Genomic DNA, 56,212 nt, shown 5'->3' with positions numbered 1-56,212 from the left:
GGTCTCCACGCGGCACCCCCAGCCGGCGATGCGGTCCAGCAGCCAGGCCACGTCGCCGCGGCCCGGGGAGTGCACCACCACCTCGCCGGCGGGTGAGGCGACGTCCGGCCCGAACATGGGGTGCAGGCCCGCCACCGGCCCGGGGTGGGTGTCCAGCATCGCGGCCACGGCGGGGGCCTTCACGGACGTGAGGTCGGCCAGCACCGCGTCGGGGCGCAGCGGGGGCAGCGCCGCGACGACCTCCGGGGTGACCCGGATGGGCACCGCCACGAGCACGAGGTCGGCGGCGGCCAGCGCGGCGGCGTCCGCGGCGGGGTCACCGGTGTGGGAGGCCGCGGGCAGGCCGTCGGACCCGGGGCGGGAGGGCGCCGCGGGGTCGATGACGTGCACCAGGTCGCCCTCGCCGCGGAACCACTCCACGAAGCGGGAGCCCAGCGCACCGGCCCCTCCCACGACGACGATGCGACGGACGGTCTGCGACGGCTCCATGCGCCAGAAGTCTAGGAGGGACGCGGCGTCACCCCCTCGCGCGCATGGGGCGCCCCGCCTCAGGGCGACTCACGTGGGGCCGCCCCGCCTCAGGCCGGCTCGTCCTCCAGCGCCACGTCCAGCCACCGGGCGGAATGGGTCAGCGCCCCGGAGCTCAGCACGTCCGCGCCGGCCTCGGCGAGCGCCCGCGCCGCACCACCGGGCGCCACGCCGCCGGAGACCTCCACCACCGGCCGCAGCCCGGCACCGCGGAGCAGCGCCACGGCATCGCGCACCCGGGCGGGGCCCATGTTGTCCAGGAGCACCACGTCCACCACGGGGCGCCGCCCGGCCTCGGCGCGGGCCCGGTCGAACGCGGCCAGTTCCCCGAGCTGCTCGAGGGTGTCCACCTCCACCTCGACGCGCACCATGTGGCCCGGCGCCTCCGGACCCTCGGCGAGCCGCTCCAGCACCGCCGTCACACCGCCGGCCAGGGCGATGTGGTTGTCCTTCACCATCACCGCGTCGTGCAGCCCGAGGCGGTGGTTGGACCCGCCGCCGTGGCGCACCGCCCGCTTCTGGGCGGCCCGCAGACCGGGCACGGTCTTGCGCGTGTCCACCACCCGGGCGCCGGTGCCGGCCACCTCGTCCACGAGGCGGGCGGTGGCCGTGGCCACCCCGCTGAGCAGGCCGAGGAAGTTCAGCGCCACGCGCTCCCCGGTGACGATGCCGCGCGTGGGCCCGGTGACACGCGCCAGTGGGGTGCCGGCGGGCACACGGTCGCCGTCGGCGGCCAGCGGCTCGACCACGAGGCGGGGATCGACCTGCTCGAAGGCGGCGGCCACGAAGTCCAGCCCGGAGACGACGCCGGCCTCGCGGGCCACCACGACCGCCGCGCCGGTGGCGTCGTCCGGGACGGTGGCGCGGGCGGTGACGTCTCCGCCGGTGCCGAGGTCCTCGGCGAGGGCGGCGGCCACGAGGGCGTCGACGTCGGCCGGGCGCGGGGCGCGAACGGTCACAGCGGGTGTCGAGAGTGTGGACGATGGCGATGACGATGGCGTGGCGTGCGTGGTCATGCGACGGCTCCTGCGCGGTGGGTGGGCCGGCCCTGCTCCTCGACCCACCGGTGGCCGCCCACCGACCGCTCGCGCCGCAGGGCGGAACGCAGCACGAGGCGGGCCACCAGGGCATCGGGCCCGGGGCGGCCCTCGAGCGCGGTCAGGGCGCGGTGCACCTCGTCGCGACGGCGGGCCACGCCGGCGGCGGTGGAGAGCAGCTCGCCCACCAGCGGGTCGCGGGCGGGACCGTCCCCGAGGAGACGCTCGGTCGCCAGGGCGGCCTCTGCCGCATCGGCGGTGATGGTGCGCTCGGCCCCCACGGGCGAGCGCCACCCATCGTGCCAGGTGCCAGCCAGATCAGCCGACTGCGCGGCGCTCTCAGCCGGCTCCCCCGCGGCCGAGAGCACGTCCGCTGCGGCCGCGCGTGCGGTCACCACCCCCTCGAGCAGCGAGTTGGAGGCCAACCGATTGGCGCCGTGCAGCCCGGTGCAGGCCACCTCGCCGACGGCCCAGAGCCCCGGCACGGTCGTGCGGCCGCGGGCGTCGCTGAGCACCCCGCCCACCGTGTAGTGGGCGGCCGGGCAGACCGGCAGCGGGTCCCGACGCGGGTCCAGGCCGACCGCGGCGGCGGTGGCGGCCAGGGCGGTGAACTCCTCCAGCCCGCGCACACCGCGGCAGTCCAGCTCCACCCGCCGGCCGGCCAGGCGCTGCGCGTGCACGGCGGCGGCCACGACGTCGCGCGGGGCCACCTCGCCCACGAAGCGCTGGCCGTCGGCCCGCAGCACGGCGCCGTCGCCGCGCAGGGCCTCGGTGAGCAGCGGCAGGCGCCCGGCCGGGGGGCGGCCCGCGGCGGTTTCGGACCGGCCCACCGGGGTGTCAGTCAGGTCGAGCGCGGTGGGGTGGAACTGCACGAACTCCAGGTCGCCCAGCACGGCCCCGGCGCGGGCGGCCAGCACGATGCCGGCGCCGGCGTTGGTGGCGGGGTTGGTGCTGTCACGGAAGAGCCCGGCGAACCCGCCGGTGGCCAGCACGACGGCGGCCGCGGCCAGGTCGCGCTCGCCGGTGGCCGTGCGCACGCGCACGTCGGTGACGCGGTCCTCGCCGGTCAGCAGCCCGGTGGCCTCGCCGGCCAGGTGCGTGACGTGCCCGGCGGCAGCCACCGCATCGGCCAGGGCGGCGGCGATGACGGCGCCCGACCGGTCGCCCGCGTGCACCACCCGGTGCCGGCCGTGCCCGCCCTCGCGGCCCAGCGCCCACGGCGCGGGGTCGGCGGCGGGCTCACGACCCTCAACCTCCTCGCCCGCGGCACGGTCCCAGGCCACGCCGAGGTCGGCCAGCAGCGCCACCACCTCGGGCCCGGCGCCCACGATGCGGTCCACGGTCGCCGCGTCGCACAGCCCGGCCCCGGCGGCCAGGGTGTCCGCAGCGTGGTCGGCCGGCCGGTCGCCCGCTCCCACGGCCGCGGCGAGCCCGCCCTGCGCCAGCTCGGTGGAACCGCCCCGCCCGGGCGCCTCCGGACTCACCAGCACGCACGGCCACGGCGCGACGGACAGCGCGGCCACCATCCCGGCCACGCCGGCGCCGAGCACCACCACGGGGCGCGCGTCCCCCATCGGGCCCGGGTCCCCGGAGGCGGCCCCCGTCGCGCCCGCGCCCCTCGCGTGCGTCACGAGAGCTCCAGCATCCGCTCGACCGCCCGGCGCGCCGCCGCGGCCGTGGACTCCTCGAGCACCACCTCGGGCCCGCCGGTCTCCAGCGCGGCCCGGATGCCCGCGAGCGTGGAGCGCCGCATGTGCGGGCACAGGTTGCACGGCTGCACGTACTCGGTCTCCGGCTGGGCGGCGCGGATGTTGTCCGCCATCGAGCACTCGGTGATGAGCGCCACCTGGGCGGGCCGCTGCGTGCGCACGTAGTCGAGCATGTGCGCGGTGGACCCCGCCACGTCGGCGGCGGCGACCACGTCCGGGTGGCACTCCGGGTGCGCCACCACGGTGATGCCGGGGCGCTCGGCGCGGATCTGCTCCACGTCGGCCACGGAGAACCGCTCGTGCACCTCGCAGCGCGCCGGGTGGGTGATGACCTCCACCCCGGTGGCCTCGGCGACGTTGCGGGCCAGGTACTCGTCGGGCACGCAGATGATCTTCTCGGCCCCCAGGTGGCGCACGATCCGCTCCACGTTGCCGCTGGTGCAGCACACGTCGCTCACGGCCTTCACCGCCGCGGAGGAGTTGACGTAGGTGACCACGGGCACGCCGGGGTGGGCGGCGCGCAGGGCCAGCACGTCCTCGGGGGTGATGCCGTCGGCCAGCGAGCAGCCGGCCCCCGCATCGGGCACGAGCACGGTCTTGCCGGGGTTGAGCAGCTTGGCGGTCTCGGCCATGAACGGCACGCCCGCCAGCACGATGGTGGAGGCCTCCACCTCCTGCGCCATGCGGGCCAGCGCCAGGGAGTCGCCCACCAGGTCGGCGACGCCGTGGAAGATCTCGGGGGTCTGGTAGTTGTGCGCCAGCACCACGGCGTCGCGGGTGCGCTTGAGCTCCTTGATGGCCACCACGTCCTGCGCGAAGGTCGCCCACTCGGCCTCGGGCACCACGTGGCGCACGCGGTCGTACTCCTCGCGCGTGGCCTCGATGGCGGCCGCGACGTCGAGCAGCTCGGCCTCCGTGGCGCGGTGGCGCACCCGCGGGGTGGCCAGGTGGGTGGTGGTGGCGGTCATGTCGGCCCCTTGTGTTCAGAGTGAGTACATGCTCAGAGCGAGCACAAGGGTAGGTCATGCGGAGGGATGCTCGTGACCCGCGCCACAGGGTGGTGCCGGCGGGGGCCGCACGCGCACCCGGCGCACGCGACACCTCACACAGCGCGCCCCGGTGCACGCGAAACCTCACGCGGCGCGCGAAACGTGCCCGCCGCTCGGGAAACGCCGCGTGCGGGCAGCACCTTTCCCGTGCGCGGTGAGGTGTCGCGTGCGCAGAGCCCCCACCTCACGCGAGGGGAGGCCACCCGACGCTCCGCGCCGTGACGCCCACTGCCCGCCGGGCGCCGGCCGCTCAGCGCACCTTCGGCCGCGGCAGCTTGGTGCCCCCGTGGCGACGCTCGGCGTGCACGGACCGCCGGAACCGGTACAGCTGCGCCGGGCGACCCCCGGTGTCGCGGCTGGTGCGCCCCGTCGGCTCCACCAGCTCGGCCTGCTGCAGCACCAGCCGGCGGAAGTTCGGCTTGTGCACCTCCTGCCCGGCCAGCGCCTCCACCGTGGCCTGCAGCTGCCCCAGGGTGAACTCCTCGGCCATCAGCTCGAAGATCAGCGGCCGGTACTGCAGCGTGGAGCGCAGCCGCGCCAACCCCGTGGCCAGGATGCGCCGGTGGTCGTGCACCATCACCGCCCCGGTGGCCGCCACGGCATCGTCACGCGAGCCCGCCCCGGCACCCGCCGACTCGCGCACCAGCCCGGCCTCCCACAGCAGCTCGTAGCGCTGCAACGCCAGCTCCGGCGCCCACGGCTGCCCGTCCAGCCCGAAGGTGTGCGCCACCCGCGCCACGGCGTCCTCGTCCCCCTCGGCCCAGGTGCGCAGTGCCCGCTCCACCGCCGGCGCCAGCCCCGCGACACCGCGCCGGTCCTCCCAGGGCAGCAGGTCGTACACCTCCAGCCACCGCGGTGAGGGGGTGCTCCGCGTCAGGCCGAGGTAGCTGATCGCCACCGTGCGCCCCTGCCCCGCCGGCTCCCGGTCGGCAAAGGTGTACAGCTGCTCCACGTAGCCCAGCTCCACCCCGCCCTGCTCGGCCACCCACGCGCGCACCCCCGCCTGCAGCGAGCGGTGTGCCGGCTCCAGCGGCCCGTGGGGCAGGGCGTCGGGCTCGGTGGCCCCCAGCACCACGGGCGTGTCGTCACGCACCCCGATGACGACGGCGACGAGCTCGGCGGCGACGAGGGAGGACACGCCGCCATTCCAGCACGCGGCCCCGCCGGGCAGGCGCCGCGCCCCCCCGCCACCACCCGGGCGGGCAGCGCCTCCCTGCGTACCCTCGACCCCGTGAGCACAGACACCACCCCCGCACGCACCGCCACCCCGGAGCGCCGCCCCGGCACCGGCGTCGGCCACGGCCCCGTCCCCGCCCTCGTGGGCCTGGCCGCCCTCGTCGTCCTGGGCGTCGGCATCCGCTCCCAGGCCAGCCTGCTCGGGCCCATGTTCCTGGCCCTCACGCTGGTCATCACGGCCTACCCGATGGTGACCTGGCTGCGCCGCCACAAGGTGCCCGGGTGGCTGGCCACCCTGGCCTCGCTGGTGACCATCTACGCGGTGCTCGTGGCCATCGCGTGGTCGATGGTGTGGTCGGTGCTGCGCCTGGTGGAGGTCATGCCGGAGTACCTCGAGCAGGGGCAGGACCTCTACCGCCAGACCATCCAGCAGCTCGCCACCTTCGGCGTGGACGAGGCGCAGCTCAAGGAGATGACCTCCAAGATCGAGCCGGGCCAGGTGGCCGGCGTGGTGCAGGGCGTGGCCGGGCAGCTCTCCAGTGGGCTCTCGCTGCTGACGTTGCTCGCCATCGGCCTGATCTTCCTCGTGCTCGACACCGGCTCCATGCCCGACCGCATGCGCGTCATCGCCCGCGAGCGCCCCGAGGCGGCCGAGGCCCTGGGGGACTTCGCCCGGCGGGTGCGCTCCTACTGGGTGGTGACCACGGTGTTCGGTCTGCTCGTGGCCCTGGTGGACGTGGGCTTTCTGTGGCTGATGGGCATCCCGCTGGCCATCACCTGGGGCGTGTTCAGCTTCGTCACCAACTACATCCCCAACGTGGGCTTCGTGCTGGGCCTCGTCCCGCCCGCGCTCATCGCCCTGCTGGAGAAGGGCCCGATGGCCGCAGTGATCGTGGCCGTGGGCTACTGGGTCATCAACTTCGTGTTCCAGACCATCATCCAGCCGCGCGTCACCGGCGACATGGTGGGCCTCAACGCCACGGTCATCTTCGTCTCGCTGATCCTGTGGGCCTACCTGCTGGGTCCGCTGGGGGCACTGGTGGCGGTGCCGGCCACCATCCTGGTCAAGGCCGCGCTCATCGACCACGTGCCGGGCAACCGGTGGATGGCGGCACTGGTGGGCGAGAACCCGCGCCCGGAGGAGCAGGACGAGGACACCCCGGACTCCCGCGACACCGACCACCTGCACGACCACGAGGGCGAGCCCGTCACCTCCACGCAGGGCCGGTCGGGGCTCGAGGGGGAGCGCACGCCCGAGGGGGCCGCGGCGGGCTCCGCGCGCAGTGCTGCTCCGGCCGCGGACGGGGCGCACCGCGTCGAGGACGAGCGCGGCTGAGGCCACACCCGCGCGAGCCACGCACGAGGCGGGCCGCACAGCACGGGCCGCACACAACGCAAGGGGCCGGAGTTCCGAAGAACTCCGGCCCCTTGCCGGCTCGTCAGACGCCCTCTGCGTGTCCCATCAAATTCGCCGTCAGAGCTGTCTGCCACGGGGAGATCCCGGCCCCTGTGGCATGTCACCCATCCTGAGGGGCGATCCGCCGGATCTCCCAGCCCTGCCGAACTTCTGGGGAAAACCTTTACCCGGCACGTCGTGCGCGGGCACTCGGCGGGGCCGGCTGGGCCGCCGGTCGCGTGCTCGGAACCTCTCGCCGCGCGGGAACTCCCGAGCACGCGAGCGCCGCCCCCGCACCGTCGGCCCCACCACGCAGGCGCACCCGTCGGCCCCACCACCTTGCCTACGCTGGCCGCATGAGCGACACGCCCGCCGCCTCGCCCACCGCGCACCTCGTCACGCTGCCGCCCGGCATCGCCCTGGAGCCCAGCGGATCGGGAGCCGGCGAGCTCGTGGCCCGCACCGCCGCCTGCACCCTACGCCTCGACCTCCAGGGCGCCCACCTGCTCTCGTTCACCCCCGCCGGCGGCCGCGACCTGCTGTGGACCAGCCCCGACGCCGTCCGCGCACCCGGCCAGGCGATCCGCGGCGGGGTGCCGGTCTGCGCACCATGGTTCGCCACGGGCCCCGACGGCCACCACACCCCCAAGCACGGCCCGGCCCGCACCCAGCCGTGGCAGCCCACCTCGGTCGACGTGGCCCCCGACGGCACCGTCCGCCTGGGCCTGACCACCACCGCCGATGGCGTGGACCTGCACCTGGACGTCACGGCCGGGGCCGCCCTGCGGATGGCACTCACCCTCGCCCTGCCCGACGGCGCCGCACCGCGCACCGTGGAGGCCGCGCTGCACACCTACCTGGCCGTGAGCGCCGTGGCCGACTGCACGCTCGCCGGTCTGGACGGCGCCGGCGTGGTGGACACGCTCACCGGCGGGGTCACCACGCAGTCCGGCGACCTGCGCACCGAGGGCGCCATCGACCGCATCCACCGCACCGCCGGGCCGGTGCACCTCACCGACGCCCACCGCACCGTGGCCGTCACCACGCAGGGCGCCCGCGACACGGTGGTGTGGAGCCCCGGCGCGGAGGGGGCCCGCACCATGACCGACGTGCCGGACGCCGGATGGGACGGGTTCCTCTGCGTGGAGGCGGCGTGCATCGGCGATCGCGGCGACGGCACCGACCACGCGGTGCACCTGCAGCCCGGGGCCTCGCACGTGCTGACAGCCACCTACGCGGTGGAGCCACGCGACGGCGCGGACGGTGTCGGCGCGGCCACCCACGAGACCGGCCACGGGGCCGCCCGATGACGGGGCGTCGCCTCACGCGGGTGCCGCTGCGCGCCCCGGACGCCGACGTCGTGGTGGTGGGCTCCGGCGTGGCGGGGCTGGCCGCCGCGGCCCGGTTGACCACAGCGGGCCGCCTGGTGCGGGTGCTGGAGGCGGGCCCGGTGGCCGGGGGCCGGGTGGGTTCGGCGCTGCACGACGGCTTCGCGGTGGACGAGGGCCTGCACCTGCTCGACGCCGCGGCGGCGTGGCCGACCGACCTGGTGGACCCGGCCGCGCTCGACCTGCGCCCGCTCGACCCCACCGAGGGCCTCGTGGACGGGCAGGACGCCCCGGTGCGCCTGGGCGATGACGCGGTGCCCGCCACCGGCCCGCTCGCCGCCGGGATCTCCCGCCCCGCGGCCCCGGCCCTGCCCGCGCACGGCCTGGTGGCCCTCACGGTGCAGCTCACGGCGCACCTGGACTCCCCCGTGGTGACCGGCGCCCACGTGGAGGTGGTGCGGTGGCACGGCGGGTCCTGGCAGGTGGTCGGCGACCACGGCACGTGGACCACCGGTCAGGTCGTGCTCGCGGTGCCGCCCGAGGAGGCCACGCACCTGCTGCACGGCACCCGCATCGAGCACGAGCTGGCGCACCCGGAGTGGCTCGGGACGACCACGTGGTGGCTGGCGCCCGAGGCCGCGCCGAGCCCCTCGCGCTCCCTGCGGGTGGACGCCCGTCGCGCGCCCGGCCCGGTGGCGGCCACCGTGGTGGTGACCAACGTGGCGCCGGGGTACTCCGAGGACGGGCGCGCCCTGGTGGCGGCGACGGTGCCGCACCGCGGGGGACGCCCCGTGGCCGGCGAGGCGGCCGTGCGCGCGCACCTCTCGGAGCTGTGGGGGACGGCGGCGTTCGACTGGCCCGTGGTCGCCCGCCAGGACCACCCGCGCGCCGTGCCCGTGCCCGTGCCCACGCCCGATGCGGCCGGCCCCCTCGCGCTCGAGCTCGCCCCCGGCCTCGTGCTGGCCGGCGACCACCTCGCCCCGGGAGTCACCGGCGCCCTGGCCTCTGGGGACGCGGCGGCGCGGGTCCTGCTGGCGTGACCGACGTCGCGTGACCGGCGTCGCGTGACCGGCGTCACGCCGACCCGGCCCGTGTAGCACCATGGGCGCGTCCCGCCGCCCCGCCCCACGAGCACCAGGAGCGCCCATGACCCAGCTCGAGCCCGCCTACCTCTACGACGCCGTGCGCACGCCCTTCGCCAAGCTCGGCGGCGCCCTGGCCACGGTGCGCCCGGACGACCTGGCCGCCACCGTGGTCCGCGCGATGGTGGAGCGCTCCCCGCAGCTGGACCCGGCCCGCATCGACGAGGTGGTCTTCGGCGCCGCCAACCAGGCCGGGGAGGACAACCGCAACGTGGCGCGCATGGCCACCCTGCTGGCCGGGCTGCCGGTGAGCGTGCCGGGCTCCACCGTCAACCGCCTGTGCGGCTCCTCCCTGGACGCCGCGATGGTGGCCAGCCGCACCGTCGAGACCGGGGACGCCGACCTGGTGCTGGTGGGCGGCGTGGAGTCCATGAGCCGAGCCCCGTGGGTGGTGGCCAAGCCGGAGCGCGCATTCCCCGCCGGCAACGCCGAGATGGCCTCCACCACCCTGGGCTGGCGCCTGGTGAACCCCGCCATGCCGGCCGAGTGGACCGCCAGCCTGGGCGAGTGCAACGAGCAGGTGGCCGACGAGCTGGGCACCACCCGTGAGCAGATGGACGCCTTTGCCGCCCGCTCCCACCAGCTGGCCGCCGCGGCGTGGGAGGACGGCTTCTACGCCGACTGGACGTGCGCGGTGCCCGGCGTCGACGCGGCGGACCTGCCCCGCGACGAGACGGTGCGCCCGGGCTCGTCGGTGGAGTCGCTGGCCGGGCTCAAGCCGTCCTTCCGCCGCGACGGGCGCATCACCGCCGGCAACGCCTCCCCGCTCACCGACGGGGCGGCCGCGGTGCTGCTCGGCTCGGCCGGGGCGGCCGAGGGGCTGGGCCGCGAGCCGATGGCGCGCATCGCCGGGCGCGGGGCGCACGCGCTGGAGCCGCAGCGCTTCGGCCTGGCACCGGTGGAGGCGGCGAACAAGGCCCTGGCGAGGGCCGGCATCGGCTGGGGCGAGGTGGGGCTGGTGGAGCTCAACGAGGCCTTCGCCGTGCAGTCGCTGGCGTGCGTGGACGCGTGGGGCATCGACCCCGGCATCGTCAACACGCGCGGTGGTGCCATCGCCATCGGGCACCCGCTGGGAGCCTCGGGGGCGCGCATCCTGGGCACCCTGGCCGCCGCGATGCGGGCCGACGGCGTGCGCTGGGGCGTGGCCGCCATCTGCATCGGAGTGGGCCAGGCGCTGGCGGTGGTGCTGGAGAACGAGGGCGCCTGAGCCGCCGGGCGGGGTGCGCACCGGGCCGGCGGGGTGCGCACCGGGCGGGCCACACCCGAAACCCTCCCCCGCACGCGAAAGGTGTCGCCCGCACGGGACGTTTCCCGTGCGGGCGACACCCTTTCCGCGCGCCAGACGGTTTCCCGTGCGCCGAGCGCCAGGCGGTTTCCCGTGCGCCGAGCGCCGGGCCGCCTCGTGCGAACGCCCCCGGCCAGGGCGGCGTGCGCAGGCCCTCAGGCGCCGGCGCCAGCCGCCTTCCCCGCGGCGCTCCCCCGCAGGGCCCTCTTCCGCAGCGCGCTCTTCCGCGCAGCCTTCTTCCGCGAGCCGCCGAGCAGCTGCCGCACGGCCCACTGCGCGCCGGTGGCCACCGAGCCCACCGGGTCGCGGCGCAGCTGCCCCCACGCCCCGTTGGGCAGCGCGTAGCGGAAGATCTTGCCCCACGCGCTGGCCAGCTGCACCGGCAACGGCCCGGAGACGTAGGCGAACCCGTACCGGTCGAACACGTCGCGCATCTCCACCGAGATCTCGGCGTACCGGTTGCTCGGCAGGTCCGGGAAGCAGTGGTGCTCGATCTGGTGGCTGAGGTTGCCGGTCATGATGTGCATGAGCGGCGAACCCGAGATGTTGGCCGAACCCAGCATCTGGCGCAGGTACCACTCGCCGCGGGTCTCCCCCACGGTGGACGCGCGGCTGAAGGTCTGCACGCCCTCGGGGAAGTGACCGCACAGGATCACCGCGTTGCTCCACAGGTTGCGGGTGAGGTTGGCGGTCCACGTGGCGGCCAGCGTCGACTTCCAGTTCGGTCCGCTCAGCGCCGGGGTGACCACGTAGTCCTTGGCCACCTGCTGGGCCACCTTCTTGCCCACGCCCAGCAGGCCGGGCACGGCGGGCTTCCAGGCCGCGAGCGGCTTGCCGGCATAGCGGCCGAGCTCCAGGTCGTACAGCGCGATGGAGTACTCGAAGGTCACCGCGTTGACCGCGTTGAACAGCGGCTGCCACACCATCCACGGCTTCCACGGCTGGTCGGGGTCCACGCGGGCGATGCCGAAGCCCAGGTCGTTGTCGCGCCCGATGACGTTGGTGTACGTGTGGTGCAGGTCGTTGTGGGAGTGCTTCCAGCCCTCGGCGGTGGAGGGGTGGTCCCACTCCCAGGTGCTGGAGTGGATCCGCGGGTCGCGCATCCAGTCCCACTGCCCGTGGAGGATATTGTGGCCGATCTCCATGTTCTCCAGGATCTTGGCCACGGCCAGGGCGCCGGTGCCCAGCACGAAGCCCACCTTGGTGCGGCTGCCCACCATGAGCACGAGACGACCGCCCATGTCGAGCGCGCGCTGGGTGGCGATGACGCGGCGGATGTACGCGGCGTCGGCCGACCCGCGGGAGTCCATGACCCGCTGGCGGATGGCGTCCAGCTCGCGCCCCATCTCCTCGATCTGCTCGATCGTGAGGTGCGCGGCCGGGTCGTCGCCGCCGGAGCGCTTGGGCTTCCAGTGGCGCTCGGGGGACTCGGTGGCGGTGATGCGGTTGACCCCGCGGCGGGTGTCGCGGCGGGCCCGGGCGAACGCCTTGTTGACGCGCATGGAGTCGCTGAACGCGGCGGGCGCCAGGCGGGATCCCCCCAGGCCGGGGCGGGCGGATGCGGGGCGGGTGCGTCGTGCGGGGGTGGTCGTCATGCCGGTACCTCCAGGTGGCAGTCGCCTGCGGCGGTCGTGACGCAGGTCTGGACGAGTGCGGGGTCCTCGGGGGTGGCGAGGGTGAGCGAGCCGTCGCGCAGGTCGCGCACGGCCCCCTCGGTGAGGTTCAGGACGCAGGAGTGGCAGATGCCCATGCGGCAACCGCTGGGCAGCAACAGGCCGGCCTCCTCGCCCGCATCGAGCAGGGTGGTGGAGCCGTCGGTCTCCACCTCGGTCTCGGAGCCACCCGTGGCGAAGGTGGCCAGGCCACCCTCGCCGGGGGTGATCTCCACGGTGCGGAAGCGCTCGGTGAGCAGTTGGTGGCGCAGGCCGGCGTCCTCCCAGAACTCCTCGCAGTCGTCGAGCATCCCGGCCGGACCGCAGGCCCACACGGTGCGCTCGCGCCAGTCGGGCACCTCGGTGTCCAGCTCGTCCAGGCCGAAGCGCCCCTCGGTGGCCGTGTGGCGGGTGATGAGGCGCAGCCCGAAGCGGTCGGCGATGGCGGGCAGCTCCTCGGCGAACAGCCGCTCGGCAGGCGTGCGAGCGGACTGCACCACCACCACGTCCGGCGCGTCGGGACCGTGCCACTTGTGCCCACGCAGCAGCCCCATGATCGGCGTGATGCCGGAGCCCGCTCCCAGGAAGAGGATCTTGCCGGGCCGCGGGTCGTCGAGCGTGAACTCGCCGTCGGCGGCATCGAGGTGGAGCAGGTCGCCGACCTTCGTGTTGCGCACCAGGTGGGTGCTCACGAGGCCGTCGGGCACCTGGGTGACCGTGATCTGCAGCAGCCCGGCGTCACCGGGGGTGCCGGCAGGTGCCGGCTTGCTGGTGAGGCTGTAGGTGCGCCAGTGCCGCACGCCGTCCACGTCCACGCCGATGCGGACGTACTGGCCGGGGCGGTGGGCCTTCCACAGCACGCCGGGGCGCAGCCAGAGGCTCACGGTGCGCGCGGTGTCGTGGTGGACGCGCTCCACGCGGGCCACCAAGGAGACGCGGGACTGCAGCGGGGCCACCATGTCGACGTAGTCGTGCGGCACCACCGGGGTGGTCACCACAGCGGCGGCCTCGATGAGGCGGTCCACCCAGGCAGGGCGGGGGGTGACCCGACGGGTCGAGGAACTCATGCCGTCCATCCTGTCTGGCACCGGTGAACGATTCACCCCCGCTCGGCGTGGAGAACCACGCCCGGATTTGTCCCTCGTGAACAAAGCGCGCACGATGCCCCCGTGGACGCCTCCCCCGAGCCCCTCACCACGGGCACCGCCGCCTCCTTCTGGACCCCCGAGCTGGTGGCCGCCCTGCGCGATGCTGTGGAGGTCGCCTCCCAGCAGAGCGTCACCGCCATCGTGCAGGACGTCCCGGCGTACCGCGACGAGTTCCGGCACGGACGCTCCGCGGTGCTCAAGGAGGCGGTGTCCATGGCGCTGCACGGCTTCCTGGACCTCATCGAGACGCCGGGACCGGGCGACGCGGCCCCCACCGGACCCACCTCGGCCACCGTCCTGGGCGCCCGTTCGCTGGGCCGCCGGGAGGCCCGCGCCGGGCGCACCGTGGAGGCGGTGCTGGCCGCCTACCGCGTGGGGGCGCGCGTGTGCTGGGTGACCTTCAGCGACGTGGCCCTGGAGCACGGCCTGGCCGCCCGGGAGCTGCAGACCTTCGCGGCCCTGACCTTCACCTACATCGACGACCTCTCCGCGGCCACGGTGGCCGGGCACACCCAGGAGCGGGCGCGCTCCGACCAGCGGCGCAGCCAGGCCCGCACCAACCTGGGGCTGCTCGTGGTGCGCGGGGCCCGCACGGCCGAGGTGGACGCCGCGGCCCGCGCGGCCGGCCTCACCTCGCCGCGGACGGTGAGCCTCATGGTGTGCCGCAGCGAGGACACCGGCGCGCTGACCTCCCGGCTGCCGCTGCGCACGCTGGTGCTCGACCAGGTGGGGCTGGGCCCGGAGGGCTCCGGCTGGAGCACGCTGCTGCTGCCCGACCCCACCGACGACGAGCTGGACCGCGCCCGCCGCACCCTGCGCCGGGCCGGGGTGCACTGCCTGGTGACACCCCCGGTGGGCCGGGCCGCCGCCCCGGAGACCTGGCGCCTGGCCAGCCGGTGGGTGTCCGTGCCGCCGGACCCGATGGGGGTGCCCGAGGGGCCGCTGGACCTGCAGGACGTGCTGCCGCACATGGTGGTGCACAGCGACGCGGCGGCCGCCCGCGAGCTGGCCGCGGCCGCCCTGGAGCCGCTGGCCGACCTGCCGGGGTCCACCCAGGAGCGCCTCGTGGAGACCCTGCGGCTGTGGATGCTGCTGCGCGGCCAGCGGGCGCTGGTGGCCGAGCGCCTGGGCGTGCACCCGCAGACGGTGCGCTACCGCATGAACCAGCTGCGCGACCTGTTCGGCAGCACCCTGGACGACCCGCGCGGCGCCGAGCAGGTGCTGCTGGCCACGCTCGTGGCCCCGGGGCTCACCGCATCGGACTGACGCGCCGCGCTCAGATGCGGTCCACGTGCGGGCGCAGACGCTCCACGTCCACGGTGGTCACGGCAGGTCGCTTCGGCCTCCGCCCGTCCCCGGAGGAGCGGCCGGTGAGGCGCCGCTGGATCCACGGGCGCAGGTGCAGGCCCGCCCACTCGCGGTTGGCCTGGAGCGTCTCCCACCGGGTCAGCGGCTCCAGCGGCGGCAGCGGCTCGTCCCAGGCGCGCTCGGCGGCGCCCTCCACCTCGAGCCCCAGCGTCCACGCAGCCTGCTGCGCCACCCGGCGATGCCCCTCGGTGGAGAGGTGGATGCGGTCCGGCGCCCACATGCGCGCGTCGCGCAGGGAGCGCAGGGTCCAGATGTCGGCCACGAAGCAGTCGTACCGCTGCGCGATGCCCCACACGTTGGCCGTGAACTCGGCGAAGCGCGGGGACGCCCGGCGCAGCACGGGGGTACGGCTCATGTCCGGCGCGGTGACCAGCAGCACGTCGGCCCCCGTCTCCCGGATGCGGGCCACGGCATCCTCCAGCTGGTCCACCACGGCGTCGCGGTCCACGCGGGGGCGCAGGTAGTCGTTGCCGCCGGCGTTGAGGCTCACCAGGTCCGGGGTCAGCGTCAGGCCCTCGTCGAGCTGCTCGCCGGTGACCTGCCCGATGAGGCGCCCCCGGATGGCCAGGTTGGCGTACCCGAAGGGTGCCGGCGCGGGCTTGCCCTCGGCGTCGGTGAGGGCGGCATTGCGCAGCGCGAGGCGGGCGGCCAGCCGGTCCGCCCAGCCATGGTGGGCCTCCGGGTCGTCGTCGGTGGGGTCCACCAGGCCCTCGGTGAACGAGTCACCCAGCGCGACGTAACGCTGCCAGATGCGGCCCTCGAGCGGTGCTGCGGTGGTCATGCGTTCCCTCCGTGGTGGTCCGGGTCAGCCTGCACCGTAACGTTTCTGGGCACGCGCCCGGGCCTTGGCTGCCTCCTCCTCGCGGTCCTTCGGCGGCGCCGAGGTGGTCAGTCCGTCCAGCAGGCGCTGGGTGGCTGCCGTGATCTCCTCCACCGCCTGGTCGAAGGCCTCGGTGTTGGCCTGCGACGGGGTGCGCGTGCCAGCGATCTTGCGGACGTACTGCAGGGCGGCGGCCTCGACCTCCTCGGCGGTGGCCGGGGGCTCGAAGTTGTGCAGGGTCCGGATGTTGCGGCACATGCCCCCATCCTCCCACCCGCGCAGCCACTACCGAGGCGAGAGTGACCGCTTGCCCAGATGGCCACTCGGACCGCCCGGGTCTGCATCCAGATCTCATCCGGCCAGTGCGCGCCGACTGCGGGCAGCCCCTACCCCCAACCCGATAATCACTCCACCCCAATAGGTTTCGACTTAACACCCTTAATGGGGACGCCCCAGTGGACACCGAGGACCACGCGAGGTAGCGTGACCCTTCTCACACTCAAACCAAGGGGGATCATGGCCCGCATTGAACTGGGCATCTTCTCGGGGCTGCCAAACCCAGTCTGGGATCTCAATACCACAGAGACGGCCAGCCTCATCCGCCAGATCAAGAACGACCAGACGGAAGTGCGCCCACTCAGCGAGTCTTCAGATCGACTCGGATACAAGGGCTTCATCATCCACATGGACTCCCAAGAGTCTTATCGTAGCGGCCTGGGGGCCAACCCAGTTGCGTTCCGCCTGGGCGAGGGCCACGCCAACCCCGACACCCTGCAAGAGCTGCTTCTCCGCGGAGCCCAAAGAGCAGAGATCAACGCACTGGCTGTGGATGCCGCAGCACTTGCCATCGAAGGGAGTGCTGAGCCCGCAACGAGCACCACCGACCCCGACACCCCGGACGCCGGCAGTGAGACTTTGGCGGGCTGCGGGTACCACCTCACAAGCTCTGTCGACTTCAAGTTCTGGGGAGGAGTCCACACCTCGAAGAACAACTGCTACAACTATGCCGCGAACTGGCGAACAGGAACGTTTGCCCACCCTGGGCGAGCTTCGGGGAAGCACTTCCGGTTCACAGATTTCTGGGGAAGAACCCGAACCCTTTCCCAACAGAAGCAGGCACTGCGCGAGTCCATGATGGCTGATGGATGGAAGACCACATGCAGTTCCCGATCGCTCTATGTCGCCGCAGCCATCTAGCCCGGAGTTGACTACCATTTCTGGCGCCGCACTGCCCCTCATAAGTGGATCAGCGTCAGCAAACCCTGGTCACACAAGCGCGGAGGATACTACCCCCAGAACACCGACTCCGGGGGGAATCACATCAGCTCCCCGTACCACTCCAAACGATGGGACTACACCCTCTGGTGCGGAACCATGTACTCCCCCACGACCGTCTTCGTCAAGTGAACCAAGGAGATTCCATGCCCTCGGCCACCATGAGTCGTAGACTCTTCCTCCTTGGCCTCGCGCCGGGATTGGCTCTTGCGTCGCACACTGCGCATGCCACCAGCACCCCCATCGCAAAGCTCGCCACAAGCAGTGGATCCACGCCCGCCACGCTGGACGATTTCCTGCTAGATCTTGCACTCCGCGCCGATGACCGGTCGCCTCTCCCCAAGGAGGGCCCCCAGTGACCCGTATACAGCGTCTCGTTCCGATGTCTGCCGCCCTGCTCCTGACCCTGGCCGGGTGCGGAGAGGAACCGCAGACGGGTGCCACGACCTCCCCCTTCCGAGCGACGGCCGACGTGTTCTCCGGCCGGCCGAACCCCGAGTGGGACGCCTCCGACGAGGCCCGCCGCGCCGCCGCCACGTGCCTGGACCAGCTCGCGCAGGCCGATGAGGCCGCCGCCGCACCGCCCAGCCCGGGCGGGCTCGGCTTTGGCGGCGTCACCTTCGAGCCGGCCCCCGCATCGGGCGGCACCGCGCTGACCCGCATCGTGGACCACACCGCCTTCGGAACCCGGGACGGGCGGCCGGTCACCGCGGAGTGCACCGACCTGGGCGAGGCCACCTGGGAGCAGTTCGCGGAACTCGAGCCGGTAGCCGTCAAGGACCTCCGGAGCAACGCCAACGCGTCCTAACCCTGCCCCCACAGACACGCCGCGCGCCCGTCAGCAGGTGCTGGCGGGCGGCGCGTGAGCAGCGTGGGTGGGCGCGTGGCCCTACCGCGGTATCGGGTCAGAGGGCCTTGCGCAGGTCCTTGTTCAGCTGGCTGATGACGTCCAGCGGGATGCCCTTGGGGCAGACCGCCGCGCACTCACCGATGTTGGTGCAGCCGCCGAAGCCCTCCTCGTCGTGCTGGTTCACCATGTTGACCACGCGCGAGTCACGCTCCGGCTGACCCTGCGGCAGCAGGCCCAGGTGGGTCACCTTGGCGCCCAGGAAGAGCATGCCGGCCGCGTTCGGGCAGGCCGCCGCACAGGCACCACAGCCGATGCAGGTGGCGGCGTCGAACGCGCGGTCGGCGTCCTCCTTGCGCACCGGGTGGGTGTTGGCGTCCACCGCGGCACCGGTGTTCACGGAGATGTAGCCACCGGAGCCGATGATGCGGTCGTAGGCGCTGCGGTCGACCACGAGGTCCTGCACCACCGGGAACGCGTCCGCACGGAACGGCTCCAGGGTGAGGGTCTCGCCGTCCTTGAAGGAGCGCATGTGCAGCTGGCACAGGGTGGTGCGCTCCGGGCCGTGGGCGATGCCGTTGACCATGAAGCCGCACGCACCGCAGATGCCCTCGCGGCAGTCGGACTCGAAGGCCACCGGCTGCTCACCGGCCTCCGTGAGCTCCTCGTTGAGGACGTCCAGCATCTCCAGGAAGGACATGTCCTCGGTGATGCCGTCCACCTGGTAGGTGGCGAACTGGCCCTTGTCGCCGGCGCCGGCCTGGCGCCAGATCTTGAGAGTGATCTTCACTTGTAGCTCCGCTGCTTCATCTCGATGGCGTTGTACACGAGGTCCTCCTTGTGCAGCACCGGACGCTCACCGGCACCGGTGAACTCCCAGGCCGCCACGTAGGCGAACTCGTCGTCGTGGCGCAGGGCCTCGCCGTCCTCGGTCTGCGACTCGGCGCGGAAGTGGCCACCGGCCGACTCGCGACGGTGCAGGGCGTCGATGCACATGAGCTCACCCAGCTCCAGGAAGTCGGCCACACGGCCGGCCTTCTCCAGCGACTGGTTGAGGGTGGCGGCCGCGCCGGGCACCTTGACGTTGGTCCAGAACTCCTCGCGGAGGGCCCGGATCTTCTCGATGGCGGTGCGCAGACCGGCGTCGGTGCGCTCCATGCCGCAGTACTCCCACATGATGGAGCCCAGCTCGCGGTGGATGGAGTCCACCGTGCGGGTGCCGTTGATGGAGAGCAGCTGCTGCACGCGGGCGTCCACGGCCTCGCGCGCGGCCACGGCCTCGGGGTGGTCCGCGCTGATGTTGGACTGCCCCTCCTTGGCCAGGTAGTCGTTGATGACGTTCGGCAGCACGAAGTAGCCGTCGGCCAGACCCTGCATCAGCGCCGAGGCGCCCAGGCGGTTGCCGCCGTGGTCGGAGAAGTTCGCCTCACCGGCCACGAACAGGCCCGGGATGGTGGACTGCAGGTCGTAGTCCACCCACAGGCCGCCCATCGTGTAGTGCACGGCCGGGTAGATGCGCATCGGCACCTCGTACGGGTTCTCACCCGTGATGCGCTCGTACATGTCGAAGAGGTTGCCGTACTTGGCGGCCACCGCGTCCTTGCCCATGCGCTCGATGGCCGACGCGAAGTCCAGGTACACGCCGCGGCGCACCTGACGCTCCTGGCCGTCCTGGTCCACCTCGGCCACGGCCGGGCCGACGCCGCGGCCCTCGTCACACATGTTCTTGGCCTGGCGCGAGGCGATGTCGCGGGGCACCAGGTTTCCGAACGCCGGGTAGATGCGCTCCAGGTAGTAGTCGCGCGCCTCCTCCGGGATCTCGCGGGGGTCCTTGTCGCAGTCGGCGGCGTCCTTGGGGACCCAGATGCGGCCGTCGTTGCGCAGGGACTCCGACATCAGCGTCAGCTTGGACTGCTTGTCGCCGTGCTGCGGGATGCAGGTGGGGTGGATCTGCGTGAAGCAGGGGTTGCCGAAGTAGGCGCCCTTGCGGTGCGCACGCCACGCGGCGGTGACGTTGGACCCCATCGCGTTGGTGGAGAGGAAGAAGACGTTGCCGTAGCCGCCGGTGGCCAGCACCACCGCGTCGGCCATGTGCGTCTCGATCTCACCGGTGCGCAGGTTGCGGGCGATGATGCCGCGCGCCTTGCCCTCCACGACGACCAGCTCGAGCATCTCGTGGGCGTTGAACATCTCCACGGTGCCGGCGCCGATCTGGCGCTCCAGCGCCTGGTAGGCGCCGATGAGCAGCTGCTGGCCCGTCTGGCCGCGGGCGTAGAAGGTGCGCTGCACCTGCACGCCACCGAACGAGCGGTTGTCGAGCAGACCGCCGTACTCGCGGGCGAAGGGCACACCCTGCGCCACGCACTGGTCGATGATGTTCGCGGACACCTCAGCCAGGCGGTACACGTTGGTCTCGCGGGAGCGGTAGTCGCCACCCTTCACCGTGTCGTAGAACAGGCGGTAGACCGAGTCGTTGTCGTTCTTGTAGTTCTTGGCGGCGTTGATGCCACCCTGCGCGGCGATCGAGTGCGCACGGCGCGGCGAGTCCTGGTAGCAGAAGGACTTCACGTTGTAGCCGGCCTCACCGAGGGTGGCGCCCGCGGCGGCGCCGGCCAGGCCGGTGCCCACGATGATGACGTTGATCTTGCGGCGGTTGGCCGGGTTCACCAGCGCGGTCTCGAACTGGCGGCGCTGCCACATCGTCTCGATGGGGCCACCGGGGGCCTTCGTGTCGGCGATCGGGTCACCGAGCACCCACGGGTCGTTGGTGTGCTCACCGGACTTGTTCACCGGGCGGGTGTCCGCCGGGGCGTCGCCCTGGGCGGTGCCGCGCTGGGCGTCGCCGTCGGCGTCGAAGGCGTCGTCCTTCTTGCGCTTCCAGGGGGCGTTGTCACCGAAGAGTGTTGCCATGAGTCTGCTCCTCCTGGGGCGGTCAGTTGACGAGGTCGAGGAACACCGCGAACGGCGGCACCAGGAAGCCGACCACCACGAGGGCGGCGAGCACGGCGCCGATGGTGCGCAGCATCGGGATGTTCTTGGTCTTGGTCAGGCCGAGCGTCTGCATCGCGGAGAAGAACCCGTGGAATATGTGCATGCCCAGGGCGGCCATCGCCAGCACGTAGATGAGCAGCACCCACCAGATCTCGAAGGACTCCACGTAGTTGGCGGCGGGGCTGGCCAGCTCGCCCTGCGGGTGGATGGTCTTGGTGGTGAAGTGCAGGATGTGGAAGACCACGAACAGCAGCAGCGCGATGCCACCCCAGCGCATGGTGCGCGAGGCGAGGCTCGAGGTGAGCGACTTCTTCATCGCGTAGCCGACGCTGCGGCCCTTCTTGGCGCGGCCCCACAGCTTGACCGCCAGCACGACGTGCGCCAGCACCGCGGCCAGCAGGACGAGACGCACGATCCACAGCGCACCCTCGTAGGGCAGGATCGGCTCACCCATGGTGCGCAGGTGGTGCGCGTAGGTGTCGAACGCCTCGTGGGACTGGAGGATCTTCAGGTTGCCGAGCATGTGCCCGAGCACGAAGAGGATGAACAGGAGGCCGGAGACCGCCATGAGGATCTTGTTCCAGATCGTCGTGGTGGTGGCCGACCGCTTCGTCGGAGCCGCGTTGTCAAGTGCCACGGGGCGGATTCTACTGAGAGGCTGGGAGCGGGCTGGGTGAGGCTTGCCTACCCCGTGGGTCGCGCCCGCGCGCGGGCCGGGCGCCGCCCCCATCGGCCCCGCGGTGGACGCACCTAGGATGCCAGCCATGCCCTCCACGCCCGGTGACGTCGCGACCCCGTCGCCCTCGGCGCCTGATCTCGAGCAGCAGCTCCGCGAGGACCTCCTCGGTCCCCTCGCCCGGCGCGGCGCGACCGCGCGGCGCATCGCCCGGTGGGCCTGGGTCGGCCCGCTGCTGTGCATGCTGCTGGGCGGGTGGATGCGGTGGTGGCACCTGGACGAGCCGCACCAGCTGGTCTTCGACGAGACCTACTACGTCAAGCAGGCGTGGTCGCTCGCCGAGTGGGGTTACGAGCGGGACAAGCCCGACGGCATGGAGGAGCCCGACCAGTTCTTCACCACAGGCAACTGGCAGACGGTCTACGACGACAAGGCCGACTTCGTGGTGCACCCGCCGGTGGGCAAGTGGGTGATCGCCGCCGGCGAGGTGGTCTTCGGCATCGAGTCGTCCTTCGGCTGGCGCGTCTCGGTGTGGGTGCTGGGCAGCCTGTCCATCCTCGTCATCGGCCGGGTGGCGTGGGAGATGTTCGGCTCGGCCACGCTCGCCACGCTCGCCTCCTTCCTGGCGATGCTGGAGGGCCACCACTTCGTGCACAGCCGCACCGGCCTGCTCGACGTGGTGCTCATGTTCTTCGTGCTCGTGGGCTTCTGGTTCCTGCTGCTGGACCGCAACGCCTCGCGGCGCCTGCTGGCCCGGAGGGTGGCGGCGCTGCACGGCGGGGACGCCTGGCGGTGGAATCTCCGCCGGCCCGCGGTGGGCATGACCTACGGCCCGTGGCTGGGGCTGCGCCCGTGGCGATGGGCGGCCGGCATCAGCCTGGGGCTGGCCGCGGGCGTCAAGTTGTCCGGGCTGTACCCGCTCATGGCCTTCGGGCTGCTCACCGTGCTGTGGGACTGCACGGCCCGGCAGCGGGCGGGCGTCTCCCGGCCGTGGAGCGCCGGGGCAGTGCTCCGGGACGGGCCACAGGCGTTCGTCACCTACTGCGGGGCGGCCCTGGCGGCCTACCTCGCCTCGTGGGTGGGCTGGTTCCGCAGCACCGACGGGTACATGCGCCAGTGGGCCACCGAGCACCCCGGTGAGGGGGTCACCTGGCTGCCCGGCCCGCTGCGCGCGTTGTGGGAGTACCACGCCAAGATGTACGAGTTCCACGTCGGGCTGACCAGCGACCACACGTACCGCTCCAGCCCGTGGAGCTGGCCGCTGCAGCTGCGTCCCACCTCGTTCTTCTACGAGACCAAGACGTTCGGCGAGGCCGGGTGCGAGGTGGAGAAGTGCTCCAAGGCCATCAACTCGGTGGGCTCGGTGAGCATCTGGTGGGTGGCCACCGCCGCGGTGTTCGTGCTGCTGTTCTGGTGGGTCGCGCAGCGCGACTGGCGGGCCGGCGCCATCGCCGTGGGGGTGCTCTCGGGGTGGCTGCCCTGGCTGCCGGTGCAGCACCGCACGATCTACCAGTTCTACTCGATCGCTTTCGAGCCGTTCATGGTGCTGGCCGTGGTCTTCGTCATCGGGCTGGCGCTGCGGCACGTGTGGGGCAAGTACGCGGTGGGGGCCTACCTGGCCCTGGTGGTGCTGAACTTCTGGTACTTCTGGCCCATCTGGACCGCCCAGGTGATCCCGTACTCCGCGTGGCGAGCCCGCATGTGGTTCGCCAGCTGGATCTGACGCGGGGGCCGGCCGGGGCAGCATCGCCTGCGCCAGCCGCCCGCGGCATCGCTCTGCCGCACCCTGCCGCACGGCCGCACGCCCGCGGCATCGCACCGCCGCACGCGAAACCACGCGCCGCACGGGAAGGGTGGTCGCCGCACGGGAATCGTCGCGTGCGGCGACCACCGTTCCCGTGCGCGGTGACCTTTCCGGTGCGGCTGGCCCACGAAGACCCCCACCCGCGACACGCCCATCCTTCGACACGCCGACCCATCGACACGCCGACGGTCGGGAGGTTCATCGGTACGCGCATCGGAGGATCGCGGACGCCGCCGGTGTTGGTGGCTGCGCGTCCGGCGGGCCGCGGCCGGCCACACGGGGCGGTCCTCGCCGGCGCGGGCAGCCCGCATCCGCACAGCACCCACCCCCGCGCGATGGGGCCGGTCAGGCGGGGTGGGAGAACTGCCCCACGAGCTCCGGGGAGACCGCGCGCATCATCGCCACCGCGTCGGGCAGCGGCAGGTTGGGCACGCGGTAGGACTCGTCGCCGCCGGCCACCGTGGCCACCGCCGTGCACAGCCCCAGGCGCCGCTGGAAGAAGGACTGCTCCACCGTCCAGCTGAGCACGCCCTCGCACTCCAGGGCCAGGTGCCGCCGCAGGAGTGCGCCCTGCCGCACCAGCAGGTGCCGGTCGGTCACCGCGTGCCCCAGCGAGCGCCAGGCCGGCCACACCGGGGCCAGGTTGAGCACCGCCATGAGCGCGGTCCACCCCAGCAGCCAGGTCCACGCCGAGGCACCCGTCCAGCCGAGCGGGTCGCCCACGGCGAAGTGCCGCAGCACCGCGATGCCGCCGAGCACCGGCACCAGACCGACCCAGAAGGTGGTCACGAGCGCCCCGACGGCCATGCGCCGCAGCGCCTTCGGCCCGTGGGAGACCAGCGGCCGCTCGAACAGGTCGGCCGGCACCGTCTTGGGCTCGCCGCTGCCGAGCACGTCGGCCGCCAGCGCCCGGGCCTCGGAGCGCGGCACGGTGGGCAGCAGGTCCACGGAGCCGTCCTCGGCACCGGTCACCACCGCCTCGGCCGAGGCGCCGCGCTGCCAGCGCTGCTGCCACGGCTCGGTGACCACGACGCCGCGCACCTTGCGCTCCTCGAGCGTGGCCGAGCGGGTGGTGGTCAGGCCGCGGGTGACCTGCAGGGTGCCCTGCGCGGTGCGGGTGACGCGCAGCCCCCACCAGCCCAGCAGGTAGGCCACCGTCGAGGTGAGCAGCGAGAGCACCACACCGGCCACCACCAGCAGCACGACGGTGTGCACCAGGCCGAGGCTCTCCACGGCGTGCACCACCTCGCCACCGATGCGTCGCCCCACCGCGGAGTCGGCGATGTCGTCGAAGAACTGGCCGCCGAAACCGACGACCGCCGCGGCCACGAACAGGCCACTCGCCCCCAGCGGGCCGAAGCGCAGCCACCGGGGGTCCCACGTGGCGAGCACCTGCTCGGGCATGTCGTCCGCGACCGGCTGCACGGCCTCCTCGACGCCGCTCTCCACCCCGGCGCCGGGGGCGCTGACGCCACGCTCGGCCTCGGAGGGGTCGAGCGCGTCCACCCCCTGGGCGGCCTGCACGCGGCGGGTGCGGCGCAGCAGGTTCTCGCGCAGCGCCTGGGCGTCGGCGGTGCGCAGGCCCTCGAGCTCCACCTGGTCGTCGTCCACACCGGTGCCGATCTTCATGGTGCGCAGGTCGAGCAGCCGCATGAGCAGGTTGCCCTCGACGTCGATGGTGCGCACCCGCTCCAGGCGGGCCGTCTTGGTGCGTCGGTTGAGCCACCCCTGGCGCACCTGCACGGTCTCGCCGTCCACCCGGTAGGCGAGCGTGAACCACTGCACCAGCGTGACCACCACGGCCAGGACGGCACCGCCGACGGCCGAGAACACCTGGAAGCCGGGGTCCCCGCTGCGGGTGAACAGCAGCACGAGCAGCACCGGCAGCAGGGAGCCGACCAGCTTGACCGGGTGCACGAGCAGCATGCGCAGGTCCTGGCGGCGCCACTCCCCCTCGGCGGGCACCGGCTCGGGCGCCGGCGGCATCGGGGCGGGCTGGGGCACCGGCGGCACCGGCCCCGGCGCCGGCGCGGGGGCGTCGTCCGGGGCGCCCCACCCCATCGGCGTGCTCACGTGCCGTCACCCCGCACGGCGCTCGCGGCGCGCGTCAGCTGCTCGAGGAGCACCTGGGCCCGCTCGTCGTCCAGCGCCTCGATGGTGACGTCCCCGGCTGAGGACGCGGTCGTGATCTTCACGTCGGTGAGGCCAAAGTGGCGCATGATCGGGCCGCGCGAGACGTCCACGGTCTGGATGCGGGCCAGCGGCACCATGCGGCGCTCGATGTCGATCCACCCGGTGCGGGTGTACACCGCGTCCGGCGTGGCCTCCCACCGCGCCCAGCGGTAGCGGAGGCCGGGGGCCACCACGAGCGACACCAGGCCGACGAGCACGAAGAGACCAGCCACCGCCCAGGCCCACCAGGGCGGGGCGTGCTCGGCCAGGAACCACCACCCGCCCAGCACGCCGGCGGAGATGACCAGGGTGACCACCAGGCCCACCACCTCGCCCACGCGCCAGTAGGCGGGGGCGCGCTCGGAGACCCGGTGGCGGGGCTCGTCGAGGACGGCGACGTCGGGGCGGCCTGCCGCGACGACGAGGGACTCGGCGGGGTGGGGAGAAGTCACCGGCACATTCTCCGGGACGACTCCGTCGGGGCCGGTCCCTCCGCGGACGGACCCGGCGCACCCGACAGCAGCAGTCCCAGGACATGCCCACGCGCCGCAGGTCTCCCCGGGCCAGGTCCTCGACCGGGACGAAGAAGCCCATCACGCCCGCATCGCCGACGGTGACCCCCGCACTGTCGCTGTCCAGCTGGAAGAGCAGGACGCGCTCCGGCCCCTGATCCTGGTCGCGCGGGTCGGACTGGGTGAAGTACGGGTAGCCGCCCAGCTGCGTGCCGCCGGAGGCCACCCCGGCCGCCATCAGTGCCTCGACCGCTTCCCCCTAGGGGGTGTCCCCGAGGGCCGGGGGGACGTCGGCCGTCCCGAGACCCGGCAGCTGCTCCTCTGGCTCCCGGCGGGTGAAGGTCATGCGGAGGGGGAGGCGCACCTGGTCCAGGGGGGCGTCTCGCCCCCGTGGTCCGTGGACCGCACGTACCCGTCCGGGGCCGGACGCGTGGGCCACGCCACGCCGGCCGGGAGATAGGGCGAGCCACCGAGCTTGCTCTCCCACCGGCGCGGCAGGGACAGGTACTCCTCGATGACGTCCAGGCCCCGATGCTGCCCGGCCCGGTCAGGCCGCTCCTTCCTCCCCCCGACGGAGCCCCACCCCGGGGCAACTATGGTCGCCGTCACACACCGACCACTGGGAAAGAGCATGCAGCACACACGATCCAGAACCGTCCTGATGGCCATGACAGCGGCCTCCCTCTTCGCCATGTTCTTCGGCGCGGGGAACCTCGTGTTCCCACCGATGCTGGGGGCGCAGGCCGGAGACGGGTTCGCACCCGCCCTCCTGGGCTTCATGCTCTCGGCCGTGGCCCTGCCGATCCTGGCGGTGACGGCCGTGGCCGTCACCGGCGGCGACATCCTGCACCTCACCTCCCGGGGAGGCCGCGTGTTCGGCGTGCTGTTCCCGGTGCTGGTGTACCTGTCCATCGGCGCCAGCTACGCGCTGCCGCGCACCGGCGCGGTGAGCTACGCCGCGAGCGTCCCGCCGCTCACCGGCACCGACTCGTGGACCGCCAAGGCCGTCTTCGCCGTGGTGTTCTTCGGCCTCACCTACCTGCTGGCCCTCAACCCCGACGGCATCATCGACACCATCGGCCGCTACCTCACCCCGGCCCTGCTGGGGCTCATGGTGCTGCTGGTGACCCTCTCGCTGGTGCGCATGGAGCGCCAGCCCGCCGCGGCCTCCGCCGAGTACGCCGACCAGCCGTTCGTCTCCGGCTTCCTGCAGGGCTACCTGACGATGGACTCCCTGGCCGCCCTGGCACTGGGCATCGTCGTCATCACCACCCTCACCCACGCCGGCATCGAGCCGGGCCGCCGCCTGCTGCGCAGTGTCTCGGTGGCCGGTCTGCTCGCCGGCCTGATGCTGGGCGCGGTCTACCTGGGCCTGGCCCTCATCGGGCAGCGCCTGCCGGACGGGCAGGGGTACACCGACGGGGCGAGCATGCTCTCCGAGGCCGCCCACCAGACCATGGGCCCGACCGGCACGGTGGTGTTCGCGCTCATCGTGATCCTGGCCTGCCTCACCACCTCGGTGGGCCTGCTGGGCGCCACCTCGTCGTTCTTCGCCCGCCTTGTGCCGGCCGTCTCCTACCGCACGTGGGCGATCGTCTTCAGCCTCGTCTCGCTGGCGATCTCCACGCTGGGCCTGGAGCAGGTGATCGAGGTGGCGGCACCCATCATCGGCTTCCTGTACCCGCCGGCGATGGCGCTGATCCTGCTGGTGCTCGTGGAGGCCGCCCTGCGGCTCCGCCTGCACCTGGCCTACGTGCTCGCGCTGGCGGTGGCCCTGGTGTGGTCGGCCGTCATGACGCTCGTCGGGCTGGGATGGGGCGCCTCGGCCCTCGAGCCGCTCATCAGCTGGTCGCCGGGCCACGCCCAGCAGCTCGGGTGGGTGCTGCCCACCCTGGTGGCGGCCGTGGTGGGCGCGGTGCTCGACCGGGTGCGCGGGGTCCCGGAGCGTGCCGCCCGCCCGGACACGGCGCGGACCGAGCCGGCCACCGCCTGAGCGCGGCACCCGCATCGGGGCAGGGTCCGGTTGGCCCGGGGTGACGACGCCCACAGCGTGCGACACCCCGGGCGATGTGGACCCACCCCCCGGAGCAGCACTTGCGGGCCACGGCCCGCGCACGACGAAGGCCCCCTCCGTGCGGAGGGGGCCTTCGTGTCACCGGTGGAGCTAAGGGGATTCGAACCCCTGACCTTCTCATTGCGAACGAGACGCGCTACCAACTGCGCCATAGCCCCGTGTGCGACCGCCGACTATAGCAACTGTCCGGACGGTGGGCCAACGCGGCCAACGCGGCCAACGCGGCCAACGCGGCCAACGCGCGGCCGGCTGCGGGCCAGCGACCCGCCCCGCTCAGCGGCGGGCCGCAGTGCGGCGCTGGGACCGCGGCGCCGCGGTGACCTTGACACCCTTGGGCAGCGGGCGACGCGAGGGCGCGTGCGTGGGCCGGCCGGGGCGGGCCGGACGCTGCGCACGAGTCGGGGCCGAGGACCGACCACGGCGGGCCGCCACGGAGCGCGAGCGCCCGGAGGCCGACCGGCCACCGGCGGGCACCTCCCGGGCCCCGCGGCGCACACCGGTGATGCGCAGCCCGGTGCCGCGCAGCTGCATCTCGGCGCACTTGCGCGACCAGGCCACGGTGGCGGCGAACCCGAGCACGAACAGGGCCACCCAGAACCAGCTCAGCGCTCCCACCAGCGCACCGGCGAGGGAGACCAGCAGGCCCAGGGCGGTGGCCAGCAGCAGGCCGGCGCGCACGGAGGCGTCGGCAAGCTGGTCGCGCACCGAACCGAGGGTGAAGAGGTCGGCGCCGCGAGCCGCGCGGGCGCGGCGCTCGGCCTCCCGAGCGTGGGCGCGCGCCACGTCGGCCTCGTCGCGGCGCGGCTTGACGGTGACCGTCGGCTGCAGCTGCGCGGTCGGCGAGACGTGCTGCGCTGGAGGGTGGTCCAGGTCGCGCGAGCGGGGGTCGGGCATCCGCACCGACTGCTCCAGGGCCTCCATCGCGTCCAGGAAGGCGTCCATGGACTTCACCGTCTTCACGTGGTCACGTCGCTTCCACCACCACTGAGCACCGAAACCCACCCAGACGAGGACGACGAGCACGAGGACGAGGAGGCTGGGCGGCATGGCCGCAGTCTAGAAACACAACGGTGTGATTCACAGGGGCAACACACGTCCTCGACCCCAACGGAGAGTGAACATCCGGTCACGGTTCGCGCACCACCCCGGACGGTCCCCACTCCGGGGCCGTCACGGCGAAGACGCGGTGGTCGCGCCACGCCCCGTCGATGAACACCGCGGCCCGCCGCAGCCCCTCCTCGCGCAGGCCGAGGGCCCCCACCATCGCCAGGGAGGTGGCGTTGTCCACGGCCACCGCCACCTCCACACGGTGCAGGCCCACCGGCCCGAGCGCGTGGTCCAGAGCAAGCCGCAGCGCGGTGCGCCCCACACCCCGACCGGTCACCGCACTGTCCACCCAGTACCCCGCCGAGGCCGACCGGTGCCCACCCCACCGGATGTCGTCGAGCACCATCTCGCCGGCGAGCTCGCCGCGGTACTCGACGCCCCAGTGCAGCGCCGCCCCGGAGAGCGCCTCCGGGCGGGCGCGACGCACCATCCGGTGGAAGGCCGCCCGCACCGGCGGCACCGCCCCCAGCCCGGGGGCGTCCGGGTCGTCGGCCGTGCCCGGGGTGAGGTGCCCGAGGTTGGCGCGCCGCAGCCGCAGGTAGGCCGGCCAGTCGCCCCGCACCAGGGGGCGGAGCCGCACCACCTCGCCGGCCGGAGTGAGCCCCTCGGGGCACACGGGCCAGGCGACGGTGCGGGCCACGGTCGTACGGAGGCGGGCGCTCAGGCGTCGGTGGTCGGGACGTCCAGACCCTGCACGTACTCGCGCAGCCAGGCGTCGAACTCCTCGCCGAACTCGCCGTGCCGGCGGCCCAGACGCACCACGGCCTTGAGGTAGTCCAGGCGGTCGCCGGTGTCGTACCGGTCGCCGCGGAAGACCACGCCCCACACCCCGGCGCCCTCACCGGTGGCGGTGGCGCGCTCCTGCAGGGCGTCGGTCAGCTGGATCTCGTTGCCACGACCCGGGGGCAGGTCCTCCAGCACGTCGAAGATGCTCGGGTCCAGCACGTAGCGGCCGATGATGGCCAGGTTGCTCGGCGCGTCGGCCGGGTCCGGCTTCTCCACCAGCCCGGTCACCTTCACCACGCCGTCGGCGTCGGGCTCGCCCTCGATGGCCGCGCAGCCGTACAGGTTGACCTGGTCGGCCGGCACCTCCATCAGGGCCACGACGCAGCCGCCGCGCTCCTGCTGCACCTCCATCATCTGCTCCAGGAGGTGGTCCCCGGCGCCGATGAGGTCGTCGCCCAGCAGCACCGCGAACGGCTCGTCGCCCACGTGCGGGCGGCCGCAGAGCACGGCATGGCCCAGGCCCTTGGGCTCACCCTGGCGCACGAAGTGGGGGCTGCCCATCTCGTTGGACTTCTGCACCCGGCGCAGGCGCAGGTCGTCGCCCTTCTTCTCCAGGGCCTTCTCGAGCTCCCAGTGGCGGTCGAAGTGGTCCTCCAGCGCGCCCTTGTTGCGGCCGGTCACCATCACCACGTTGCCCACGCCGGCGCGCACGGCCTCCTCCACCACGTACTGGATGGCGGGCTTGTCCACCACCGGCAGCATCTCCTTGGGGATGGCCTTGGTGGCGGGCAGGAAGCGGGTCCCCAGACCCGCCACGGGGATCACGGCCTTGCGGACCGGGCGTCGCGTCGTCATGGGCCCACAGTAGGCGACCCGGCCGGGCCCCGCCCGTCCCACCGGGGGACGGAGCCGTCTCGGGGCGGGTCCGCCGCGGGGTCGGCGGGATACTGCCTGCATGGCCACCGACCTGCCCCTGGAGCTGCCCGCCGACAAGAAGGAGGCACGCCGCGTGGTGCGGGCCGCACGCCGCGAGTGGGCCGCGTGCGAACGGCACGCCGCGGACGGCGCCGCCCTGGCGCGCCACGGCATCGAGCTGGTGCGGGGCGAGGGGGCGCGGACGGTGACGCTGTTCACCGCCTGGCGTACCGAGCCGCCCACCGCCGCCCTGACCCGTGCCCTGCTGGACGAGGGGGTGCGCGTGCTCGTGCCGCTGACGCTGCCCGACCTCTCGCTGGACTGGGCGGAGGTGCGGGGCCTTCCCGCGGGTGACGTGGTGGCGGACGACGCGGTGGGGCTCGGTCCCGCGATGGGGCTCGACGGCATCGCGGAGGCCGACCTGGTGCTCACCCCGGGGCTGGCCGTGGACCGAGCGGGGATGCGCCTGGGCCAGGGCGGCGGCTGCTACGACCGCACCCTGCCGCGGCGTCGCGAGGGGGTGCGGGTGGTGACCCTGCTGCACGACGTCGAGCTGGTGGACCGCGTGCCGCACGAGGCGCACGACCTGCCGGTGGACGGGGTGCTGCGGCCGGCCGGGACCACCTGGTTCGGCGGCGGGCGGGGCGCGGAGACGCCGTAAAATCCGCCCCATGCCCACCTACTCCTACGCGTGCACGGCGTGCGACAACGCCTTCGACGTGAACCAGAAGATGACCGACGACGCCCTCACCACCTGCCCGCAGTGCGAGGGGAAGCTGCGCAAGGTGTACGGCACCGTCGGCGTGACCTTCAAGGGCGGCGGCTTCTACCGCACCGACAGCCGTGGCCCCTCCGGTGGCGGGGACTCCGGCGGGTCCGGCGACTGACCGACGACCCATTGGCTGTGGAGGGGGAACACTCCCCCTCCCGGCATCCACAGGCGGCCCGGCTCCCCCACACACGCGGAGGAGCCGGGCCGCGACGCTCCTCCCGGACGACACCCGGAGGAGGACCCATGGACCTGCTGCGCCGCCTGCGCCGACGCGACCGCACTCCCGCCACGAGCGACCGCCCGGCGGCCCACCGCGTGCGCCGATGGCGGCGCGCGGGGGCCGTCGCCTGCGCGGCCCTGGCCGTGGGCACGGGGGTGCAGGCCGTGGCACCACCCCCGCCGGAGACCGCCCGTGCAGTGGTGGCGGCCGGCGACGTGGCCCCCGGCACCCCCTTGGCCGAGGAGCACCTCGAGGAGGTGGAGCTGCCGCAGGACGCGGTCACCTGGTCGCCGGTCGGGGCGGACGCACTGGTGGGACGCACAGTGGCCGTGCCGCTGGCGGCCGGCGACCCGGTGACCGAACGGGCGCTGCTGCCCGACGGGCGCCAGGTGCCGGCCGGGCAGGAGCTGGTCTTCCTCCCGGTGCTCGACCCGCCGGTGCTGCAGGCCGCCGGCAGCGGGTCCACGGTGCGGCTCATCGAGCGGGAGACCGGCCGGACCGTGGCGAGACGGGCCACCGTGCGCGGCAGCGTGGCACCCGACCCCGAGTCACCCGATGCGGTGGGTGGGCTGTGGGTGGCGCTCACGCCCGAGGAGTCCGACGCGGTGGCCGGCGCGGGCGGTGCGGCCACGGGCCTGGACACGCCGGTGGCGGTGGTGCTGGTGGCACCCGCTGGAAAGGGGGCCGGGGCCCTGGGGCCGGACGATCCGGAAAAAAGTGACGACTCACGCACCAAAGTGGCGGGGTGAGGGGCCCTGCCCCGGATAGTCTGCGGGCCTGGACCCCCGCACCCGGTGGTTCACCCCCCCCACAGCTTCAGGAGCACCACCATGCAGGGTTTCAAGGACTTCATCATGCGCGGCAACGTCATCGAGCTGGCCGTCGCGGTCGTCATCGGCTCGGCCTTCGCCGCCGTGGTCAACAAGGTCGTCGAGAACCTCATCAACCCGATCCTCGCCGCCGTCGGTGGCGTGAACGCCGACGGTCTGGGCTTCCGCCTGCGCTCGTCCAACCCGGCCACCTTCATGGACTTCGGCGCCATCATCACCGCGCTGATCACCTTCCTGATCACCGCCGCCGTCGTGTACTTCGTGTTCGTGCTGCCGATGAACAAGTTCAACGAGCGTCGCGGCCTGGAGGTCCCCGAGACCGACTCCGAGGTGCTCGCCGAGATCCGCGACCTGCTCAAGGCCAACCGCGGGCTGTGAGCCCCCGGCCGGTGACCCGGCCCCGGCGCCGAGCGCCCGCTGACGACGACGCCGCCGCACCCGACAGGTGCGGCGGCGTCGTGCTGTGCCGGGGAGGGGGCGCGCCGTGCGGGCGTCAGCCCCAGTGGGGCGGGCGGTCCTCCAGCCACCGGCTGTCGGCCGCCGAGAAGGGACGCTCGCTCACCACGCGCCGGGCCCCGGGTGTGGCGGGGCCGGGAGCGCCCCCGGACACACCACGGGCGGGTCCTGCCGCCGCAGGGCCGGCGCCGGCGGGCTCGTCCTCCGCACCGTCCCGGGTGCGAGGCGTCGAGTCCTCCCAGTCCACCGCCCCCACCGCCGTGGAGGGGGCGACCACCCGGCGGTGGGCGCGCCCGGTCACGCGCGACCCGACTGCTGCGCGGCAGCGCGCAGCACGCCGTTGCGCACCCGCATCGCCTCACGGCCCAGGTCACGGTGCAGGTCCAGGCTCGAGACCTGCTCCACGAGCCAGCCGGCCCGGCGCAGCTGCTCGGGCCAGACGCGCACGTGGGCGTCCACCTCGACGTCGCGGCGGGTCACCGGCTCGTCGAACAGGATGGTGGTGATCTCCGGACGGCGAGGACCCGGGGCGACGTGCAGCACCCAGCCCAGCAGGGCGTGGTGCACCGGGCGCACCACGAGGCCCTCGGCCCGCAGGCGGCGCACGAAGCGCGCGTGCAAAGGCGGCAGATCCGCATCGGCCACGGCCCTGCCACCCACCGGCGGGGCGTCGAACCAGCGGGTCAGCAGACCACCGGCGGTGTCCGGGACGGAACGGGCGGCGCGCAGCTCGTCCTCCGACGAGCGGGTGACCACGAGGTCCAGGGCACGACGCGCCCGGCGCAGCACCGGCAGCACCAGCCGGTCGGTGCCCGGGGCGGCCACGACCTCGCCCAGCAGCTCGCCGTGCCCGTCGGCCAGCACCACCACCACGTCGGCCGTGGTGCGGACGGCGCGACGCCACGGCAGCACGGTGACGTTGCCGCGCACGGCCGCCGTGTAGTGGTCGCCCTCCAGGTGCCGGTCGAGGCGCTGGCGCCACCAGGTGGCCTCGGCATCGGTGGGCGGGGTCACCAGCACCGACTGCGTGCCCGAGGGCTGCGCGAGGGCGCCACGGACGAGCTCCCAGACGGCCTGCGGCACGGACTCCTGCTCCACCACGTGGCGGGTGCGCACCGTCGACCGCAGCCCCGGCACCGCGGCCAGCGGCGTGCGGCCCGGAACCGGGGGCTCCAGGTCGGCCGAGAGGGGACGCCAGGCGGTGGCCAGCGCCAGCTGCGGCACGCGCCGTGCCAGGACGACCCAGGCGGACTCGCCCACGGCCGGGGCGGTCGGCTCGCCCGGGGTGCTCGGCTGCGGCTCGCGCGGGCGCGAGACCTCCGGGTCACCGAAGCCCACCAAGGTGCGGGCACGGCCCAGCGCGGCGGCCACGCGCGCCGGCGTGGTGCCCGTGAGGTCGTCCACGACCACCAGGTCCAGCCGCGCCGAGGCGGGCAGCGCGTCGGCCACCACCCACGGCGAGGCCACCACCACGGGGGTGAGCGCCCGCATCACGTCCGGGGCGCGGCGCCACCACTCGGCCAGGCCCCACGGGCCGTCACGGCGTGCGGCCTCCAGCAGGGCGGCCGCACGGCGGGAGCGACCCAGCGCGACCCGGGCCGTGTGCACCCCCTGCGCCACGGCCTCCCGCGCGGCGGTGTGCGAGGCGGTGACGGCCTCCTCGAGCGCGGCCACGCCGGCCAGGGCGGACTCGCGGTCGTGCGTGGTGAGCTCCGGGGTGGCGCGCTCCATCATCGCCAGCACGGCGCGGATCCACACGTGCTCCACCTCGGTGGCCACCCGCTCGGTGGGCACCGCACGGCGCGAGAACTCCCGCAACACCGGCTCCAGGCCCCGGCCGGCCAGCTCACGCCAGCGAGGCGAGACATCGGCCAGCACCGCGGCGCCCTCGGGGTGGGCGACGAGCCGCTGCATCCGCTGCTGCAGCGCGTCCAGGTCCGCCGCGGGGAGCTCCGCCCCCTCCTCGCCGGAGAGGTGCGTGCCGAACCAGACCACGTCGTCGTAGACCGACTCGAAGCGCTCGGAGGCCGCCGTCAGCTCAGCGCCCAGCGGCTCCACGGGGGCGTCCGCGCGGCGGCCCGGCCACCCCGCCAGCCGGTGCCCGGTGCTCACCGCCTGGGCCACGGCCGCGGCCACGCCCTCCTGCGGGTCGGCACCGTGCTCCTGCAGCAGCTCGCGCACGTGGGCGCGGGTCCGGCGGGCCTGCAGCCCACCGAGCGGACGCGGCGCGCGACCACCGTGGGCGGCGGACCAGGCGTCGAGGTCCTCCTCGAACACGGCGGGCCCGAAGCGCTGCACGGTGAGCCGCACGGAGCGGGCCAGGCGCAGCAGGCGCAGCCCCTCCTCCAGCGAGCCGACCGGCGGCACCCCGAGGCTCTCAGCCACGGCGGCGAGGTCGTCGCGCACCTGCTGCAGGCGACCCTCGGCCAGGCCACGGGCCACCGCGGCCAGGCGCTGCGCCTCCGCCTCGTCGTCGGCGTGCACGCCGAACCAGGCGTTCTCCCGCGCCCGCACCGACCACGCGCCCCGGCGGGCCAGGTCCGTGAGGTCGGCCTGCACACCCGGCAGGTCGGCCACGCTGATGCGCTGCACCACCTCGTCGTCCAGCGGCACCACCACCGAGGGCGGCGTCGGCGTCCCCGCCAGGGCGGCCAGGCGCTGGTGCAGGTCGTGGACGCTCACGCCCCACGGCTGGCGCTTGTCGTGCACCGTGGCCGCGTGCCCCAGGTGCTGTGCCAGGGCCTCGTCGAGCGACGTCCGCGAGGGGTCCGCCGTGGACACCGGGGCCGGGTCGCCGCCCTCCACCAGGCGCTCCAGCGCGGCGGTGAGGGCGGCGTGCTGGGTGACCTCCTCGTCACGCGTGCGGGCCACCCCCCAGGCCACGGGCACCTCGGACTCGGCCCAGTTGTCGATGACGGCGGCCACCTGGCGGCGCACCGACGCGTCCGCCGCGGCCACCAGCACCGTGCGGCCGTGCGCCACGGCATCGGCCACGAGGGCCGAGCGCAGGCTGGTGCGGCCCGTGCCCGGGCGGGCCTCCACGAGGACGTCCTGCTCGGCGGCCACCAGGTCGAGCACCTGCAGCTGCACGGCATCGAGCGGGCACACCACGTTGCGGGTCACCCCGGCCACGCGGGGCAGGTGCGGGGCCACCGGGTTGGTGTCACGGCCGCCGGTGGCCGCCGCCAGCTGGGTGACCAGGCGCGAGGGCGCGGCGGTGACCTCCGCCAGGTCGGCGATGCCGGCGTCCTTGGCGTGCGTGAGCGTGGCCAGGCGCTGCCCCGAGCGGACCGTGAAGCCGGGCACGGCGCGGCAGAGCATCTCCAGGTGGCGCAGCAGCGGGTCGTCGGTGCGGGCGTGGAGGCGGTCGACCATCTCGGCGAGCACCACCGGGTCGAGGTCCACGCCGTGGGAGACGCGCAGGAAGCGCAGTAGGGCCGGGTTCACCTCGGGGATGCCGGTGAGGGCGAACTCCACCTCGCTGCGCGCCGGGTCCACCACGGTGACCCGGGCCGGGCGAAGCACCACCGCGGCGGCCGGGGCGAGCGTTCCCGGGACGTCCCAGGTGGCGGTGCCGGAGGTGACGAAGCAGGTGGTCAGGCCCCAGTCGTCCTCCATCTCCTGCGCGCGCTCGGCGATGGCGAGGGCCGTGGCGAGGGCGCGGGCGCGCGGCCCGGGGGCGCGGACGAGGTCGCTGAGGAGCACCGGCTGGCCGGAGAGCAGCTTGGCCACGCCACCGGGGTGGGCGGCCACCAGGTCCAGGGACAGGCCCGGCCGCGGACCCCAGATGAGGCTGTTGCGCCCACCCGAGTCGGCGAGGGCGGACGACCACGCGGCGGACGTCGCGCGACCGACGGGGGTGGGGGACTGGGGCTCGGTGCTCACAGGGGCAGGGTAGTTGCCCGCGGACCCGTAGACTGTGCGACCGCGCGACGCGCCCGCCCTCGTAGCTCAGGGGAAGAGCACTTCTCTCCTAAAGAAGGTGTCGCAGGTTCGAATCCTGCCGGGGGCACACGCACAGGACCCCGCTCCGACGGCCAGATCCGGCCGGGGAGCGGGGTCCTGCGCGTGGGGCGTGCGATCTCCGCGCGATCCGTGTGCCCGTGTCGTGCCCCAGGTGGCGTCAGTCGACCTCGGCCGCGAGCTTCTCCAGCGAGTCCTCGAGGGCCTCCTGCGGCACCAGCGGGAAGCCGACCTTCTGCAGCAGCGCCTCGTCGGTGACCTCGGACCAGTCGTAGGAGACGGTGACGAGGGTGGAGTCCGGGCCCTGGGCCTCGAGGGTCCACACCCACTCCCAGCCGGGCGGCTCGGTGCCGGCCGGGGCGGTCTTCCAGGCCAGCGACTGGTTCTTGTTGTACCCGGTCACGTGGTTGTCGGTCTGGTACTCGCCGCCCATGTGGTCGCCCTCCATGTTCATGGTGAACACCTGGCCGACCTCGGTGATGCGGTCGCCGTGGCCGACCGAGCGGACGAAGCCCGAGCCGTCGAGCTTCACGTGGTTCTCCGGCAGGGAGAGCACGTCGAAGACCTCGGCGGTGGAGGCCGGGATCTCGCGCTGGGCACTGATGCGGGTGGGCTTGTCGTTCATGAGCACCTCCTGGGTGTCCGGTCCGGGCGCGTCCGGTGGAGCGGCGCCCGGCCCCGCCGGCGGCGGGATTCGCCCTCCACGCTAGTCCGTGACCCGACCGGTCGCAGCCGCGGCGGCCCGCAGGTCGTCGGTGTGCACCACGTGGGCGCCGGGGACCGCGTCGTAGCGGCCGGGCGTGCAGGTGAGCACGATGACCTGCGCGTCCTCCCCCGCCCTCCCGAGGGCACGACCCATGCTCCGTAGACGGTCCGGGTCGGTCCACCCCAGGGCGTCGTCGAGCACCACCGGGACGCCCTCACCGGGGTCCACCACACGGGCCACGGCCAGGCGGCTGAGAACCGCCAGCTGCTCCCGGGCGCCGGTGGAGAGGTCCGCCAGCGGGACCGGCACCCCGTCCACGGTGCGGGAGGTGATGGCGAGGTTCGGCGAGACGTCCACGGAGAAGCCGTCGCCGTGGACCACGGCGCCGAGCTCCTCGAGGGCCTCCCGGAAGGGCCGTACGTACGCTGCCTGGGCCTCGGCCCGACGGGCACGCAGGGTCTCCAGCAGCAGGCGCAGCGCGTCCGCCCGGGCCTGCACGCGGGCAAGGTCGGCCGCGAGGTGCTCCCGCTCCGCGCCGGCCCGGGCCAGGGCGTCCGCGCGGCCCTCCTTGCCGGCCTGCTTCACCATGCCCTCGGCCTGCTGGTGCTCGTCACGTGCCCGGCGGTGCCGCTCCTCGGCCCGCTCGGCGGCCACCCGGGCCGACTCCACGTCCTCCGGCGACACCGACCCGGCCGCCGCCAGCGCCGCACGCCGCTCGGTGACCCGCTCCTCGGCCGACTCCAGCGCCTCCGCGGCCACCCTGACCGCAGCGGCCACCGCGTCGTCGTCGGCCACGCCGCGGGCCGCCGCGAGCCGATCGGCCACCCGGGCCGCAGCAGCGGTCGCGGCCTCGAGCTGCACCTCGGCACGCTCCGCCGCCGCCCGGCGGGTGGTCACAGCCTCCCGGGCCGCAGCCTCCCGGGCCCGCAGGGACTCCGCCGCGTGCCGGGCCGTCTCGTGGCCCTCCCGGGCCGCAGCCAGGGCCTCACGGGCGGCTGCGGGGTCCACCGGCTCCTCCGCGGCCTGCTCCACCTGGTGCGCGGCGTCGGCGGCCTCCGACCGCCACTCCTCCACCGTGCGTCCCTCGAGGGCGTCCGCCAGCTGGGCGTCCACGTCGTCGCGCTCGGCCCGCGCCCGCTGCACCTCGAGGTGGCGACGGTGCGCCTCGGCCACGTCGCGCACCTCCACGGCGGCGAGCGCCTCCGCGAGCGTGCGCCGGGCGGACTCGACCTCGTCCTCTCCGGCCCCCTCGGGCGGCAGCACGTGCACCTGCACCCCGGAGACCTCCACCACGGTGGGCTGGGTGACCGGCTCCTCCCAGGGCCACTCGTCGGCCGGCAGCGCCCGGCCGCCCACGCTCACGGGGACGGCGGTGTCGCCCGCCACCCGGAGGCGGGGGCTGGCGGCGTCACGGCGCGCCGTGGCCAGGTGCAGCTGTTCCTGGGCCCCGGTGATGCGTTCCAGTGCGGCGTCGTCCACCACCTGCCCGGCGAGCGTCTCGGCGATCGTCCGCTGCCGGGCCCGCAGGGCGTCGAGCCGTTCCACGGTGCGCTGCAGGGAGGTCAGACCGGCCGCTGCCCGGGCCAGACCCTCGGCCGCCTCGGCGGCACGGACCCCGGACCGCGCCTCGTCCTCGGCGGCCTCGGCCTCCTCCCGCTCACCGACGACCTCGGCGAGCGCCTCGTCGGCCTCCGCACGAGGACCGGACGCCGCCTCCTGGGCCTCCTGCGCGGCCGTCACGTCCGCCGTGGCCCGCTCGGCCTCGGCCACCAGCTCCTCGCGGGCCCCGGCATCGGCCACGGCACGCTCGTGCTCCCGTCCCGCCCGGCGCAGGGCCTCCTCGGCCTCGGCCACGGCACATCGCTCGGACTCGGTGTCGGCCCACCGCTTCTCCAGCTCGTCGCGGGTGCGCTGGGCAACCCGTCGCCGCTCGTCGGCGGCCTCCACCCGCTGGGCCAGGTCGGCGGCCCGCTGCACCTCGGACTCGATGGCGTCGACGGCGGCCTGCGCGGCCTCCTCCGCCGCCACCGCCTCGGCGTGCGCGTCCTGCAAACGCTTGAGCTCGCCGCGCGGCTGTCCCTTGGCCGTCCAGCACTCCCCGGCGTCGGCCTCCACACGCTCCAGCAGCGTGGCGGCCTCGCCCTGCTCGTCGGCCGCCTCACCACCGGACGCGGCGTCGAGCGCCGCGGCCAGGCGCTGCGAGCCGTCCAGGCCGGTGACCTCCAGCGGCCCCTCCTGGAGCAGCTGCAGCGCGCGGCGCAGCGTCTCGTCCCCGTGTTCGGCCAGCAGCCCGCTGACGTGGTTGTGGGCGTCGTCGCCGGTGAGGCGGCGCGCGCCCCCGACGGCCCGGAACTCGGTGCTCGGGCTGCGCAGCCACTGCTTGGTGTAGACGAAGCGCTCCGGCCCGATGGTCAGCTCGGCGCTCACCCGGGGGGCCACGTCGCGCCCCACCGGCTGGGAGTCCTTCACGTACTGCTTCCTGGCGGAGGCCTTCTCCGTCAGCAGCATGTCCAGGGCCTTGAGCATCGTGCTCTTGCCGGCCTCGTTGGGCCCCTCGAGCACGAGCACCCCGGCCTCCGGCACGTCCGCGAGCACGGCGTGCTCCACCCCTCGCAGGTCCTGCACCTCGATGCGGTGGATCCTCATGCCCGTGCTCCTCCCCGTGCGTAGCGGTACAGCAGGCGCAGCGCGTCCGAGGCAGCCACCGCGTCCCGACCGCCGGCCCCGGCGGTGTCCGTGAGGTCCTGCGCGGCGCGGGCCACGTAACCCCCGATGCCGATGTCCGCCAACTCCGCGTCGTCCGGCACCACCACCACGTCAGTGTGGCGGTCCCACGCGAAGGCCGCGGCGAAGGCGTCCTGCGCCCACTCCAGCAGCTCCTGCAGCGCGACGTCCTCGGTGAGCGTCAGCGTGCCAGTGAGGGCGTGCTTGAGCACCACGGTGGACTTGTTCTCCACGGCCTCCCACTCGGCCCGGAGCCGCGCCACGTCGTCGGCGGAGTCCACCTGCCGGGAGACCTGCAGCATCTGCCAGGTGCCCACGTGGACCACCTCGCAGGACGGCTGCTCCTCCCCCTGGCCCAGGTCCACCACGAGCACGTCCCCCACGTGCTCGTCGCGGAAGTCCGTCACCTCCACCGCACCCGAGTAGTGCACGCGCCCACTGGAGTCCGCCCACCGGGAGTGCCGGTCGCCGAGGGCCACCCAGTGCACGAGCCCCTCGTCGAGCGCCCGCCGCATGCGGGCGCCGTCGAGCGCCGAGACCCGGTGGCCCGGGTCGAGCTCCCGCAGCTGGCCGTGGGCGACGAGGACCCGCCGCACCCCGTCGGCCGGCGGGTCGAGGAGGTCGAGCACCTCGGCCACCACGTCGCGGTCCGGCCGGTTGGTGGTCAGCGGGACCCCCACCAGCTCCACCCCCTCGGCCACCGTCACGGGCTCGCTGTCGCGCAGCACGTGCACGTGCCCCAACCCGGCCCCGGTGAACACCTCCTGGTCGTAGATCGAGGCGGCGTCGAGCGCGTCGTGGTTGCCGGGCAGCAGGTAGACGTCCACCGGCACCTGCCGCAGCGCCTCCATGGCCCGTCGCACCGTGTCGCGCCCGAGCTGGTTGGAGTCGAAGACGTCCCCCGCCACCACCATGAACGCGCAGCCGTGCTCGGCCGCCACCTGCCCCGCCCGCACGACCGCGTCGTTGCGCGCCTGCGTGAAGCGCGCCTGGTCGGCCTCGGAGAACCAGCGCCGGGTCATGCCCCACTGCCAGTCGCTCGTCTGCAAGAACCTCATGCCCGCAGGCTAGGGGGCACCCCCGACAACATCCCCCGGCCGTCCACAGGGCCGGCCCGATGCAGGGAACGTGCCCGGCGCCGAGACGCACCTCAGCCCGTCAGCGCCACGGACGCCTCGGCCGCCAGCCGCGCCGCCCCGGCTCCCAGCACCCAGGTGGCCAGCCCCAGCGCAGCGGCCACCGCCCGGTCCCCGGCCACCCACCGCCGGACCACCTGCAGCGTCAGCGTCGACCAGGTGCTCAGCGCCCCGGCCAGCCCACTGCCGAGCAGCCACCAGTCCCAGCCCAGCACGGGTCCGGACACCAGCGGCAACGGCGCGGACCCCGGGGCCGACGACACCAGCACCGTTCCCCCGGCCACCCAGCCCAGCAGCGCGCACGCCACGAGGTTGGCCACGAGCACGCCCACCTCGGCCACGGCCGGGACCCACCGCTGCGCCGCCCGGTCGGCCGCGTACCGCCCCACGGCACCCAGCGCGCCGCCCACGGCCACCCAGAGCAGCACCGTCACCGAGGGCATCAGCGCACCGCCGCCTCGCCACCGACGGCCCCCACACCGTCCTGCCCCCGCACGACCCGCCCCACGCGCACGCCCGCCCAGGCCAGCAGCACACCGACCGCCAGCAGGAGCGGCCCGGCCCAGAACCACGCCCACGACCCGGCCATGAGCAGCGCCCACCCGCTCACCGTGGTGAACCCGCCCAGCGCCCCGGTGCCCACCAGCACGAGCAGCCCCGGCCGCCGACCGGACCACACGGCATCGGCCAGACCCAGCAGGAAGGCCCCCACCAGGTTCACCACGAGCACGCCCACCGCGGACCCCCAGGCCTCCGAGAGCAGCACCCGGGCCACCGACCCGACCGCGCCACCGAGCACCACCAGCGCCCAGGGCCGCCACCCGGTCACGGCACCACCACCGGAGCCACCCGGCCGTCACCCGGCCCGGCGCAGACCCCGGCTGGCCCCCGCGGCGCGCACCAGCTCGTCGGTCTCGTCGTCGAACTGGCCGAGGATCTGCTCGAGGATGTCCTCCAGTGCCACCATGCCCACCTTGCGCCCGGCCGGGTCGGCCACCATCGCCAGCTGGGCGCGGTGCTGCCGCATCTGCGTGGCGGCGTCGATGAGGGGCAGCTCGCGGCGCAGCGTCGGCATCTGCTGGCGCAGGTCCACCACGCCCGGGTTGGTGCCCGTGGCCCGCGCGGTCACGGCATCGCGCACGTGCACCAGGCCCACGTAGCGCGACCCGTGCGTCACGATGAGGCGCGAACGCCCCGTGCGGCGGCTCAGTTCCTCGACGTCCGCCGCGGTGGCGCCCACGTCGATGGTCACGAGGTCGCGCGCCGGCCGGGTGACCGCCGAGAGGTCCTGGTTCTCCAGACGGAACGCGCCGGCCAGCAGGCGGGCGTCCTCGTCGGGCAGCACGCCGGCCTCCTGCGAGGAGGACATGAGGCGCTGCAACTCGGCCGGCCCGTGCTCCTCCTCGATGGTGTCGACGGCCTCCACGCCCACCAGCCTCAGCCCCAGGTTGGTGATCTCGTTGAGCAGCCAGATGAACGGCTTGGTCACCATGGCGAAGGCCCGGAAGGGCAGGGCCACGACCACCGCGGCGGTCTCCGGGTGCGCGATGGCCCACGACTTGGGCGCCATCTCGCCGACCACCATGTGCAGGTAGGTCACGAGGGTCAGGGCCACCACCAGGGCGACCGGGTGGGTCAGCGCGTGGGGCACGTGCAGGGCGTGCAGCACCGGCTCCAGCAGGTGGGCGATGGCCGGCTCGGCCATGGCACCCAGGCCCAGCGTGGCCAGGGTGATGCCCAGCTGGCTGGCGGCCAGCATGAGCGAGAGCTCCTTGCTGGAGGCCACGGCGGCGCGGGCGGCACGCCCCCCGGCCTCGGCGCGCTCCTCCAGGCGGTGGCGCTTGGCGGCCATGATGCCGAACTCGGCGGCCACGAAGAACCCGTTGGCCGCCAACAGCAGCACCGAGAGCAGGATCTTCTCGAGCTCCCCCATCAGGCCACCTCCTCCACGTCGTCCACGGTCACCGGCGCGAGCAGCACCTCGTCGGGCACGTGGCGCTCCACCGCCACCACCTCCAGGCTGGTGCAGGCGCGCACGGTCTCGCCGTCGGCGTCACGGACGGTCCAGGCCACCTCGGCCACGTCGCCCTCCTGCACCACGCGACCCAGCGTCTTGAGCACCAGTCCGGAGAGGGTGTCGTAGTCGTCGCTCTCCGGCAGCGCGATGGAGGTGAACTTGCGCACCTCGTCCAGGCGCAGGTTGGCCGGCAGCAGCCAGGTGCCGTCGGCGCGCTCGGTGGCGGGCGACTCCTCCTCGTCGTCCTCGTCGAGGATGTCGCCGACCACCTCCTCGGCGATGTCCTCGAACGAGACCACGCCGGCGAAGCCCCCGTGCTCGTCCACCACGACCGCGATCTGCCGGTGGCGGCGACGCATCTCCTCCAGCGCCTTGGTGACGCCCAGCGAGGTGGGCAGCAGCACGGCCTCGTCCACGATGCGGTGCACCACCGTGCTGGCGCGCTCGGCCACCGGCACCTCGAGCACGTCGGAGATGCTCACCACGCCCACGATGTCGTCGATGTCGCGCCCGTACACCGGGTAGCGGCTGTGCCCGGTGGCGAGCAGGTCCACCAGCTCGGCCACGCTCGCGTCGGCGCTCACGGTCTCCACGTCCACGCGGGGGGTCATCACCTCGCCGACGGTGCGGTGGCGGAAGGCCAGCCCGCGGTCGAGCAGGTCCTGCAGCTCGTCGTCGAGCAGGCCGCTGGCGTGGGACTGGTCGATGATGCGCTGCAGGTCCTCAGGTGTGGCGGCGGAGTCGAGCTCCTCCACGGGCTCGATGCCGACCTTGCGCAGCAGCCACGCCGCCGAGCTGTCGAAGAAGCGCACCACCGGGCCCACCACGGCGAGGTAGGCCGCCGTGGGGGCGGCCAGGGCCCGGGTGAGGGCCACCGGGCGGGCGATGGCCCAGTTCTTGGGGCCCAGCTCACCCAGCACCATCTGCACGATCGTGGAGAAGAGCAGCACCCCCAGCGAGATGGCCACGGCGGTGGCGCCACGGGAGGCCTGCTCGGCGCCCACCAGGTCGCGCAGGCCGGCACCGATGAGGGGCTCGGCCGCGTAGCCGACGAGCAGCGTGGTGACGGTGATGCCGAACTGGGCACCCGAGAGCAGGAAGGACAGCTGCGTGGTGAGGTCGTAGGCCTTCTGGGCACGGGCGTCACCCCCCTCTGCGCGGGCCCGCAGCTCGGTGCGGTCCACCGAGACGAACGCGAACTCCTGCGCGACGAAGAACCCGGTGAGGGCGGTCAGGGCGAGGACTGTGAGGACGCCGAGGGCGACGAGCACGAGGGGTGGGTCTCCGATTCCGGGGGATTACTGGGTGGGCTGGGTACTTCGGGGGTCCACGCGGCTGACGAACACGTGCACCGCGATCTCCTGCGGCAGCGAGACGCCGCCGGTGACGCCCTCGCGCAGGCCGCGGGCCACCACGCGGTCGTCGCCGCGGGCCTCCACCTGCACCCGCTCGCCGGGGACCACGCCGGCCTCCGTCAGCAGGGCGAGGGCCTCGGCATCGACCTGCACGGGCTCGCCGATGCGACGCACGAACACGGCCTCATGCCCGTCGCGGACCACGTCCACGAGGCGCTCCACGCCGTCGCGGAAGGTGGTGCCCTGGACGCCGCCGAGCTCCTCGAGGCCGGGGATGGGGTTGCCGTACGGGGACTCCTCGGAGTTTTCCAGCAGGGCGAGGATCTTGCGCTCCACCCGGTCGCTCATGACGTGCTCCCAGCGGCAGGCCTCCTCGTGCACGTACTCCCACTCCAGGCCGATCACGTCCACGAGCAGGCGCTCGGCCAGGCGGTGCTTGCGCTCGATGCGGGTGGCCTGCGCACGCCCCTCCTCGGTGAGGTGGAGGCGGCGGTCCTCCCCCAGGGTCACCAGGCCGTCGCGGTCCATGCGGGCGATGGTCTGGCTCACCGTGGGTCCGGAGTGCCCCAGTCGCTCGGCGATGCGGGCGCGGAGGGCCGGGATGCCCTCCTCGTCCAGTTCGTAGATCGTCTTGAGGTACATCTCGGTGGTGTCGATGAGGTCACTCACCAGGGCCTGCCTTCCGTGGCGCACGAGGGGAGCCCCCATCGTAGGCCAGCGGACCGACAACTGGTTAGGCGATCCTCACCTCCGGCCGGGGTCACGGCTGGAGGGCCAGGTGCGTCCAGGCCGTCTCGTCGTCGAGCGGCAGCAGGAGGTCACCCTGGTCGGCCACGGGACGGGTCAGGTCGAGCGGCTCGGTGAGGGTCCAGCGCCAGCGGTCGTGCATGCGCGACTGGCGGCCGGTCCACACCTCCACCTGGTAGGGGCGCACGAGGTAGCCACCCCAGTGGTCCGGGGTGGGCACGTCGTCCTCACGGGCCCGGTCGGGCCACCGCCCGGCCAGCTCCGCCTCGCGGGCCACCAGCTCGGCGCGGTCGGCCAGCGGGTGGGACTGGCGGCTGGCGTGGGCGCTGATGCGCGACCCCCAGGGGCGCTGCCGGAAGTAGGCGGTCACCTCGTCGCGGGGCAGCTCCTCGGCCACGCCGCGGAAGCGGAGGGCGCGGAACATGCTCGGCCAGGTCCAGGTGAGGGCCACACGCGGGTCGGCGGCCATCTGCTCGGCCTTGGCGGAGACCAGGGAGGTGTAGAAGCGCAGGCCCTCGGTGGAGACGTCGCGGCAGAGCACGGTGCGCACGTCCGGGGCGCCCTCGGCGTCCACCGTGGCCAGGGCCACGGCGGCCGGCTCGGGCACGTCACCCCGCTCCAGGGCCCGGTGGTGGGCGGCGTGGACCCACTCCTGCACCACGTCCCACGGGGCGGCGGGGACGTGGTCGGGCTCGAGGCCCTCACCGGTGTACTCCAGGCGTCCGAGTCGGCGACCGCGCCGACGACCGAGGTCCGAGGGGTGCATGCGCCCAGCCTAGGTCCCGGGAACGCGCGCCCACCTGCCGGTGTTGACATCATGGCGAGGGAGTGAACCCGTCACCCCGCCCGTTCGAGGAGGCCCCGTGGTCAACCCCAACCTCATCCGCAACGCCGTGAAGTACGGGCCGGTCATCGCCGGCGCCGCGCGCAGGTACGGCCCCACGCTGGTCTCCGAGGCGCGCAAGCACGCCCCGGCCGTGGTGGAGGAGGTGGAGCGCCGCACGGGGCGGCGCCCGGCGGGCACCGACGAGCAGGGCCGGCCGATGGCGGACGCCACCCCGCGCCCGACGGGCAGGCTGGTGGACCGCACGCCGCTGGGACCGGCCGCGGCCAAGCGGCGCGCCACCGCCCACGCCCGCTCGGTGGTGGACGGGTCGGTGCTGCAGACCTTCCTGCACTCCCGCCCGGTGTTCGTCGTGTTCTCCGGGGACACCCCGGTGGCCACGCACCCGCACACCGACGTGCCGTACAGCGAGCTGCTGCGCCATGCCGACCTCTCCGCGCGCCGTCGGCCGCGTCCGCACGGCTCGGCGCCATGGCGCCCCGCGCCGGGGGCGCCGGGGGCGCCGGGCGCGCTGGGCGCGCCGGGGTCGACGGGGTCGACGCCCCAGCGCCCCGAGGACGGCCCCGGCGACGAGCCGCTGACCGGCACCGTGGTCAACCCCTGAGGCACCCTTCGTCCACAGGCGCCCGGCCGTCCGTCAGGTCGTCCACCGACACCCGGGGGTGGTGGGGACGTGACCGACGCCACGTCCTGATTGACTGGCCCCCGTGACGTACAGCCCCACCGCCCCGCACTCCTCCCGCAACCTCACCCGTGCCGAGGCCGCCCAGCGCGCCTCCCAGGTCAGTGACCTGGCCTACCGGGTCGAGATCGACTGCCGCACGGCCCCCGATGCCGAGGCCACCACCTTCGGCACCACCACGACGCTCGACTTCACGAGCACCGCCGGGTCCACCTTCCTGGACTTCCTCGGCGGCGTGGACGCGGTGACCGTGGACGGCGAGCCCCTGAACGTCGAGTCCGCCTTCGACGGCGCCCGCATCCAGCTGCCCGAGCTCTCCGCTGGCCGCCACCGCGTGGTGGTGCAGGGAGTGGGCACCTACGGCCGCACCGGGCAGGGCCTGCACCGCTTCATCGACCCTGCCGACGGGCGCACCTACCTGTACACGCACTTCGAGCCGGCCGACTGCCGCCGTCTCTACACGACCTTCGAGCAGCCCGACCTCAAGGCGGCCTTCACCTGGGTCATCACCGCCCCCACCGACTGGGTGGTGCGCTGCAACGCCGAGGACGAGGTGTCCACCACCGAGGCCCCCGCCGGCACCGTGACCGGCCACGAGGTGCCCGCCGGCACCACCCGCGAGTGGGCCCCGACCCTGCCCATGAGCACCTACATCACCGCCATGTGCGCCGGTGAGTACCACCGCACCGAGCGCACCTGGACGGGCACCACCTCCGAGGGCGAGGCGCTCGAGGTGCCGGTGGGCCTGCTCTGCCGCCAGAGCCTGGTGGAGCACTTCGACGCCGACGAGGTCTTCGACATCACCTTCGCCGGCCTGGACTTCTTCCACCGCACCTTCGGCGTAGCCTACCCGTGGGGCACCTACGACCAGGTGTTCGTGCCCGAGTACAACCTCGGCGCCATGGAGAACCCGGGCTGCGTGACCTTCACCGAGAACTACGTGTTCCGCTCCACCCCCACCCGGGCCCAGCGGGCCGGCCGGGCCAACACGATCCTCCACGAGATGGCGCACATGTGGTTCGGCGACCTCGTGACCATGGAGTGGTGGAACGACCTGTGGCTCAAGGAGTCCTTCGCCGAGCTGCTGGGCACGCAGGCCAGCGCGGACACCACCGAGTTCACCGACGCGTGGGTGGCCTTCTCGACGGCCCGCAAGCTGTGGGCCTACCGCGTGGACCAGCTGCCCTCCACCCACCCGGTGGTCGCGCAGATCGACGACCTCGAGGCGGCCCGGCAGAACTTCGACGGCATCACCTACGCCAAGGGCGCCGCGCTGCTGCAGAACCTCATGAACTACGTGGGTCGCGAGCAGTTCTTCGCCGGCTCCACCGCGTACTTCCGCGAGCACGCCTACGGCAACACCACGCTGCCGGACCTGCTGCGTGCGCTCGAGGAGGCCTCGGGCCGCGACCTCGACGCGTGGGTGGGCCCGTGGCTGCGCACGGCCGGCGTGTCCACCATCGGGCTGGAGGTGGACACCGCCGAGGACGGGACGGTCACCGCCGCGCGCCTCACCCAGCACTGCACCGACCCCGTGACTGGCGAGGAGGTGCTGCGTCCGCACCGCCTGGCCGTGGGCACCTACACCCTGACCGGTGGCCGCCTGCAGCGCACCGGCCACGCCGAGCTGGACCTGGCCGGGGAGTCCGTGGACCTCGCCGGCGTGGCGGGCCTGGAGGCCCTGGTGGGTGCCGCCCGCCCGGACCTGGTGCTGGTGAACGACGGCGACCTCACCTACGCCAAGCTCGCCCTCGACGAGCACAGCACCGCCACCCTCGTGGAGCACCTGGGCACCCTGGAGGAGGACACCTCCCGGTCCACCGCGTGGTGGGCCCTGTGGGACGCCACCCGCGACGGCCGCCTGCACGCCGCGCAGTACGTGCGCGCCGCCATCGCCAACCTGGCCGACGAGCGTCACGGCGGCGTGCTCGGCGCGGTGAGCGCCAACGCGCGCGCCGCCATCGAGGGCTACCTGCCGGCCGAGCAGCGCGACGCCTGGCGCGCTGCCTGGGCCGAGGCCTGCCTGGCCAACCTGCGCGCCGCCGAGCCGGGTTCCGACGCCCAGCTGGTGTGGCAGCGGGCCTTCGGGGCCGCGGCGGCCACGCATCCGGCGTCGGGCGAGGTGGCCCGCGGCCTGCTCGAGGGCACCGAGACGATCGAGGGCCTGGCGTGGGAGTCCGACCGCCGCTGGGACCTGTGGACCGCCCTGGCGGCCACCGGCCAGGCCACCCGGGAGGAGCTCGACGCCGAGCTGGAGGCGGAGCGCAACAACACCACCATCACGCGCCATCTGGCCGCCGTCACCTCGCTCCCCGGTGAGCAGGGCCGCCGCGAGGCCTGGGAGCGCCTGCTCACGCCGCTGTCGATGACGAACGACCACGTGTCGGCCACCATCGAGGGCATGCGCCAGCCGCTGCGCTCCGAGGAGCTGGGCTGGCTGCGCGAGGAGTACTTCGGCCGTCTCGAGGGCATCTGGGCCGACCACGCGATGGAGATCGCCGAGCGGATCGTGCCCGGCACCTTCCCCGAGGGCGAGGCCAGCGAGGCCGCCGCCCAGGAGTGGCTCACCACCCACCCCGAGGCCCCCGCGGCGCTGCGCCGCATCGTGGCCGACGAAGTGGACGGCCTGCGCCGCTCGCTGCGCGCACAGCGGTTCGCCGCCGAGGCCGGGCCGGTGGACGTGGCCTGACCCGGCCGTTCCGGTGCCGGCCTCACGGGTTCCTCACAGTCGGGCCCGTGGGGTTGGCACCGGGCCCCCGGTGGTCCACCGTGGTGTGACCCCGACCACGAAGGAAGGTTCCCATGGCAGCCAGCACCCGATCCGGCCTCCTGGCCGTCGCAGCCCTGGCACTCGGCGGTCTCACCGCCTGCAGCAGCTCCGGTGACGACGCGGCTGACTCCGGCACGTCCAGCACGCAGGCCCCGTCGTCGCCCGCGGACTCGCCCACCGAGGAGTCGCCGAGCGAGCCGGGGACCAGCCCCTCGCCGGGGAACGGGACGATCACCATCCCCAGCATCGAACAGCCGTCGGGCGACTCCTCGCCCATGAGCGCCACGCCGCCGGCCTCCTGAGGCATCGCGCGCGAACGGCCCCCTCACCCGCGGGGAGAGGGGGCCGTTCGGCTACCGGGGCCGAGCCGGAGCTCAGTTGAACAGGGCCGCCAGCACGGGGCCCAGGATCAGGGCCGCCAGAGTCACGAGGACGATGATGCGTCGGGACTGGGCACTCATCACACACCTGCCAGGTCGCGGATCGGGTCGATGCCGAAGTAGAGCAGGAACATCACGGCGATGAGCCACATCAGCGGGTGCAGCTGCTTGCCGCGGCCCTGCACCACCTGCAGCACCACGTAGGTCACGAACCCGGCACCGATGCCGGCGGTGATCGAGTACGTGAAGGGCATGAGGACGATGGTCAGGAAGGCCGGCACGGCGATGTCCAGACGGTTCCACTCGATGCCGGTGACCTGCTGCATCATCAGGAAGCCGACGACCACCAGGGCGGGGGTGGCGGCCTCGTAGGGCACCACCGACACCAGCGGGGAGAGGAAGGTGGCCAGCAGGAAGAGCACGCCGGTGACCACGCTCGCCAGGCCCGTGCGGGCACCCTCGCCCACGCCGGAGGCCGACTCGATGAAGCTCGTGTTGGAGCTCACCGAGCCCACACCACCGGCGGCGGCAGCCAGCGAGTCGACCACGAGGATGCGCTGCGCGCCCGGCGGGTTGCCCTCCTCGTCGAGCAGGTCGGCCTCGGCACCGACGGCCACCATCGTGCCCATCGTGTCGAAGAAGTCGGCCAGCAGGAGGGTGAAGACCAGCAGGCTCGCCCCCACCACGCCGATGGAGGAGAAGGAACCCAGCAGGTCGAACTGCCCGATGAGGCCGAAGTCCGGCGCCTGCACCCAGCTGTCGGGCACGCGCGGCACGTTGAGGCCCCAGCCGGTCGGGTTGACGACCTTGCCGGTGGCGTCGGTCTGCGACCCGATGCCGGCGACGGCCTCCACCACCATGGCCAGCACGGTGGCACCGAGGATGCCGTAGAGGATGGCGCCGCGGACGCCGCGCACCATCATCACGACGATGGCCAGCAGGCCGATCACGAACACCACGGTGGGCCACCCGGCGAGGAATCCACCCACACCCATCTCCACCGGCACGGGACCGGAGGCGGGCTTGCGCACGATGCCGGCGTCCACGAGGCCGACGAAGGCGATGAACAGGCCGATGCCCACGCTGATGGCCGTCTTGAGCTGCGCCGGGATGGCGTGGAAGACCGCCTGCCGGAAACCGGTGAGCACCAGCAGCAGGATGATGAGCCCCTCCATGACCACCAGGCCCATCGCGTCGGCCCAGGTGACCTGCGGGAGGCTCGCCACGCCGAAGGCGATGAACGCGTTGAGGCCCAGGCCCGTGGCCAGGGCGAGGGGGTAGTTGGCCACCACGCCCATGAGGATGGTCATGACGCCGGCCACCAGCGCCGTGGCCGCGGCCACCATCGCGATGTTGGGGTCGTGGCCGCCGCCGAGGAACTCGCCGGTGCCGTCGGCCACGGTGCCGATCATCAGCGGGTTGAGCACGATGATGTAGGCCATCGTGAAGAAGGTGACGACGCCGCCGCGCACCTCCTGCACGACGGTGGTGCCCCGCTCCTGCAGGTGGAACCAGCGCTCGAGCGCCGCGTTCACGCGCGGTCCTCGGCGGTGGTGGGGGCGTCGGCGTCGGACTCCCGGGCCTGCGACGGCTCGGCACCGGCCTCGGTCTCGGCACCGGAGGCCTCGGGCTCCACCTCCGAGAGGTCCACCACCTCGAGCTCGAACTCGTCCACGAGCGGGTCGGGCAGGGGGTCGGGCTCCGGCTCGGTCAGGGCGGCGCGGTCGGCGCGCAGCACCTCCACGGGCACGAGGTAGCCGGTGCAGTCGCACTGCTCGCAGCGGGCGGCCACGCGCTCGGGCTGGTGACCGCCGGGGCGCACGGGCAGGGCCTGGGGGGCCACCAGCACCAGCTGGGCCTCCTCGGCCTTCGCGTCGGCCACACCGAAGTCCTCGGGGCGCAGCCGGTCGGCCCACGGCACCCACTCCGGGGCCAGCAGGGCCCCCTCGGCGGGGGCGAGGTGGGCCTCGCACACGGTGACGCGGCGGCTGCGCGGGGCACGGGCCAGGGTGACCTCCCACTGCCATCCGGTGTAGCCCGGCATCAGGCAGGTGAAGGCGTGCGTGACCAGGCGCTCACCCACCGAGCGGGCGCCAGTGTGCTCGCCCACGGAGCCCTCGGCGGCGATGCCGTGCAGGCCCTCGCGGGCGGCGTCCACGGCCTCCATGAGGGCCGTGTCCGGGCGAGGGGCGCGGGCGGGGCGGGTGGCCGGGCGGGACTCGGGCGTGGTGCTCATCAGCGCCCCACCTCGAACTGGTCGGCCACGGCGCGCAGCGCCTTGGCAAGGGTCTCGCCGTGGCGGGCGTCGGGGTAGCGGCCGCGGCGCAGCTGGTTGGACGCGTCGTCGAGGAGGCGGATGAGGTCCTCCACCACCACGGCCATGTCGTCGGCCGGCTTCCGGTCGCGCAGGGTGCGGCCACGCTGCACGGACGGCGGGGCGTCCACCATCGCGACGTGCATGGCCTGGTCACCCTTGCGGCCCTGGACGATGCTGTACTCCAGCCGGGTGCCGGGGCGCAGGGTGGTCACGCCGGCAGGCAGGGCGGCCGCGCGCAGGAAGACGTCACCGCCGGCGTCGTCGCCGATGAAGCCGAAGCCCTTGTCGGCGTCGTACCACTTGACCTTTCCGGTGGGCACTGGGAACTCCTGTTGCAGAAGGGGGGTCGCCGATGGACGGCGAGCAGGATGGGGCGCGACGGCGCCAGGTGTCGGGGCTGGCCGGGTGGCGGTCGCGTGCGGGCCCAGTCTACGGGCCGGCGTCAGAGACGGTGAGCGCCGCCGGCGGGGTCCGAGCCACTCTGCGGGGCGCCGTCCCCGGCCTCGGGGGCGCTGCCGTCGGGCCCGTGCCCGGGGGCGTACTGGCCGTACTCCGGGGCGGGTCGGCCCTGGAGGCCCGTGAGCGGGTGCGGCTGTCGCGGGTCCGGCTGGGGAGCCGCGGCCCCGCCGGGCGTGGCGCCCGGGGCAGGCGGTGCGGAGACCGGGTTCCACACGGCCCCCTGAGCCGGGGGCTGCCCGGTGGGTGCCTGGCCGGGGGCCGACCCGGTGCGCGGGGCATGGGGGTCCCCGCCGTACGGGGCGCCGCCCGGGCCACCCATGCCGCCCGGGCCGTGCTGGCCGTAGGGGCCGTGCTCCCCGGGCGGGACGGCGGCGGCACGACGGTTGGTGCGCACCAGCTGCGCGATGCCCCAGATGATCAGGCCCATCCCGAGGAGGAAGACGAGCAGCGCCAGCAGGAAGGCGCCGACGGTCCAGCCCATGATCCCCTCGAGGGCGTCCCCGGGGGCCACGGCCATGACCGAGCCGTCACCGCATCGCAGGGTGTGGTCGCCGGCCCCCTGGGTGTGGAAGGTCCAGAAGTGCTGCGGGTCCTGCGGGTGGTCCACCAGCTGGGGGTGCAGCTCGAGCTTCTCCCCCGACGGCCCGGTGACCGAGCACGCGTCATGGGCGAGCGACTCGCCACCCTCCCCCATCGCGTAGAGCACGCGGTCCTCGCCGGCCGGCAGGTAGCGGGTGTCCCCGTCCGAGGCCGGGTTGAGCAGGGCCCCGAACAGGTCACCCATGCCGATGGCGACCGGCAGCAGGAACGCCAGGGGCGTGCCCACCAGCAGCGTCAGCCCGCCGAACACCAAGGGCATCACCCCACGGCGGCGGGGCTGCTGCTGCGGGCGGTAGGCGTACGGGCCGGGCTGGCCTCCCGTCACGTGACTCATGCCCGGAGTCTAGGTGAGGCACCCTTCGGCACGGGGGCGCGGGGCGGAGTGGGCAGGGCCCCGCGCCGGGGCCGGTTGTGACACCCTGCTCCCCGAACGCCCACCGAGAGGACCCCTGCCGTGCCCACCATCGTGAAGTCGATCGTCGCCGTGGCCCTGTTCGCCGTGGTGGTGACCTTCATGGGCATGGTCAACCCCCGCGGTCAGCACCGGGCCTTCCACCGCATCACGTTCTGGCGGAAGACCCCGGAGCCCACGCGCCGGGAGCTCGCGGTGCGCGCCGGGGTGAACGCCGCGCTGCTGGCGCTGGTGGTGGGCTTCATCGTGGTGATGGTCTACGACGTGCGGCCCGTCTGACGGGTCACGGTCGGGCGAGCACATCCAGGCACCGCCCGATGCGGTCGGCCCACCACGCACGCCGCGCCGGCTCCGCGACGTTCGCGACCCGGTCGGCCTCCACACGGCGCACCTCCAGCCGACCTCCCTCGGGCGCCAGCGGCGCGGACGTGACGTCCTCGGTGAACAGCCGCGCGGTGCCGAGGCCGCACGGCCCGTCGAGCTCCGGCATCGAGGCGGCGAGGGCCACCCCGGCGGCCAGGCCGACGCTCGACTCCAGGGCCGAACTGACCACCGCGGGCAGGCCGGTGGCTGTGAGGATCTGCGAGGCCGCGGCCACCCCGCCCAGGGGTGCGGCCTTCACCACCACGAGGTCGGCGGCCCCCAGGGCGCGCACCAGCATCGGGTCGGTGGCGCGGCGGACGGATTCGTCGGCGGCGATGCGGACCGGGACGCCGCGGGCCGCCAGCAGCTCGCGCAGCTCAGCCAGCTCGGCGGCGGTGGCGCAGGGCTGCTCGCAGTAGTCCAGGTGCTCGCCGGTGGCGGCCACCTGCTCGAGGAAGGCGGCGGCCTGGCGGACGGTCCAGGCCCCGTTGGCGTCGATGCGCACCCGCACCCCGGGACCGGTGGCGTCCCGCACCGCCGTGATGCGGGCGAGGTCGGCGGCTGCGGAGGCGTCCTCGTCGGCCAGCAGGAGGGCCTTCTCGGCCACCTTGACCTTGGCGGCGGTGGCACCCGGCACCCGGGCGAGGACGGCGGGCACCTCCTCGGCGGCGACGGCCGGGACGGTGGCGTTGACCTCCACGAGCGGCCGCAGCGGGGTGGGCCATCCCCACCACCCGGCCTCGAGGGTGGCGGCCAGCCAGCGGGAGGACTCGGCGTCGTCGTACTCGGTGAAGGGGGCGAACTCGGCCCAACCGAGGGGTCCGCGCACCAGGGCGGTCTCGCGCACGGTGAGGCCGCGGAAGCGCACCGCCATCGGCAGGCGGACCACCACGAGGTGCTCGAGCAGCTCCCCGAGCTCGGGCAGCGGGCGGCCGAGGGTGGGGTCGGCCACGGCGGGTGGGCGCGGGGTGGAGCAGGGCAGCATCGTCAGTCCTCCTGCGCCACACGGACGTAGGACGGGAGCTCCGGGGGTGCAGGGTCGAGGCGGGTGACCGGGTCGTCGGCGAGCACGGCGGCCAGGCGCGCGCGGAAGACGGGCTGCAGCGGAGGGAGGTCCGTGAGCGGGAACCAGCCGGTGGCCAGAGACTCGTCGTCGCCCACCGCGGGGTCGCCGGAGAGCCAGGTGCAGGCGAAGCAGTGGTCGAGGTACTGGGCGCGGTCGCCGTTGACGTGCTCGACCGGGACGGTCACCGACACCCAGGCGAGGCGGTCCACCCGGCACGTGACCCGGGCCTCCTCGAGCACCTCCCGCTCGGCGGCGGCCGCGGGGTGCTCGCCCGGGTCGACGATGCCGGTGACCGGTGTCCACCGACCGTTGTCCGCACGCTGCACCATGAGCAGCTCCCGGTTCCCGGGCGCGGCCGGCAGCCCCGGGGCGGGTCGAAGCACCACGGCCGTGATGCCGCTCAACCACAGGGGCGCGTGCCCGATGTGGCGGCGTAGTTCGACGATGAAGTCCGGGACCGGCATGGGCGGCAGCCTAGTGATCCAGGCCGTCGAGCCGGTTGACCGCGCGGACCGCCCCGGTGGGTCGTGGGTGGCAGGCCCGGGGGGGGAGCCACCAGTGGTGGACGGGGTGGGCCTCAGGGGTTGCGGTAGTCGTGGGGTGTGGTGGTGTACCTCTGGCCCAGGAGGCTGGTCCAGTGGATGGTGCCGTCGGGG

The 56,212-nt window shown here is 74.2% G+C and carries 50 protein-coding genes, 2 tRNA genes and 1 pseudogene (1 of these 53 cut by a window edge); 18 read left to right on the top strand and 35 right to left on the bottom strand.

What is annotated here, in order from left to right:
* The 5 genes from tyrA to CYJ76_RS08160 all read right to left on the bottom strand — a co-directional run.
* Positions 1–489: the 5' portion of a bifunctional chorismate mutase/prephenate dehydrogenase gene (gene tyrA / locus CYJ76_RS08180; protein WP_101849809.1), read on the bottom strand. It extends 1,530 nt beyond the left edge of the window; the window shows 489 of its 2,019 coding nt (coding positions 1–489); it begins with the start codon at positions 487–489; the stop codon falls past the left edge of the window.
* Between the two features lie 89 nt (positions 490–578).
* Positions 579–1,487, bottom strand: a complete 909-nt coding sequence (nadC, locus tag CYJ76_RS08175; RefSeq protein WP_070705120.1) for a carboxylating nicotinate-nucleotide diphosphorylase — start codon at positions 1,485–1,487, stop codon at positions 579–581.
* 53 nt (positions 1,488–1,540) lie between these two features.
* The gene (locus CYJ76_RS08170) at positions 1,541–3,196 is read right to left on the bottom strand and encodes an FAD-binding protein (RefSeq protein WP_101849808.1); all 1,656 of its coding nucleotides are present in this window, start codon (positions 3,194–3,196) and stop codon (positions 1,541–1,543) included.
* A complete protein-coding gene (gene nadA, locus CYJ76_RS08165; RefSeq protein WP_101849807.1) occupies positions 3,193–4,242 on the bottom strand; it encodes a quinolinate synthase NadA in 1,050 nt (349 codons plus the stop codon). Before nadA ends, CYJ76_RS08170 begins: the two co-directional genes overlap by 4 nt.
* A gap of 331 nt (positions 4,243–4,573) precedes the next feature.
* Positions 4,574–5,461 (bottom strand): NUDIX hydrolase, encoded by an 888-nt coding sequence (locus tag CYJ76_RS08160; RefSeq protein WP_101849824.1) that lies wholly within the window; start codon positions 5,459–5,461, stop codon positions 4,574–4,576.
* 93 nt (positions 5,462–5,554) lie between these two features.
* Between CYJ76_RS08160 and CYJ76_RS08155 the strand changes: the two genes are divergently transcribed.
* The 4 genes from CYJ76_RS08155 to CYJ76_RS08140 all read left to right on the top strand — a co-directional run bounded on the left by CYJ76_RS08155 (position 5,555) and on the right by CYJ76_RS08140 (position 10,572).
* Positions 5,555–6,835 (top strand): AI-2E family transporter, encoded by a 1,281-nt coding sequence (locus tag CYJ76_RS08155; RefSeq protein WP_180802254.1) that lies wholly within the window; start codon positions 5,555–5,557, stop codon positions 6,833–6,835.
* Between the two features lie 416 nt (positions 6,836–7,251).
* On the top strand, positions 7,252–8,205 hold the full coding sequence (locus tag CYJ76_RS08150; protein ID WP_101849805.1) for a D-hexose-6-phosphate mutarotase: 954 nt from the start codon (positions 7,252–7,254) through the stop codon (positions 8,203–8,205).
* Positions 8,202–9,263, top strand: a complete 1,062-nt coding sequence (locus CYJ76_RS08145) for an FAD-dependent oxidoreductase (RefSeq protein ID WP_180802253.1) — start codon at positions 8,202–8,204, stop codon at positions 9,261–9,263. The genes CYJ76_RS08150 and CYJ76_RS08145 overlap by 4 nt, the downstream gene beginning before the upstream one ends.
* Before the next feature lie 106 nt (positions 9,264–9,369).
* Positions 9,370–10,572 carry a thiolase family protein gene (locus CYJ76_RS08140; RefSeq protein WP_101849803.1) on the top strand — a complete coding sequence of 401 codons (1,203 nt, stop codon included), beginning with the start codon at positions 9,370–9,372 and terminating at the stop codon, positions 10,570–10,572.
* Between the two features lie 233 nt (positions 10,573–10,805).
* Here the strand turns inward: CYJ76_RS08140 and CYJ76_RS08135 are convergent, their stop codons facing one another.
* Together CYJ76_RS08135 and CYJ76_RS08130 are read right to left on the bottom strand one after the other, a co-directional pair.
* Positions 10,806–12,245, bottom strand: coding sequence for a fatty acid desaturase family protein (locus CYJ76_RS08135; RefSeq protein WP_202820472.1), 1,440 nt, complete (start codon positions 12,243–12,245; stop codon positions 10,806–10,808).
* Positions 12,242–13,369, bottom strand: coding sequence for a ferredoxin reductase (locus CYJ76_RS08130; protein ID WP_101849802.1), 1,128 nt, complete (start codon positions 13,367–13,369; stop codon positions 12,242–12,244). The genes CYJ76_RS08135 and CYJ76_RS08130 overlap by 4 nt, the downstream gene beginning before the upstream one ends.
* Positions 13,370–13,471: 102 nt before the next feature.
* Between CYJ76_RS08130 and CYJ76_RS08125 the strand changes: the two genes are divergently transcribed.
* The gene (locus tag CYJ76_RS08125) at positions 13,472–14,716 is read left to right on the top strand and encodes a helix-turn-helix domain-containing protein (protein ID WP_101849801.1); all 1,245 of its coding nucleotides are present in this window, start codon (positions 13,472–13,474) and stop codon (positions 14,714–14,716) included.
* Between the two features lie 10 nt (positions 14,717–14,726).
* On the opposite strand, the gene CYJ76_RS08120 is transcribed toward CYJ76_RS08125, so the two are convergent.
* Positions 14,727–15,599, bottom strand: a complete 873-nt coding sequence (locus CYJ76_RS08120; RefSeq protein ID WP_101849800.1) for an SGNH/GDSL hydrolase family protein — start codon at positions 15,597–15,599, stop codon at positions 14,727–14,729.
* Between the two features lie 24 nt (positions 15,600–15,623).
* Entirely contained in the window at positions 15,624–15,896 is a 273-nt protein-coding gene (locus CYJ76_RS08115) for a DUF2277 domain-containing protein (protein WP_070703995.1), read from the bottom strand.
* A gap of 258 nt (positions 15,897–16,154) precedes the next feature.
* Between CYJ76_RS08115 and CYJ76_RS12230 the strand changes: the two genes are divergently transcribed.
* Both CYJ76_RS12230 and CYJ76_RS08105 read left to right on the top strand, forming a co-directional pair.
* On the top strand, positions 16,155–16,835 hold the full coding sequence (locus CYJ76_RS12230) for a hypothetical protein (RefSeq protein WP_144043059.1): 681 nt from the start codon (positions 16,155–16,157) through the stop codon (positions 16,833–16,835).
* A 460-nt stretch (positions 16,836–17,295) separates the two neighbouring features.
* Positions 17,296–17,721: a hypothetical protein gene (locus CYJ76_RS08105; RefSeq protein ID WP_070703998.1), complete on the top strand. Its 426-nt coding sequence runs from the start codon at positions 17,296–17,298 to the stop codon at positions 17,719–17,721.
* Between the two features lie 97 nt (positions 17,722–17,818).
* Here CYJ76_RS08105 and CYJ76_RS08100 read toward each other — a convergent pair whose 3' ends face one another.
* The 3 genes from CYJ76_RS08100 to CYJ76_RS08090 form a co-directional block, all read right to left on the bottom strand.
* Positions 17,819–18,550, bottom strand: coding sequence for a succinate dehydrogenase/fumarate reductase iron-sulfur subunit (locus CYJ76_RS08100; RefSeq protein ID WP_101849798.1), 732 nt, complete (start codon positions 18,548–18,550; stop codon positions 17,819–17,821).
* A complete protein-coding gene (locus CYJ76_RS08095; RefSeq protein WP_238138198.1) occupies positions 18,547–20,460 on the bottom strand; it encodes a fumarate reductase/succinate dehydrogenase flavoprotein subunit in 1,914 nt (637 codons plus the stop codon). Before CYJ76_RS08095 ends, CYJ76_RS08100 begins: the two co-directional genes overlap by 4 nt.
* Before the next feature lie 232 nt (positions 20,461–20,692).
* A complete protein-coding gene (locus CYJ76_RS08090) occupies positions 20,693–21,388 on the bottom strand; it encodes a succinate dehydrogenase cytochrome b subunit (protein ID WP_070704004.1) in 696 nt (231 codons plus the stop codon).
* 127 nt (positions 21,389–21,515) lie between these two features.
* Here CYJ76_RS08090 and CYJ76_RS08085 point away from each other — a divergent pair, with 127 nt between their 5' ends.
* Positions 21,516–23,150, top strand: a complete 1,635-nt coding sequence (locus tag CYJ76_RS08085; protein ID WP_101849796.1) for a dolichyl-phosphate-mannose--protein mannosyltransferase — start codon at positions 21,516–21,518, stop codon at positions 23,148–23,150.
* A 426-nt stretch (positions 23,151–23,576) separates the two neighbouring features.
* On the opposite strand, the gene CYJ76_RS08080 is transcribed toward CYJ76_RS08085, so the two are convergent.
* The 3 genes and pseudogenes from CYJ76_RS08080 to CYJ76_RS13205 form a co-directional block, all read right to left on the bottom strand.
* Complete coding sequence (locus tag CYJ76_RS08080) at positions 23,577–25,304, bottom strand: PH domain-containing protein (protein ID WP_144043058.1); 1,728 nt, start codon at positions 25,302–25,304, stop codon at positions 23,577–23,579.
* Complete coding sequence (locus CYJ76_RS08075; RefSeq protein ID WP_070703468.1) at positions 25,301–25,855, bottom strand: PH domain-containing protein; 555 nt, start codon at positions 25,853–25,855, stop codon at positions 25,301–25,303. The genes CYJ76_RS08080 and CYJ76_RS08075 overlap by 4 nt, the downstream gene beginning before the upstream one ends.
* 82 nt (positions 25,856–25,937) lie before the next feature.
* Positions 25,938–26,153 (bottom strand): annotated as a pseudogene (locus tag CYJ76_RS13205) (DUF1963 domain-containing protein); the annotation flags it as partial.
* 429 nt (positions 26,154–26,582) lie between these two features.
* Between CYJ76_RS13205 and brnQ the strand changes: the two are divergent.
* The gene (gene brnQ, locus CYJ76_RS08060) at positions 26,583–27,908 is read left to right on the top strand and encodes a branched-chain amino acid transport system II carrier protein (RefSeq protein WP_202820471.1); all 1,326 of its coding nucleotides are present in this window, start codon (positions 26,583–26,585) and stop codon (positions 27,906–27,908) included.
* A gap of 166 nt (positions 27,909–28,074) precedes the next feature.
* Here brnQ and CYJ76_RS08055 read toward each other — a convergent pair.
* The 4 genes from CYJ76_RS08055 to galU form a co-directional block, all read right to left on the bottom strand.
* Positions 28,075–28,147 (bottom strand) — tRNA-Ala (locus tag CYJ76_RS08055).
* 115 nt (positions 28,148–28,262) lie between these two features.
* Positions 28,263–29,036 (bottom strand): hypothetical protein, encoded by a 774-nt coding sequence (locus tag CYJ76_RS08050; RefSeq protein WP_101849792.1) that lies wholly within the window; start codon positions 29,034–29,036, stop codon positions 28,263–28,265.
* Positions 29,037–29,115: 79 nt separating this feature from the next.
* The gene (locus tag CYJ76_RS08045) at positions 29,116–29,736 is read right to left on the bottom strand and encodes a GNAT family N-acetyltransferase (RefSeq protein ID WP_180802252.1); all 621 of its coding nucleotides are present in this window, start codon (positions 29,734–29,736) and stop codon (positions 29,116–29,118) included.
* 20 nt (positions 29,737–29,756) lie between these two features.
* Positions 29,757–30,677 carry a UTP--glucose-1-phosphate uridylyltransferase GalU gene (gene galU / locus CYJ76_RS08040; RefSeq protein ID WP_070703526.1) on the bottom strand — a complete coding sequence of 307 codons (921 nt, stop codon included), beginning with the start codon at positions 30,675–30,677 and terminating at the stop codon, positions 29,757–29,759.
* 100 nt (positions 30,678–30,777) lie between these two features.
* On the opposite strand from galU, the gene CYJ76_RS08035 reads away from it, so the two are divergent.
* The 4 genes from CYJ76_RS08035 (at position 30,778) to mscL (ending at position 32,937) form a co-directional block, all read left to right on the top strand.
* Positions 30,778–31,398 carry a 5-formyltetrahydrofolate cyclo-ligase gene (locus CYJ76_RS08035; protein ID WP_083323412.1) on the top strand — a complete coding sequence of 207 codons (621 nt, stop codon included), beginning with the start codon at positions 30,778–30,780 and terminating at the stop codon, positions 31,396–31,398.
* A 10-nt stretch (positions 31,399–31,408) separates the two neighbouring features.
* Positions 31,409–31,624 (top strand): FmdB family zinc ribbon protein, encoded by a 216-nt coding sequence (locus tag CYJ76_RS08030; RefSeq protein WP_070703525.1) that lies wholly within the window; start codon positions 31,409–31,411, stop codon positions 31,622–31,624.
* Positions 31,625–31,752: 128 nt separating this feature from the next.
* Complete coding sequence (locus tag CYJ76_RS08025) at positions 31,753–32,478, top strand: SAF domain-containing protein (RefSeq protein WP_101849790.1); 726 nt, start codon at positions 31,753–31,755, stop codon at positions 32,476–32,478.
* 81 nt (positions 32,479–32,559) lie between these two features.
* A complete protein-coding gene (gene mscL, locus CYJ76_RS08020) occupies positions 32,560–32,937 on the top strand; it encodes a large conductance mechanosensitive channel protein MscL (protein WP_070705448.1) in 378 nt (125 codons plus the stop codon).
* Between the two features lie 375 nt (positions 32,938–33,312).
* Here the strand turns inward: mscL and CYJ76_RS08010 are convergent, their stop codons facing one another.
* Positions 33,313–36,900 (bottom strand): DEAD/DEAH box helicase family protein, encoded by a 3,588-nt coding sequence (locus CYJ76_RS08010; protein WP_141494869.1) that lies wholly within the window; start codon positions 36,898–36,900, stop codon positions 33,313–33,315.
* A gap of 55 nt (positions 36,901–36,955) precedes the next feature.
* Here CYJ76_RS08010 and CYJ76_RS08005 point away from each other — a divergent pair.
* Positions 36,956–37,027, top strand: a tRNA-Arg gene (locus CYJ76_RS08005).
* 111 nt (positions 37,028–37,138) lie between these two features.
* Here CYJ76_RS08005 and CYJ76_RS08000 read toward each other — a convergent pair.
* The 9 genes from CYJ76_RS08000 to pdxH form a co-directional block, all read right to left on the bottom strand.
* On the bottom strand, positions 37,139–37,603 hold the full coding sequence (locus tag CYJ76_RS08000) for an SRPBCC family protein (RefSeq protein ID WP_101849787.1): 465 nt from the start codon (positions 37,601–37,603) through the stop codon (positions 37,139–37,141).
* A gap of 81 nt (positions 37,604–37,684) precedes the next feature.
* The gene (locus CYJ76_RS07995; RefSeq protein ID WP_101849786.1) at positions 37,685–40,330 is read right to left on the bottom strand and encodes an AAA family ATPase; all 2,646 of its coding nucleotides are present in this window, start codon (positions 40,328–40,330) and stop codon (positions 37,685–37,687) included.
* Positions 40,327–41,466, bottom strand: a complete 1,140-nt coding sequence (locus tag CYJ76_RS07990; protein WP_101849785.1) for a metallophosphoesterase family protein — start codon at positions 41,464–41,466, stop codon at positions 40,327–40,329. Before CYJ76_RS07990 ends, CYJ76_RS07995 begins: the two co-directional genes overlap by 4 nt.
* A 92-nt stretch (positions 41,467–41,558) precedes the next feature.
* The gene (locus tag CYJ76_RS07985; RefSeq protein WP_070705642.1) at positions 41,559–41,987 is read right to left on the bottom strand and encodes a fluoride efflux transporter FluC; all 429 of its coding nucleotides are present in this window, start codon (positions 41,985–41,987) and stop codon (positions 41,559–41,561) included.
* A complete protein-coding gene (locus CYJ76_RS07980; RefSeq protein WP_101849784.1) occupies positions 41,987–42,373 on the bottom strand; it encodes a CrcB family protein in 387 nt (128 codons plus the stop codon). The genes CYJ76_RS07985 and CYJ76_RS07980 overlap by 1 nt, the downstream gene beginning before the upstream one ends.
* Before the next feature lie 27 nt (positions 42,374–42,400).
* Positions 42,401–43,477 (bottom strand): hemolysin family protein, encoded by a 1,077-nt coding sequence (locus tag CYJ76_RS07975; RefSeq protein ID WP_101849783.1) that lies wholly within the window; start codon positions 43,475–43,477, stop codon positions 42,401–42,403.
* A complete protein-coding gene (locus CYJ76_RS07970; protein ID WP_101849782.1) occupies positions 43,477–44,832 on the bottom strand; it encodes a hemolysin family protein in 1,356 nt (451 codons plus the stop codon). The genes CYJ76_RS07975 and CYJ76_RS07970 overlap by 1 nt, the downstream gene beginning before the upstream one ends.
* Before the next feature lie 27 nt (positions 44,833–44,859).
* Positions 44,860–45,585 carry a metal-dependent transcriptional regulator gene (locus CYJ76_RS07965; protein WP_101849821.1) on the bottom strand — a complete coding sequence of 242 codons (726 nt, stop codon included), beginning with the start codon at positions 45,583–45,585 and terminating at the stop codon, positions 44,860–44,862.
* A 91-nt stretch (positions 45,586–45,676) separates the two neighbouring features.
* Positions 45,677–46,429: a pyridoxamine 5'-phosphate oxidase gene (gene pdxH / locus CYJ76_RS07960; RefSeq protein WP_101849781.1), complete on the bottom strand. Its 753-nt coding sequence runs from the start codon at positions 46,427–46,429 to the stop codon at positions 45,677–45,679.
* Positions 46,430–46,526: 97 nt separating this feature from the next.
* Here pdxH and CYJ76_RS07955 point away from each other — a divergent pair, with 97 nt between their 5' ends.
* The 3 genes from CYJ76_RS07955 to CYJ76_RS12225 all read left to right on the top strand — a co-directional run bounded on the left by CYJ76_RS07955 (position 46,527) and on the right by CYJ76_RS12225 (position 50,261).
* A complete protein-coding gene (locus CYJ76_RS07955) occupies positions 46,527–47,111 on the top strand; it encodes a hypothetical protein (RefSeq protein WP_101849780.1) in 585 nt (194 codons plus the stop codon).
* Between the two features lie 103 nt (positions 47,112–47,214).
* The gene (gene pepN / locus CYJ76_RS07950; RefSeq protein WP_101849779.1) at positions 47,215–49,878 is read left to right on the top strand and encodes an aminopeptidase N; all 2,664 of its coding nucleotides are present in this window, start codon (positions 47,215–47,217) and stop codon (positions 49,876–49,878) included.
* 113 nt (positions 49,879–49,991) lie between these two features.
* Complete coding sequence (locus CYJ76_RS12225; protein ID WP_144043057.1) at positions 49,992–50,261, top strand: hypothetical protein; 270 nt, start codon at positions 49,992–49,994, stop codon at positions 50,259–50,261.
* 158 nt (positions 50,262–50,419) lie between these two features.
* On the opposite strand, the gene CYJ76_RS07940 is transcribed toward CYJ76_RS12225, so the two are convergent.
* The 4 genes from CYJ76_RS07940 to CYJ76_RS07925 all read right to left on the bottom strand — a co-directional run bounded on the left by CYJ76_RS07940 (position 50,420) and on the right by CYJ76_RS07925 (position 54,049).
* Positions 50,420–51,874 carry an NCS2 family permease gene (locus tag CYJ76_RS07940; RefSeq protein WP_101849777.1) on the bottom strand — a complete coding sequence of 485 codons (1,455 nt, stop codon included), beginning with the start codon at positions 51,872–51,874 and terminating at the stop codon, positions 50,420–50,422.
* Positions 51,871–52,575, bottom strand: coding sequence for a DUF3027 domain-containing protein (locus CYJ76_RS12490; protein WP_070706224.1), 705 nt, complete (start codon positions 52,573–52,575; stop codon positions 51,871–51,873). Before CYJ76_RS12490 ends, CYJ76_RS07940 begins: the two co-directional genes overlap by 4 nt.
* Positions 52,575–52,976, bottom strand: a complete 402-nt coding sequence (locus CYJ76_RS07930) for a cold-shock protein (protein WP_101849776.1) — start codon at positions 52,974–52,976, stop codon at positions 52,575–52,577. The genes CYJ76_RS12490 and CYJ76_RS07930 overlap by 1 nt, the downstream gene beginning before the upstream one ends.
* A 122-nt stretch (positions 52,977–53,098) precedes the next feature.
* The gene (locus CYJ76_RS07925; RefSeq protein ID WP_144043056.1) at positions 53,099–54,049 is read right to left on the bottom strand and encodes a hypothetical protein; all 951 of its coding nucleotides are present in this window, start codon (positions 54,047–54,049) and stop codon (positions 53,099–53,101) included.
* A gap of 120 nt (positions 54,050–54,169) precedes the next feature.
* Here CYJ76_RS07925 and CYJ76_RS07920 point away from each other — a divergent pair, with 120 nt between their 5' ends.
* Positions 54,170–54,406 (top strand): hypothetical protein, encoded by a 237-nt coding sequence (locus tag CYJ76_RS07920; protein WP_070704845.1) that lies wholly within the window; start codon positions 54,170–54,172, stop codon positions 54,404–54,406.
* A 4-nt stretch (positions 54,407–54,410) separates the two neighbouring features.
* On the opposite strand, the gene CYJ76_RS07915 is transcribed toward CYJ76_RS07920, so the two are convergent.
* Together CYJ76_RS07915 and CYJ76_RS07910 are read right to left on the bottom strand one after the other, a co-directional pair.
* Positions 54,411–55,475 carry an o-succinylbenzoate synthase gene (locus tag CYJ76_RS07915; protein WP_101849774.1) on the bottom strand — a complete coding sequence of 355 codons (1,065 nt, stop codon included), beginning with the start codon at positions 55,473–55,475 and terminating at the stop codon, positions 54,411–54,413.
* Positions 55,476–55,477: 2 nt separating this feature from the next.
* The gene (locus CYJ76_RS07910) at positions 55,478–56,020 is read right to left on the bottom strand and encodes an NUDIX hydrolase (protein WP_070704851.1); all 543 of its coding nucleotides are present in this window, start codon (positions 56,018–56,020) and stop codon (positions 55,478–55,480) included.
* Positions 56,021–56,212 lie beyond the last annotated feature (192 nt).

Origin of the sequence: Kytococcus schroeteri, assembly GCF_002847825.1 — a bacterium.
In the GTDB taxonomy this organism is placed as follows: Bacteria; Actinomycetota; Actinomycetes; order Actinomycetales; family Dermatophilaceae; genus Kytococcus; species Kytococcus schroeteri.
The sequence above is the reverse complement of the archived record's forward strand: the minus strand, read 5'-3'. Positions and strand labels throughout refer to the sequence as shown.

What these genes read in the sequence shown, in the direction of transcription:
- CYJ76_RS12225 (WP_144043057.1), top strand. Translation starts at nt 49,992, where the DNA reads ATGGCAGCCAGCACCCGATCCGGCCTCCTGGCCGTCGCAGCCCTGGCA.
- CYJ76_RS07975 (WP_101849783.1), bottom strand. Translation starts at nt 43,477, where the DNA reads ATGGGGGAGCTCGAGAAGATCCTGCTCTCGGTGCTGCTGTTGGCGGCC.
- CYJ76_RS08085 (WP_101849796.1), top strand. Translation starts at nt 21,516, where the DNA reads ATGCCCTCCACGCCCGGTGACGTCGCGACCCCGTCGCCCTCGGCGCCT.
- galU (WP_070703526.1), bottom strand. Translation starts at nt 30,677, where the DNA reads ATGACGACGCGACGCCCGGTCCGCAAGGCCGTGATCCCCGTGGCGGGT.
- CYJ76_RS08095 (WP_238138198.1), bottom strand. Translation starts at nt 20,460, where the DNA reads ATGTGGCAGCGCCGCCAGTTCGAGACCGCGCTGGTGAACCCGGCCAAC.
- CYJ76_RS07995 (WP_101849786.1), bottom strand. Translation starts at nt 40,330, where the DNA reads ATGAGGATCCACCGCATCGAGGTGCAGGACCTGCGAGGGGTGGAGCAC.
- CYJ76_RS07990 (WP_101849785.1), bottom strand. Translation starts at nt 41,466, where the DNA reads ATGAGGTTCTTGCAGACGAGCGACTGGCAGTGGGGCATGACCCGGCGC.
- CYJ76_RS08115 (WP_070703995.1), bottom strand. Translation starts at nt 15,896, where the DNA reads ATGTGCCGCAACATCCGGACCCTGCACAACTTCGAGCCCCCGGCCACC.
- CYJ76_RS07925 (WP_144043056.1), bottom strand. Translation starts at nt 54,049, where the DNA reads ATGAGTCACGTGACGGGAGGCCAGCCCGGCCCGTACGCCTACCGCCCG.
- CYJ76_RS08030 (WP_070703525.1), top strand. Translation starts at nt 31,409, where the DNA reads ATGCCCACCTACTCCTACGCGTGCACGGCGTGCGACAACGCCTTCGAC.
- CYJ76_RS08140 (WP_101849803.1), top strand. Translation starts at nt 9,370, where the DNA reads ATGACCCAGCTCGAGCCCGCCTACCTCTACGACGCCGTGCGCACGCCC.
- brnQ (WP_202820471.1), top strand. Translation starts at nt 26,583, where the DNA reads ATGACAGCGGCCTCCCTCTTCGCCATGTTCTTCGGCGCGGGGAACCTC.
- pdxH (WP_101849781.1), bottom strand. Translation starts at nt 46,429, where the DNA reads ATGCACCCCTCGGACCTCGGTCGTCGGCGCGGTCGCCGACTCGGACGC.
- CYJ76_RS08035 (WP_083323412.1), top strand. Translation starts at nt 30,778, where the DNA reads ATGGCCACCGACCTGCCCCTGGAGCTGCCCGCCGACAAGAAGGAGGCA.
- CYJ76_RS08105 (WP_070703998.1), top strand. Translation starts at nt 17,296, where the DNA reads ATGTCTGCCGCCCTGCTCCTGACCCTGGCCGGGTGCGGAGAGGAACCG.
- CYJ76_RS08130 (WP_101849802.1), bottom strand. Translation starts at nt 13,369, where the DNA reads ATGAGTTCCTCGACCCGTCGGGTCACCCCCCGCCCTGCCTGGGTGGAC.
- CYJ76_RS08050 (WP_101849792.1), bottom strand. Translation starts at nt 29,036, where the DNA reads ATGCCGCCCAGCCTCCTCGTCCTCGTGCTCGTCGTCCTCGTCTGGGTG.
- CYJ76_RS07985 (WP_070705642.1), bottom strand. Translation starts at nt 41,987, where the DNA reads ATGCCCTCGGTGACGGTGCTGCTCTGGGTGGCCGTGGGCGGCGCGCTG.
- CYJ76_RS08120 (WP_101849800.1), bottom strand. Translation starts at nt 15,599, where the DNA reads ATGACCACCGCAGCACCGCTCGAGGGCCGCATCTGGCAGCGTTACGTC.
- CYJ76_RS12490 (WP_070706224.1), bottom strand. Translation starts at nt 52,575, where the DNA reads ATGAGCACCACGCCCGAGTCCCGCCCGGCCACCCGCCCCGCCCGCGCC.
- mscL (WP_070705448.1), top strand. Translation starts at nt 32,560, where the DNA reads ATGCAGGGTTTCAAGGACTTCATCATGCGCGGCAACGTCATCGAGCTG.
- CYJ76_RS08000 (WP_101849787.1), bottom strand. Translation starts at nt 37,603, where the DNA reads ATGAACGACAAGCCCACCCGCATCAGTGCCCAGCGCGAGATCCCGGCC.
- nadA (WP_101849807.1), bottom strand. Translation starts at nt 4,242, where the DNA reads ATGACCGCCACCACCACCCACCTGGCCACCCCGCGGGTGCGCCACCGC.
- CYJ76_RS07910 (WP_070704851.1), bottom strand. Translation starts at nt 56,020, where the DNA reads ATGCCGGTCCCGGACTTCATCGTCGAACTACGCCGCCACATCGGGCAC.
- CYJ76_RS12230 (WP_144043059.1), top strand. Translation starts at nt 16,155, where the DNA reads ATGGCCCGCATTGAACTGGGCATCTTCTCGGGGCTGCCAAACCCAGTC.
- CYJ76_RS08150 (WP_101849805.1), top strand. Translation starts at nt 7,252, where the DNA reads ATGAGCGACACGCCCGCCGCCTCGCCCACCGCGCACCTCGTCACGCTG.
- CYJ76_RS08145 (WP_180802253.1), top strand. Translation starts at nt 8,202, where the DNA reads ATGACGGGGCGTCGCCTCACGCGGGTGCCGCTGCGCGCCCCGGACGCC.
- CYJ76_RS08135 (WP_202820472.1), bottom strand. Translation starts at nt 12,245, where the DNA reads ATGACGACCACCCCCGCACGACGCACCCGCCCCGCATCCGCCCGCCCC.
- CYJ76_RS07915 (WP_101849774.1), bottom strand. Translation starts at nt 55,475, where the DNA reads ATGCTGCCCTGCTCCACCCCGCGCCCACCCGCCGTGGCCGACCCCACC.
- CYJ76_RS08025 (WP_101849790.1), top strand. Translation starts at nt 31,753, where the DNA reads ATGGACCTGCTGCGCCGCCTGCGCCGACGCGACCGCACTCCCGCCACG.